57 protein-coding genes (1 of these 57 cut by a window edge) are annotated in these 55426 nt (G+C 59.9%); 21 read left to right on the forward strand and 36 right to left on the reverse strand.

Features of this window, described 5'->3' with window-relative positions; translation table 11 throughout:
• Together QZ268_RS18465 and QZ268_RS18470 are read right to left on the reverse strand one after the other, a co-directional pair.
• Nucleotides 1-249 (reverse strand): alpha/beta hydrolase-fold protein (locus QZ268_RS18465; protein WP_295455445.1); only part of this gene is annotated, 249 nt, incomplete at its 3' end.
• Between the two features lie 136 nt (nt 250-385).
• Nucleotides 386-1315, reverse strand: coding sequence for an AEC family transporter (locus tag QZ268_RS18470; RefSeq protein ID WP_295455447.1), 930 nt, complete (start codon nt 1313-1315; stop codon nt 386-388).
• Between the two features lie 620 nt (nt 1316-1935).
• Between QZ268_RS18470 and QZ268_RS18475 the strand changes: the two genes are divergently transcribed.
• On the forward strand, nt 1936-2562 hold the full coding sequence (locus QZ268_RS18475; RefSeq protein WP_295455449.1) for a TetR/AcrR family transcriptional regulator: 627 nt from the start codon (nt 1936-1938) through the stop codon (nt 2560-2562).
• A 191-nt stretch (nt 2563-2753) separates the two neighbouring features.
• On the opposite strand, the gene QZ268_RS18480 is transcribed toward QZ268_RS18475, so the two are convergent.
• Nucleotides 2754-3293: a cytochrome c gene (locus QZ268_RS18480; RefSeq protein WP_295455451.1), complete on the reverse strand. Its 540-nt coding sequence runs from the start codon at nt 3291-3293 to the stop codon at nt 2754-2756.
• 308 nt (nt 3294-3601) lie between these two features.
• Between QZ268_RS18480 and QZ268_RS18485 the strand changes: the two genes are divergently transcribed.
• The 3 genes from QZ268_RS18485 to QZ268_RS18495 all read left to right on the forward strand — a co-directional run bounded on the left by QZ268_RS18485 (nt 3602) and on the right by QZ268_RS18495 (nt 5432).
• Entirely contained in the window at nt 3602-4303 is a 702-nt protein-coding gene (locus QZ268_RS18485) for a metalloregulator ArsR/SmtB family transcription factor (RefSeq protein WP_295455453.1), read from the forward strand.
• A 280-nt stretch (nt 4304-4583) separates the two neighbouring features.
• Entirely contained in the window at nt 4584-5009 is a 426-nt protein-coding gene (locus QZ268_RS18490; protein ID WP_295455455.1) for a hypothetical protein, read from the forward strand.
• 84 nt (nt 5010-5093) lie between these two features.
• Complete coding sequence (locus tag QZ268_RS18495) at nt 5094-5432, forward strand: DUF2794 domain-containing protein (protein WP_295455457.1); 339 nt, start codon at nt 5094-5096, stop codon at nt 5430-5432.
• Nucleotides 5433-5450: 18 nt separating this feature from the next.
• On the opposite strand, the gene QZ268_RS18500 is transcribed toward QZ268_RS18495, so the two are convergent.
• From QZ268_RS18500 to QZ268_RS18510, 3 genes are all read right to left on the reverse strand, one after another.
• A complete protein-coding gene (locus QZ268_RS18500; protein ID WP_295455459.1) occupies nt 5451-6215 on the reverse strand; it encodes an NlpC/P60 family protein in 765 nt (254 codons plus the stop codon).
• 5 nt (nt 6216-6220) lie between these two features.
• Nucleotides 6221-7621 carry a leucyl aminopeptidase family protein gene (locus QZ268_RS18505; RefSeq protein WP_295455461.1) on the reverse strand — a complete coding sequence of 467 codons (1401 nt, stop codon included), beginning with the start codon at nt 7619-7621 and terminating at the stop codon, nt 6221-6223.
• Between the two features lie 328 nt (nt 7622-7949).
• Nucleotides 7950-8309, reverse strand: coding sequence for a hypothetical protein (locus tag QZ268_RS18510; protein WP_295455558.1), 360 nt, complete (start codon nt 8307-8309; stop codon nt 7950-7952).
• Between the two features lie 175 nt (nt 8310-8484).
• Between QZ268_RS18510 and QZ268_RS18515 the strand changes: the two genes are divergently transcribed.
• Nucleotides 8485-9135, forward strand: coding sequence for a carbonic anhydrase (locus QZ268_RS18515; protein ID WP_295455463.1), 651 nt, complete (start codon nt 8485-8487; stop codon nt 9133-9135).
• A gap of 60 nt (nt 9136-9195) precedes the next feature.
• Here the strand turns inward: QZ268_RS18515 and QZ268_RS18520 are convergent, their stop codons facing one another.
• Nucleotides 9196-10344 (reverse strand): DUF3095 domain-containing protein, encoded by a 1149-nt coding sequence (locus QZ268_RS18520; protein WP_295455465.1) that lies wholly within the window; start codon nt 10342-10344, stop codon nt 9196-9198.
• A 140-nt stretch (nt 10345-10484) separates the two neighbouring features.
• Here QZ268_RS18520 and QZ268_RS18525 point away from each other — a divergent pair, with 140 nt between their 5' ends.
• The 4 genes from QZ268_RS18525 (at nt 10485) to QZ268_RS18540 (ending at nt 15208) form a co-directional block, all read left to right on the forward strand.
• Nucleotides 10485-11657, forward strand: a complete 1173-nt coding sequence (locus QZ268_RS18525) for an MFS transporter (protein WP_295455467.1) — start codon at nt 10485-10487, stop codon at nt 11655-11657.
• A gap of 79 nt (nt 11658-11736) precedes the next feature.
• A complete protein-coding gene (locus QZ268_RS18530) occupies nt 11737-12759 on the forward strand; it encodes an aspartate-semialdehyde dehydrogenase (RefSeq protein WP_295455469.1) in 1023 nt (340 codons plus the stop codon).
• A gap of 128 nt (nt 12760-12887) precedes the next feature.
• Nucleotides 12888-13265, forward strand: coding sequence for an aspartate-semialdehyde dehydrogenase (locus QZ268_RS18535; protein ID WP_295455470.1), 378 nt, complete (start codon nt 12888-12890; stop codon nt 13263-13265).
• Between the two features lie 278 nt (nt 13266-13543).
• The gene (locus QZ268_RS18540; RefSeq protein ID WP_295455472.1) at nt 13544-15208 is read left to right on the forward strand and encodes a mucoidy inhibitor MuiA family protein; all 1665 of its coding nucleotides are present in this window, start codon (nt 13544-13546) and stop codon (nt 15206-15208) included.
• A gap of 343 nt (nt 15209-15551) precedes the next feature.
• Here QZ268_RS18540 and QZ268_RS18545 read toward each other — a convergent pair whose 3' ends face one another.
• The 7 genes from QZ268_RS18545 to hpaD form a co-directional block, all read right to left on the reverse strand.
• Nucleotides 15552-16622 (reverse strand): branched-chain amino acid ABC transporter permease, encoded by a 1071-nt coding sequence (locus QZ268_RS18545; protein ID WP_295455474.1) that lies wholly within the window; start codon nt 16620-16622, stop codon nt 15552-15554.
• A complete protein-coding gene (locus QZ268_RS18550; protein ID WP_295455476.1) occupies nt 16619-17650 on the reverse strand; it encodes a branched-chain amino acid ABC transporter permease in 1032 nt (343 codons plus the stop codon). Before QZ268_RS18550 ends, QZ268_RS18545 begins: the two co-directional genes overlap by 4 nt.
• Nucleotides 17651-17736: 86 nt before the next feature.
• Nucleotides 17737-18459: an ABC transporter ATP-binding protein gene (locus QZ268_RS18555; RefSeq protein ID WP_295455478.1), complete on the reverse strand. Its 723-nt coding sequence runs from the start codon at nt 18457-18459 to the stop codon at nt 17737-17739.
• Nucleotides 18452-19228 (reverse strand): ABC transporter ATP-binding protein, encoded by a 777-nt coding sequence (locus QZ268_RS18560; RefSeq protein WP_295455481.1) that lies wholly within the window; start codon nt 19226-19228, stop codon nt 18452-18454. The genes QZ268_RS18555 and QZ268_RS18560 overlap by 8 nt, the downstream gene beginning before the upstream one ends.
• 155 nt (nt 19229-19383) lie before the next feature.
• A complete protein-coding gene (locus QZ268_RS18565; protein WP_295455482.1) occupies nt 19384-20559 on the reverse strand; it encodes a substrate-binding domain-containing protein in 1176 nt (391 codons plus the stop codon).
• Nucleotides 20560-20759: 200 nt separating this feature from the next.
• Nucleotides 20760-22169 carry a pyridoxal-dependent decarboxylase gene (locus QZ268_RS18570; protein ID WP_295455484.1) on the reverse strand — a complete coding sequence of 470 codons (1410 nt, stop codon included), beginning with the start codon at nt 22167-22169 and terminating at the stop codon, nt 20760-20762.
• Nucleotides 22170-22243: 74 nt separating this feature from the next.
• Entirely contained in the window at nt 22244-23224 is a 981-nt protein-coding gene (hpaD, locus tag QZ268_RS18575; protein WP_295455486.1) for a 3,4-dihydroxyphenylacetate 2,3-dioxygenase, read from the reverse strand.
• Nucleotides 23225-23367: 143 nt separating this feature from the next.
• Between hpaD and hpaR the strand changes: the two genes are divergently transcribed.
• Entirely contained in the window at nt 23368-23802 is a 435-nt protein-coding gene (gene hpaR, locus QZ268_RS18580; protein WP_295455488.1) for a homoprotocatechuate degradation operon regulator HpaR, read from the forward strand.
• A 21-nt stretch (nt 23803-23823) separates the two neighbouring features.
• On the opposite strand, the gene QZ268_RS18585 is transcribed toward hpaR, so the two are convergent.
• Both QZ268_RS18585 and QZ268_RS18590 read right to left on the reverse strand, forming a co-directional pair.
• Entirely contained in the window at nt 23824-25089 is a 1266-nt protein-coding gene (locus QZ268_RS18585) for a DUF4147 domain-containing protein (protein WP_295455490.1), read from the reverse strand.
• A gap of 135 nt (nt 25090-25224) precedes the next feature.
• Entirely contained in the window at nt 25225-26781 is a 1557-nt protein-coding gene (locus tag QZ268_RS18590) for a sulfatase-like hydrolase/transferase (protein ID WP_295455492.1), read from the reverse strand.
• Nucleotides 26782-26999: 218 nt separating this feature from the next.
• Here QZ268_RS18590 and QZ268_RS18595 point away from each other — a divergent pair, with 218 nt between their 5' ends.
• From QZ268_RS18595 to QZ268_RS18625, 7 genes are all read left to right on the forward strand, one after another.
• The gene (locus QZ268_RS18595) at nt 27000-27806 is read left to right on the forward strand and encodes a DeoR/GlpR family DNA-binding transcription regulator (RefSeq protein WP_295455494.1); all 807 of its coding nucleotides are present in this window, start codon (nt 27000-27002) and stop codon (nt 27804-27806) included.
• Between the two features lies 1 nt (nt 27807).
• Nucleotides 27808-29511: a Na/Pi cotransporter family protein gene (locus QZ268_RS18600; RefSeq protein WP_295455495.1), complete on the forward strand. Its 1704-nt coding sequence runs from the start codon at nt 27808-27810 to the stop codon at nt 29509-29511.
• Between the two features lie 95 nt (nt 29512-29606).
• On the forward strand, nt 29607-30446 hold the full coding sequence (locus QZ268_RS18605; RefSeq protein WP_295455496.1) for a hypothetical protein: 840 nt from the start codon (nt 29607-29609) through the stop codon (nt 30444-30446).
• Between the two features lie 282 nt (nt 30447-30728).
• Nucleotides 30729-31853: an extracellular solute-binding protein gene (locus QZ268_RS18610; RefSeq protein ID WP_295455498.1), complete on the forward strand. Its 1125-nt coding sequence runs from the start codon at nt 30729-30731 to the stop codon at nt 31851-31853.
• Nucleotides 31854-32014: 161 nt separating this feature from the next.
• On the forward strand, nt 32015-33127 hold the full coding sequence (locus QZ268_RS18615) for an ABC transporter ATP-binding protein (RefSeq protein WP_295455499.1): 1113 nt from the start codon (nt 32015-32017) through the stop codon (nt 33125-33127).
• A gap of 11 nt (nt 33128-33138) precedes the next feature.
• Nucleotides 33139-34059 (forward strand): ABC transporter permease, encoded by a 921-nt coding sequence (locus QZ268_RS18620; protein WP_295455501.1) that lies wholly within the window; start codon nt 33139-33141, stop codon nt 34057-34059.
• Entirely contained in the window at nt 34056-35336 is a 1281-nt protein-coding gene (locus QZ268_RS18625; RefSeq protein WP_295455503.1) for an ABC transporter permease, read from the forward strand. The genes QZ268_RS18620 and QZ268_RS18625 overlap by 4 nt, the downstream gene beginning before the upstream one ends.
• A gap of 75 nt (nt 35337-35411) precedes the next feature.
• Here the strand turns inward: QZ268_RS18625 and QZ268_RS18630 are convergent, their stop codons facing one another.
• Nucleotides 35412-36179 (reverse strand): aspartate/glutamate racemase family protein, encoded by a 768-nt coding sequence (locus QZ268_RS18630; protein WP_295455505.1) that lies wholly within the window; start codon nt 36177-36179, stop codon nt 35412-35414.
• 202 nt (nt 36180-36381) lie between these two features.
• Here QZ268_RS18630 and QZ268_RS18635 point away from each other — a divergent pair, with 202 nt between their 5' ends.
• Entirely contained in the window at nt 36382-37305 is a 924-nt protein-coding gene (locus QZ268_RS18635; RefSeq protein WP_295455506.1) for a DMT family transporter, read from the forward strand.
• 1 nt (nt 37306) lies between these two features.
• Here the strand turns inward: QZ268_RS18635 and maiA are convergent, their stop codons facing one another.
• The 7 genes from maiA to hmgA form a co-directional block, all read right to left on the reverse strand.
• Complete coding sequence (gene maiA, locus QZ268_RS18640) at nt 37307-37948, reverse strand: maleylacetoacetate isomerase (protein WP_295455507.1); 642 nt, start codon at nt 37946-37948, stop codon at nt 37307-37309.
• An 81-nt stretch (nt 37949-38029) separates the two neighbouring features.
• Nucleotides 38030-38584, reverse strand: coding sequence for a VOC family protein (locus tag QZ268_RS18645; protein ID WP_295455509.1), 555 nt, complete (start codon nt 38582-38584; stop codon nt 38030-38032).
• Nucleotides 38581-38793, reverse strand: a complete 213-nt coding sequence (locus QZ268_RS18650; RefSeq protein WP_295455511.1) for a DUF2783 domain-containing protein — start codon at nt 38791-38793, stop codon at nt 38581-38583. Before QZ268_RS18650 ends, QZ268_RS18645 begins: the two co-directional genes overlap by 4 nt.
• Before the next feature lie 5 nt (nt 38794-38798).
• A complete protein-coding gene (locus tag QZ268_RS18655) occupies nt 38799-40412 on the reverse strand; it encodes an FAD-dependent oxidoreductase (RefSeq protein WP_295455512.1) in 1614 nt (537 codons plus the stop codon).
• A gap of 230 nt (nt 40413-40642) precedes the next feature.
• Nucleotides 40643-41593: an MBL fold metallo-hydrolase gene (locus tag QZ268_RS18660; RefSeq protein WP_295455514.1), complete on the reverse strand. Its 951-nt coding sequence runs from the start codon at nt 41591-41593 to the stop codon at nt 40643-40645.
• A 68-nt stretch (nt 41594-41661) separates the two neighbouring features.
• On the reverse strand, nt 41662-42924 hold the full coding sequence (fahA, locus tag QZ268_RS18665; RefSeq protein WP_295455516.1) for a fumarylacetoacetase: 1263 nt from the start codon (nt 42922-42924) through the stop codon (nt 41662-41664).
• 132 nt (nt 42925-43056) lie between these two features.
• Nucleotides 43057-44412, reverse strand: a complete 1356-nt coding sequence (hmgA, locus tag QZ268_RS18670) for a homogentisate 1,2-dioxygenase (protein ID WP_295455518.1) — start codon at nt 44410-44412, stop codon at nt 43057-43059.
• A gap of 70 nt (nt 44413-44482) precedes the next feature.
• Here hmgA and QZ268_RS18675 point away from each other — a divergent pair, with 70 nt between their 5' ends.
• Both QZ268_RS18675 and QZ268_RS18680 read left to right on the forward strand, forming a co-directional pair.
• Nucleotides 44483-44965, forward strand: coding sequence for a MarR family transcriptional regulator (locus QZ268_RS18675; protein ID WP_295455519.1), 483 nt, complete (start codon nt 44483-44485; stop codon nt 44963-44965).
• A gap of 20 nt (nt 44966-44985) precedes the next feature.
• The gene (locus tag QZ268_RS18680) at nt 44986-46242 is read left to right on the forward strand and encodes an adenylate/guanylate cyclase domain-containing protein (RefSeq protein ID WP_295455521.1); all 1257 of its coding nucleotides are present in this window, start codon (nt 44986-44988) and stop codon (nt 46240-46242) included.
• A 152-nt stretch (nt 46243-46394) separates the two neighbouring features.
• Here QZ268_RS18680 and QZ268_RS18685 read toward each other — a convergent pair whose 3' ends face one another.
• From QZ268_RS18685 to trmD, 5 genes are all read right to left on the reverse strand, one after another.
• A complete protein-coding gene (locus tag QZ268_RS18685; protein ID WP_295455523.1) occupies nt 46395-47204 on the reverse strand; it encodes a division plane positioning ATPase MipZ in 810 nt (269 codons plus the stop codon).
• Nucleotides 47205-47443: 239 nt separating this feature from the next.
• Complete coding sequence (gene rpmE / locus QZ268_RS18690; RefSeq protein ID WP_083100364.1) at nt 47444-47665, reverse strand: 50S ribosomal protein L31; 222 nt, start codon at nt 47663-47665, stop codon at nt 47444-47446.
• 11 nt (nt 47666-47676) lie between these two features.
• A complete protein-coding gene (rplS, locus tag QZ268_RS18695) occupies nt 47677-48051 on the reverse strand; it encodes a 50S ribosomal protein L19 (protein ID WP_295455526.1) in 375 nt (124 codons plus the stop codon).
• Nucleotides 48052-48382: 331 nt separating this feature from the next.
• Complete coding sequence (locus tag QZ268_RS18700; RefSeq protein WP_295455528.1) at nt 48383-49840, reverse strand: M20 family peptidase; 1458 nt, start codon at nt 49838-49840, stop codon at nt 48383-48385.
• 120 nt (nt 49841-49960) lie between these two features.
• A complete protein-coding gene (gene trmD / locus QZ268_RS18705; RefSeq protein ID WP_295455530.1) occupies nt 49961-50794 on the reverse strand; it encodes a tRNA (guanosine(37)-N1)-methyltransferase TrmD in 834 nt (277 codons plus the stop codon).
• Between the two features lie 68 nt (nt 50795-50862).
• Here trmD and QZ268_RS18710 point away from each other — a divergent pair, with 68 nt between their 5' ends.
• Nucleotides 50863-51891: an aminoglycoside phosphotransferase family protein gene (locus tag QZ268_RS18710; RefSeq protein ID WP_295455532.1), complete on the forward strand. Its 1029-nt coding sequence runs from the start codon at nt 50863-50865 to the stop codon at nt 51889-51891.
• A gap of 9 nt (nt 51892-51900) precedes the next feature.
• Here the strand turns inward: QZ268_RS18710 and rimM are convergent, their stop codons facing one another.
• The 7 genes from rimM to QZ268_RS18745 all read right to left on the reverse strand — a co-directional run.
• Entirely contained in the window at nt 51901-52416 is a 516-nt protein-coding gene (rimM, locus tag QZ268_RS18715) for a ribosome maturation factor RimM (RefSeq protein ID WP_295455533.1), read from the reverse strand.
• A gap of 149 nt (nt 52417-52565) precedes the next feature.
• On the reverse strand, nt 52566-53228 hold the full coding sequence (gene bluB / locus QZ268_RS18720) for a 5,6-dimethylbenzimidazole synthase (protein WP_295455560.1): 663 nt from the start codon (nt 53226-53228) through the stop codon (nt 52566-52568).
• 19 nt (nt 53229-53247) lie between these two features.
• Entirely contained in the window at nt 53248-53607 is a 360-nt protein-coding gene (gene rpsP / locus QZ268_RS18725) for a 30S ribosomal protein S16 (protein ID WP_295455535.1), read from the reverse strand.
• A gap of 40 nt (nt 53608-53647) precedes the next feature.
• The gene (locus QZ268_RS18730; protein WP_295455537.1) at nt 53648-53974 is read right to left on the reverse strand and encodes a chorismate mutase; all 327 of its coding nucleotides are present in this window, start codon (nt 53972-53974) and stop codon (nt 53648-53650) included.
• A complete protein-coding gene (locus QZ268_RS18735; protein ID WP_295455539.1) occupies nt 53967-54572 on the reverse strand; it encodes a GNAT family N-acetyltransferase in 606 nt (201 codons plus the stop codon). Before QZ268_RS18735 ends, QZ268_RS18730 begins: the two co-directional genes overlap by 8 nt.
• Nucleotides 54569-55096, reverse strand: coding sequence for a GNAT family N-acetyltransferase (locus tag QZ268_RS18740; RefSeq protein WP_295455540.1), 528 nt, complete (start codon nt 55094-55096; stop codon nt 54569-54571). Before QZ268_RS18740 ends, QZ268_RS18735 begins: the two co-directional genes overlap by 4 nt.
• Nucleotides 55093-55426, reverse strand: partial view of a GNAT family N-acetyltransferase gene (locus QZ268_RS18745; protein WP_295455542.1) — the 3' portion only. The gene runs 209 nt beyond the window's last position; 334 of the gene's 543 nt are visible here — the last part of the coding sequence; the start codon falls outside the window, past its right edge — the gene reads right to left on this strand; it ends in the stop codon at nt 55093-55095. Before QZ268_RS18745 ends, QZ268_RS18740 begins: the two co-directional genes overlap by 4 nt.

Genomic DNA, 55426 nt, shown 5'->3' on the forward strand with positions numbered 1-55426 from the left:
CGGCGAGGTATCAGGGAACACCAATGCTATGCCGTGTTCGGCGGCCCAGACCTGTGCGCCCGCCTTAGTCATGGCGTTTTCATGGGTGCAGGTCAGGCCCGAGAGATACCATAGGATTGGCACTGGCCCGTCCTTGGCTTCTTCTGGGAGGAACAGGCCAAAGGTCATGTCGCAGTTGGTGGCAGTGCTTTTGTGGCGGTAGACGCCCTGATTGCCACCAAAGGCTTTGTTTTGCGAAATGGTTTCCATGGAGCCGCTCCTATCTATGGTTGCCCTATCGCTACCTGTCAGGACGGCGCGGGTCCAGTAGAGGCGCGACAGCTGGGCCAGTTAATGCGGCAATCGCGTTACAATAACCTGAATTGTGGGGGCAAAAAGCGGGCGACTACAGCTGCGTGACCCAGGCGATCACCATGGGTACGGTGAAGATGGAGACGAGGGTGGAAATCAAAATGGCCGCCGAGGCCCGGTGTGGTGCCACGCCATAATGCTGTGCCAGCATATAGACGTTGCCCGCCACCGGCAGAGAGGCCGCTGCAATGGCCACCATGGCAGAGTAGCTGTTGACCGGAAACAGGATGATGACGCAAAGCGCGACACAGAGCGGGTGCAACACCAGTTTGGCAAAGCTGATCCAGACGGCGATCTGCATCCGCTCAGCCGATTTTGACGCCAGCGAGGCACCAATGGCAAACAGCGCTCCGGGAGTGGCAGCCCCCCCCAGGATCGACAGAAAATCGTTCATCGGCTCTGGGATCGGGAGCTCAGAGGCGGACCAGGCGAGGCCGGCGCAGATGGCCAGAATCATCGGATTGCGCAGCAGTCCGAGCAGCACCAGCTTGAGTGTTGCCATCCCCAGGCCAGAACCGCGCCCAAGGTTGATCAGGATGACGATCAGTGAGGAAAACACCACCAGATCAACGCTGAGCACCAGCATCATCGGCGCAATGGAGGCCTCACCAAAAAGGATGGCCATCATTGGCAGGCCCAGAAAGCCAACATTGCCGATGGCGGCGCATTGGGCCTCGACGGCGGCGGTGGGCATGTCCAGGCGGCGCAGCAGAGCAACAAGCGTGACCAGCAGATAGACCGCCATAGTGCCTGCGAGGTAGGCGAGAACCAGGTCGGGATCAAAGATCTCGGCAAAGGAGAGATTGGCGGAAAAGCGAAAGATCATCGCCGAGAGCGGGAAGAAAAAGATGAATTTGGTTAGATAGGCGGTGGCCTCTTCGGTGAAGAACCGCGTTCGACCCGCCCAATAGCCGAGGCCGATGATTGCAAAGAAGGGCAGTGTTCTGAAGAAAATATCGGCCATTGCCAGAGTGGTAGCGGCTTTTGGTAAAAAGGCAAGATGGAAAGCTGGGCGTTGTTTGCAAAGGAGCAGGGAAAAGCAAAGGGGGGGGCTCCCGCCCGTCGTTTGGGCATCCATAATGCCCGCCTCCCGTTGGGCCGGGCGCCGCGCTGCCGCGCGGCGTGGCTGATCCAGCCCTGATCCGCCCCAGGAGGGGCTCGCCCGATTTGATATTTTTTCGTTTGAGATCCGGACCAAACAAGCGGCCCACTGTGGTGCTTTGGCTCGGGGAAGCGGAAGGTAGTCTGGGTGGCAGAGGGGGATAGACGCGGGTGACGGATGGGGGTGACAGAGGGGGGGGGACAGACGGGGCGGCCGGCCCGGATGGCAGGTCTGCGAGAGGCGAGACGGGCTTTGGTACGCGCGACCGCGCCGCGCGGCAGCGCGGCGCCACCCCCAACGGCCCCAGCCTTCGTCAGAAGGCTGAAGGGTGGGCGGGAGCGCTTGGCCCTGCAGGTCACTTGGGAAGCGCTTGAGCTTGGCCTCTTGGGCAGGCGCGAAACGAGAGCAAAGAGAATGGTGTTGCGCTACCGTTCTCTCGGTTAGAGTGGTGGTTCCATCCCGCCAGCGCCACGAGGTCAGCCATGAACAAACACGCCAGCATTCTGCGAACCGGACGGAAGTTTGATCAGGTTCTCAAGGGCGCGCGTGAGGTGTTTTTGGCAGATGGGTTTGAAGGCGCCAGCGTTGACGATATTGCCCGGGTGGCTGGGGTCTCCAAGGCGACACTTTACAGTTATTTCCCTGATAAGCGGTTGTTGTTCATGGAGGTCGCCCGCAGCGAATGCGCCCGCCAGGCGGATGCGCCGATGAACCTGGCCACCTGTTCCAGTACCCCGCGTCAAATTTTGCGAGCTGCAGCTGGGCATATCTTGTCCATCAGCCTGTCTGACTTTGGCCTGCGGATGTTTCGTATCTGCGTGGCTGAGGCTGATCGCTTTCCTGACCTTGGACGCCAGTTTTATGAGAGCGGTCCATTGTTGATTCGCGGCAAAATTCGCGACTATCTTTGCAGCGCCGCGGCTAGGGGCGAATTGCAGGTCGAGGATTTTGACCTCGCTGCCGATCAGTTTGCCGAACTTTGCCGCGCCGATCTTGTGCCGCGTTTTTTGTTCAACATCAACGCGAGCTTTACAGAGGAAGAACGCAGCAGGATTATTGAGGGCGCGGTTGATACCTTTCTCGCCCGCTATGCTGTGGTTTCGACCTAACCGCCGCCGGGGCTATCTGCGGGCCTTGCCAGTACCTGCCGTGGACACGGATAGGTCGGCTTACTGCGTATTTCGGCAGGCCCTCCAGTGTAACCCTACAGCGAAAGCCCCGTCAGTTGGAGCCACGCTTGGCAGGCTCGCCTCTTCGGCTTCACTGCCGGGCTATCCCGCCCTATGTTTTGCCAACCGGGTTAATGCGTGATCGCCTGATTGGGCGTCGTGCGATAGGTTTGATGGCAGCTGTGGCAGGCCCGTATCATCGTTGGCAGGCTGCGGCGCAGCCCGTTCACAGAATTGGCGCTGATCTGTTTTGCTGCCTGTCGTGCGACCTCGGCGCGGGCCTCAAAATCCTGCCACTGGACCCAGATTTCGGGGCGGGCATAGGAATTGGGGTCCATGCGCCGCTTGGCAAAACGTTTGGGGATCTTGCGAGTGTTGTTCATCAGGACCCGCCGCGCGGCCTTGGCCGTCTGGGGGGTGAAGACCCGCCGCCCCGCCATCATTTCGCTGAGGCTGAGGAGCGCTTCTTTTTGTTGACGCATCAAGGCCAGACGGGCCTGAATCTGTTTATCGGTGATCACCGCGCTGCCGGCATGTAGATCAGCGCTGAGCAAGCCTAAGCACAGGCCGAGAGCACTGAAAGCGCCGGTCATCCGCCGACAGACCCGCTTGGCAAGCGCGGAAAAACGGTGGCGTGTCCCCTTGTGACGGGGGTTGGAACCAGAGGTCATTATATTTTCTCCACCAAGAGTGGGCATGGCCAAACAGGGAGCGTTTGACCAAAACGAAAGCTGAGACCAAAAAGCGGGCAGGGTGCCGGGCGCCTGCTGGCTGCTTGCCTGGCCATGGTCGGGGCAGTCTCCACCACTCAGGTTATTTCTGCGTTAAATTGCGCGGCAGCGGCTGGATGGCACTGCGATGGGCTTCGGGCTGCCAACAAGAGAGCCTGTGCCTATGGGCGCACCCCCTCACGCATTGTTCGCTCTGCAGCGAAGGGAATTCTATGGGCAGGGGGTCCGCAAAGGGCTAGCCTTGGGAGATGACAACACCACGCTTTGATATCATTGGCCAGGCCCTGAGCGATGCCAGCCGCACCCGGATGCTGTGTGAGCTGATGGAGGGGCGGTCTTTCACCAACAAGGAACTGGCCTCGGCGGCGGGCATCACCGCCCAGACCGCCACGGCGCATCTGCGCATGTTGCAAAACGCCGGGCTGGTCCTGGCCGAGAAACGCGGGCGCTGTGTGTTTCACCGCCTCGCCAATAGCGAGGTGGCCGGGGTGCTGGAGCAGCTGGCGGCCATCTCGCCCAGTTCTCATCTGCATCTGGCCCAGCGGCGCAAGGCGGGCGATATTGCCCCGCTGCGCAGTTGCTATGACCACCTCGCGGGCCCTCTGGCGGTGGCTATCACCGGGCAAGTTCTGGACCGAGGCATGCTGGTCGAGGAAAACGGCGGCTTTCGCGTCTGTGGCCACGAGACCTGGCAAAAGCTGGGCGTGCACCTGCCGCAAATGCCTGCATCTGCGCAGGCGCGCCAGCCCTTTGCCCGCCCCTGCATGGATTGGACCGAGCGCAAGCTGCATGTAGCAGGTCCGCTGGGAAAACAGATCCTTGCTCATTTCTTTGATCAGGGCTGGGTGACGCGCAACAGCCACAAACGCGGGCTGCAGATGACCGGGGTCGGGGCACGGGCGCTGGAGAACATTCTTGGACTACGCTGTGAGGAACTGACCAATGCCTGAGGTCTTTGACACAATCCACTGCGACCGCTTTAGGCTCTGGACCCACTAATTTTACGTGCTCAGTTTGACAGATTTTTTCGCTGGTTAGGAGCATCTGCGCAGGAATAGTGGTTCTATTTCAATCAGATGTGACGCGTCCAGCGGGAAAATCCGTCAAACCCGAAGGCCAACGATTTCACTTCATTTCAATGTCTCGGATCGCTTGCAAATAGAACCACTATTGGCTGCGCACCCCAAGCCCCTGAAATCTCGTGAAATAGCCGCTGAGCATGTAAGATTAATGGGTCCAGAGCCTAGCATCGAACAGGGCACACGGGTGCTGGTTCAGGTGCCACAGGAGGCCGCCGGGCGGGTTTTGCAGGCGGTGCTGTCTCAGGAGCCATTGCATTGGGGGGACTACGATCAAGTGGCATTTACCACCCGCGCCGGGGTGCAGCAGTTTCGCACCCTGCCACAGGCCCGCAACCGGGCCACGGATCAGGCCGTCGCGGTGGCCTGTGTTGAGCTGCAGATCTTTGTGCCCAAGCAGGGGCAAGCGTTGGAGCCGCTGCTCTGTGCCATTTACCACGCCCATCCCTATGAAGAACCGGTGATCCAGCTGATTGCGGCAGCGCGCAGCCTGCATCGGCGCGGTCAGGGTGAGGCAAACTCAAACCGGTTTTGGAACCAAGAGACCGCCGATTGGGTGCCGGAGGCGCATCGCTGAGGCAGGGCCTGCGTAGGCTGAGGTCGGGCAGGTGCAAAACACCTTGATTAATCTCGTCGTTGCGGCGAGTCTCGGGGTATGACTATGGATCCCATTCCGCCCAAGCCGGGCGTGCCTATCCCGCAGCAAGTGGCCTTTGACCGACGCGAAATGTCGGTGATCATGTCGCTCTATGGCCGTATGGTGGCCGCCGGAGAGTGGCGTGATTACGGGATTTCCTGCCTGCGGGAGCTTGCCGTGTTTTCAGTGTTTCGCCGCACCGCTGAAAATCCGCTGTACCGGATCGAAAAACACCCCAAACTGCGCAATCGCCAGGGGCTTTATGCGGTGGTGGGGATGGATGGCCAGATCCTGAAACGCGGCAGCGACCTGAAGGCGGTGCTGCGGGTGTTGGAACGTAAACTCATCCGGGCGGTGAAATAGCCAGGGCTCCGGTGTGGCTCAGCCGATCTGCGGCAACCGCCGGTGTGCCGTTACTGGGCCGTCGCCCTGATCGGCAATGCGGGCGATCGCCTGCTGCAACGGTTCCAGCGCCACAGCCATGGCATGGACATTGGCATGTAGCAGGGTGTCGGGGGCGTGAACCCAGGCAACATGGCCCTTCCAGAACAACAGATCTCCAGGTTGATAGGTGCTGCCGGGGGGCAGAAGTGTTCCCAATTGGCGCTCTTGTGGGCCGCTGTCGCCGGGGCAGGCAATGCCACAGGCGAGGCAGGCGAGCTGCACCAGCCCTGAGCAATCAATGCCAAAGCGGCTGTTGCCGCCCCAAAGATAGGGGGTGCCAAGGAACCCCATGGCCACAGACAGCGGATCGCGCAGCTGCTGATCCATCGGGGTAAGATGCACCCTTGGGATATAGCCCTGATCGGTTTTTGCAAATCGCCCTTCATCTGCAGAGACCAGAACCTGGCTGCCAAAGCTGAGCGCGGCCAGGTCGGGGGATTTGAAATCGGCAGCGCTATAGGCGTGGCTGGCTGGGGCGCTGATCCAATGGCTGTTGGTTTGCGCCGGGGCCAGGGCCGCATCTGGCATATAGCCCTGATAGCCATCCTTGGTGGCGCGAATATGGGCCCAACCCTGATTCTGATCCAGGATCTCTACCGCGTCACCACACAAAAGCTGCCGATCACGCGGCCCGTCGGGGGCGCGCAACAGGTCAACAACAGGCAGGGCAATACGTGCACATTCTGAGCCACTCTCTGACATGGTGCTTACAATCTCAGCAGGTCGGGCAGTGCGGCAAACAGTGCCCGGCAGCCCTGGCCGGTGCCGCCCTTGGGTCGGGCCGGCGCGGCGCTGGGCGTCCAGCCGTAGATGTCAAAATGCATATAGCGGCTTTCGCCGACAAAGCGGCGCAGGAACAGCGCGGCGGTGATTGAGCCGGCAAATCCGCCCGCAGGTGCATTGTCGAGATCGGCAATACCGGGTTCGATCATGCTCTCATAGGGGGCGTGAAAGGGCATCCGCCAGACCGGGTCCGCCTGCGGGGCTGCCTGGGTCGCCAGCGCGGCGGCATCCGCGTCGTGATCAGTGTAAAACGGCGCCAGATCCGGGCCAACCGCCACCCGTGCAGCCCCAGTCAGGGTGGCCATCGAGATCACCAGATCAGGATCGCCCTCATCCGCCAGGGTCAGGGCATCGGCCAGCACCAGGCGGCCCTCGGCATCGGTGTTGTTGATCTCAACCGTCAATCCCTTGCGCGAGGGCAGCACATCGCCGGGACGGAAGGCATTGCCAGAGACGGCGTTCTCTACTGCGGGGATCAGCACCCGCAGCTGAATTGGCAGCCCGGCTGCCATGATCATCCGCGCCAGCCCCAGGACATTTGCGGCCCCACCCATGTCCTTTTTCATCAACCCCATGCTGGCGCCGGGTTTCAGGTTCAGCCCGCCGGTGTCAAAGCAGACGCCCTTGCCCACCAGGGTCAGCTTTGGCCCGGAACTGCCCCAATGCAGGTCAATCAGCCGTGGTGCCTGATCTGCGGCGCGGCCAACCGTATGGATCAGCGGCAGATTCGCCTCCAGCAGATCGGCGCCGGTGATCACCCCGACGGAGGCGTCAAACTCAGCCGCCAGGGCCTCAACTGCGGCCTCCAATTCGGCAGGCCCCATGTCGGCAGCGGGGGTGTTGATCAGATCCCGTGTCAGCCATTCGGCAGCGGCCAGCGATTCGATCGCGGCGGCATCAACCGTCGCCGGGGCAATCAGGCTTGCCGCCATCGGTGTGGTGCTTTTGTAGCGGCTAAAACGGTATTGGCTCAGCAGCCAGCCAAGGCATTCCGTCGACAGCGTCTCGGTGTCCAGCTGGGCCAGGCCCGGTGTCTCGGCCTGTAGCTGATAGCAGCCTGCAGGCAGTTTTTCTGCGGCGGCGGCCAGGGTAAAGCGTTGGCGCCTGCGCTGCGTGGCTGTGCCATAGCCCGCCAGAGCAAAGGGCGCAGCACCATCGATTCCCGGAACCAACAGCGCCTGACCGCAGCCTGCGGTAAAGCCATTGGTCGTGACCCAGTCCTGGAGTGACGCGGGCTGATTCTGTAGCCAGCCTTGCAGCTGATCCTGCTCCATCAGAGAGAGAGAAACAGCAGTGTCAGAGACTGGTGCAAAGCAAGGGGCCATAAAGGATACTCCGGTTGGGCGTCAGGTGCGGTCAGAGTATCTGCCTGCCCGCTGCCTGCAAGTGCCGCCTGTCATTTGTTGTCAGAGTTTTAGGTGTTGCCAGAGTTTTGGTGCTGCCAGAGTTCTAGGGAAAACTGCGCGGCGATACTCAGCCTTGGTGCAGGACATTAAAACAGGCCCTCAAACAGGCCAAGGCCGCCGGAGACCATTTAGGTCTCCAGGGCGGCCTGGCATGTAGGCATTTTACACTACAGTTCTAGTGGTCTGTCTTCCTGTTGGGTCAAGCCGTTCAGAAAGTGCGTTTGGTCTTGGTGTTTGATCTAGGCGTTCAAACGGTAATGTCTTGCTGATCCCAGACAGCTGTCAGGGAGCGCTCGCCGACCCGAAGGAGCCGGAACAGGATCGCGGCCACGGCGGGTGCGTCCTCGTTATCAATTGCCGCGGTGACATCGCGGGCAATGGACGCCATGGCGCTCATCCCGATCTGTTCCGCGATTGCGATCAAGGATCGCGCGTTTTTGCGCAGATCAACCATGTTGTTCTGACGCCAAAGTCGTTCGCAATGCGTCAGGCGCACAGCCAGTTCCTCGATGGCGCGACAAACGACATCTTCGGCTCCGGCTTCGCCCAGTTGCGCGTACAGCTCGCCCAGTTTGTCTGGATCAAGATGCACGTTCTCTGCTTGCATGACAGTGAGTATATTAGCCACCACATTCACCCTAAATTTATTGTACCCCCACGGCACGAGGCCAATTTGCCTGCCAGTGGTTGTCAAAAGGTTTCCACCGGACTGTTCAAATCCCTCGAATTTGCGATCAATTTAGGATATTAGCGCCGCGAACACTCACAAGAGGATGCTCTCAATGGAATTTGCCAAACCTCTACCCAGCTATCTGGTCACCCGCTATCACGGCTGGAAGGCCACCTCCTATGCGGAGAACCAGGGGTGGTATCGCCGGCTCGCGACCGAAGGACAGCGGCCTCGGGCGATGGTGATTTCCTGTTGTGACAGCCGGGTCCATGTGACCTCGATCTTTGGCGCCGATCAGGGGGAGTTCTTTATCCACCGCAATATTGCCAATCTGGTCCCGCCCTATGCGCCCGATGGCGATTACCACGGCACCAGTGCGACGGTGGAATATGCTGTAACCGTGCTGAAAGTCTCGCATCTTATCGTTCTGGGCCATTCGCAATGTGGCGGCGTGCAGGGCTGTATTGATATGTGCAAAGGCCATGCGCCAACCCTGGAAGCCAAGGATAGCTTTGTCGGGCGTTGGATGGATATCCTTAAGCCCAAGTTCGATCTGGTTGCCGAAATCGAGGACGACGACCACCAGGCGCGCCAGTTTGAACGTCAGGCGGTTGTGGCATCGCTGGAAAATCTGATGACCTTTCCCTTTATCTCGGAGGCCGTCAAAGGCGACAGTCTCAGCCTGCATGGGTTGTGGACCGACATCGGAGAAGGCGGGTTGGAATGCTACGATCCTAAGGCGGGTCTGTTTCAGAAAGTCTGATTGCAAGCCTAGCCCCCAAAGCCCGTCTTTGGGGGATGCGTCAGGAGCTGATACTCCGGCTTATTCTCTTTGAATTTTACCCATATTGCTGGCGGCGCGGGTGTATCCCCCTGCGGCGCCATCGACAAAATGGACGTGATCATCGCTGCTTGCGGAGGGCACGATACAGGTGAGTCGGGCCTCATCCTGCGCATGCAGGCCAAACCGGATATGCCCGGCGGTCTGGGCCTTTTGCAGGATCGCCGTGATCTCGCTCTGCAGATCTGGGGTGCAATCAATGGTCATTTTGAGCCCGTCGTCGAACTTTCGATAGTCGGCATTGTCGCTCATTACCGCAAGGTAGTGGGTTGGATCAAACTGGCCCATGGGCTTTTTGTGGCGGAACAACCAGCTCGTCAGCATGGTGCCGACCATCAGACTAAGCCACTTGCGCAACACTGATCCGGTGCCATGGGTCAGTTTGGCTTCCAGACCGAGCCCCCGTGGCAGCAGGGCGATCCCCGGTCCTTCTGCGGCGACCGGGTGGCCGCCCCGCGCCAAAGCCGCTGTCCGGGTCAGGATTTCTGCCGCCACTCTGGAAAACTGCGCTGCTGTTGCCGTCGGCCCTGGCACCATCACCAGCGACAGGATTAGCCCATTGAGTGCGGGAATCGTATTCCAACGGCAGGACAAGCCGGTCAGATCTGGTGGTGTCTCGTCTGTGTTTTCGGGGATGACGCAATGGCCCTGCTTCATCTGATCTTCGGCCCAGGCGAGGCCGCCGCCTGAAAACATTGCGTAGTCGGCATTGTCCGAGACCGCATGGCGGGCCACGGTGACATCCAGCCCCTGCGCCCGCACCTCGTGCACGGGGATCATCGCCACCCGCAGGGCAATGCCAAACTCCTGTTTCACCCAGCGGCGCAGGCGGGCCAGAGTGCGCCGTGCCGTCGCAGTCTGCGCAGCGGAGACCGCAAACGAGGTCCCATCGCCGCCAAAGACATAGGGAAAGGCGGCGCCGTCGAGCGCGTTCTGCATGGCTGCAATCACCGAGGCCCCAACCATGTTGACGGTCTTGTACTTCCCGGCGGCAATCAGCCCGGTGGAATCGACGATATCGCTGCAGCAGATCACCCAGTCATCCGGAAGCGGGGTAAAGGCTGCTGGCTTTGTCAGGCTGGAAAAATGCCTCTGCCGGGGCAGAGATTCGTAAAATTTGGCGGTATGCATCATCCGTCTCAATCTCTGCTGTCAGGTATCAAAACAATTGTACCCAGGCTGCAAACATGCAAGCTCGCGTCGCGAACATGTGACAACAAATGCTCAATGGACGCGCAAAGCAAGAGATCTACCCAAAGGGAGCGTTCAAGATGCAGGCTGGATTGATCATGTTGTGCCTGGCCTATGTGCTGAGCCAGTTTTTCCGCGCCTTTCTTGGGGTTCTGACCACGGTGCTGGGACAGGATATTGGCGCCACGCCCAGTGATCTCGCGGATGCGTCTGGTATGTGGTTTTTGTCCTTTGCGGCGATGCAGCTGCCGGTGGGCTGGGCGCTGGACCATCTGGGACCACGCCGGACCTCTGCCTGGCTGTTGTTTCTGGGTGGCTCTGGCGGCGCGGCGGTCTTTGCGCTGGCGACATCGCCTTTTCATGTCAGCATGGCGATGTTCTTTATCGGCATCGGCTGTTCGCCGGTTCTGATGGCGTCATATTACATCTTTGCGCGCCAATACCCGGCGGCCCGCTTTGCCACTTTGGCGGCCCTGATGCTGGGCATGGGGTCGGTGGGCAATCTGGTGGCCTCTTACCCGACGGCCTTTGCGGTGGAGCACCTTGGCTGGCGGGCGACGCTCTGGACCCTGGCGCTGGCCTCGTGGTTGGTGGCTGCGGGTATTTTCCTGACGGTGCAGGATCCGGCCAAACCTGAGGGCGGCCAGAAAGGATCGGTGCTGGAGCTGCTGAAGATGCCGGTGCTTTGGGCGATATTTCCTTTGATGTTTGTCTGCTATGCGCCCTCTGGCGCGCTGCGGGGACTGTGGATCGGCCCCTACTTAACCGATGTCTACGGGCTGAGCACCGGCGAAGTCGGGCTGGCGGCGCTGGTCATGGGCGTGGCCATGGTGGCGGGCACCTTTGCCTATGGGCCGCTGGACCGGATCTTTGGAAGCCGCAAATGGGTGATCTTTACCGGCAATGCGCTGGGTGTGTTGGCAATGGTTGCCCTGATGTCCGTGACGGGCGCGCCGATCTGGATGCCCATCGCGGTGATGGCCTTTGTGGGCTTTGTGGGCGGCTCTTTCCCAGTGATCATTGCCCATGGCCGCGCCTTTGTGCCGCCGCATCTGGTGGGGCGGGGCGTGACGCTGCTCAACTTCTTTGGCATCGGCGGCGTTGGAATCATGCAGTTTGCCTCCGGCAGGCTGCATTCGAATATGGCCGGAGCGGCCCCGGCAGCGCCCTATCTGGCGATTTTTGGCTTCTTTGCCCTGTCTCTTGCGGTGGGATGTGTGATTTATCTGTTCAGCCGCGACCGGCTGGACTGACCAAGCCCTTTAAATGCAGGGCAATTGCCTATATGAGACCCCAGCCGGCCATGAGGTCGGATGATACTGGAGAAACAAAATGGGTTATCGCGTCGTCGTCGTTGGCGCCACAGGCAATGTGGGCCACGAAATGTTGAACATCCTGGCAGAGCGCCAGTTTCCTGCGGATGAGGTTGCCGTTCTGGCCAGCCGTAAATCGCTGGGAACCGAGGTGACGTTCGGCGAGAAGACGTTGAAGACCCAGGATCTCGACACCTTTGATTTCACTGGCTGGGACATGGCGCTGTTTGCCGTTGGCTCTGATGCGACCAAGATCTACGCCCCCAAGGCCGCCAAGGCGGGCTGTGTGGTCATCGATAACTCGTCGCTCTACCGCTACGACCCCGATGTGCCGCTGATCGTGCCCGAGGTGAACCCCGAGGCCGTGCATGGCTATGCCAAGAAGAACATCATCGCCAACCCCAACTGCTCGACCGCGCAGATGGTTGTGGCGCTGAAGCCTTTGCATGAACGGGCCAAGATCAAACGCGTCGTGGTCTCGACCTATCAGTCTGTGTCAGGATCGGGCAAAGAGGCGATCGACGAGCTGTGGGAGCAGACCAAGGCGATTTACAACCCGACCAAAGAAGTACCGCCAAAGGTCTACCCCAAGCAGATTGCCTTCAATGTGATTCCGCATATTGACGTCTTTCTTGACGATGGTTCCACCAAGGAAGAGTGGAAAATGGTCGCCGAAACCAAGAAGATCATCGACACCTCGATCAAGGTCACAGCCACTTGTGTGCGAGTCCCTGTCTTTGTTGGCCACTCTGAATCGATCAATATTGAAACAGAAGACTTCCTCGACGAAGACGAGGCCCGCGACATCCTGCGCGAGGCACCTGGCATCATGGTGATTGATAAGCGCGAAGACGGTGGCTATGTGACCCCGGTAGAATGCGTTGGCGATTTTGCCACGTTTATCAGCCGCATACGCCAGGATTCCACCATTGATAACGGCCTGAACTTCTGGTGTGTCAGCGACAACCTGCGCAAAGGCGCCGCCCTGAACGCGGTGCAGATTGCCGAACTTCTGGGCCGGGAAGTGCTCAAAAAAGGCTAAAGCTTTTTACACTTTAGGTTAGGGGGGCTGCTTCGCAAGAGGCGGCCCTTAATCTTTTGCAGGGCTGCCCAAATCTGGCCACATAACGCAATATCCTGAGGGTGGGATATGAAAACGGGGTTTGAGCCATGTACTCGAAAGATTTTGAACGCGAAACACAGACAACCGGCGACGCAGCCATGCAACAGACGGCCTGGTCAAGTGCCAGTGATCAGGACCGTATGGATACCGAAATGGCCATCCAGTTGCGGATCATGCTGACACCACATTTTCAAGAGGCCAAAACCTGGTCAGAGCTGCGCTCGGGGCTGCAGGGCAAGGGCTTTTACATGAAACGTGCCAAGGGCCATATGCATCTTTATGACGCGCAGAGCCATGTCAAAATCTGCACCTGTGCCTTCTTGGGCTTTCCTGCCGCAGATCTGGAACAGCGGTTCAAACGGGTGCGTCCGGTGCGCAAGGCCCCAACCCGCATGATGGCAGCTGCCCCTGTGGCGCAGCACTGATCTGATCCAGGGACTATGCTCTTCCCATTGGCGCTGCCCGCGTGCAGTCTGCGTCGCGCAGCCAATGAGGTTCAAAACGGTGCCAGAACGGCGCCGTTTTTGCTTTCTTGAGGTGGCGAAGCTTCGGCAAATTTGCGCCAGATCGCAACTGCTTGGCAACTTCTGCTTTTAGCTGCGCCTTGATACTCTACTGTCAGGACTATTGAGCGGGTCGACTGCTGTTTCACTCAGGGGCGGTGGGACAGGGCCTGCACTCCAAACCTGATTGTGAGATATTCATGCGTTTTTCCCTCTCCTTGCTGTCGTTGCTGGCCAGTTCGGTCGCCAGCCTTGCCTGGGCCGATGAGATTACCGTCAACAGCCAGGTGACCGAGGTCACGGTCTACCCAGAGGTGGCTGCGATCACCCGCCGTGCGGAGTTTGACCTGCCAATCGGTCAACATCGTCTGATCCTGAGCAATATTCCCTATTCGGCGGATCTGGAAACGCTGCAACTGGATCTGACCGGGGCGCGACAGACGGCGCTGTTGTTCCGTGAGGATGGCGCGCCGCCTCGACGGGCTGACGATCCAGAGGTTCTGGCGGCTGAGGCGGTGGTCACAGAGGTTGAGGCCCGTATTCAGGCGGTTCGCGATGAGGCAAGCCGGGCCGAGAGCGACGCGGCGGCGGCGCAAACGGCGATAGGGTTTTTGCAGCAGCTGGGCAGCAATGAGGGCCTGGCAGAGGCTGGCGCGGAGGCCCTGCGCGATATCACCCGGATGATCGCGACGGAGGCCGGTGCCGCAGGCAAGCAGGCGTTGGAGGCCCAGATCCGCGCCCGCGCCATCGAGGATCAGCTGGAGGACCTTGCAGAGGAGCTGAAAGATGCTGAACAGGCCCTGGCAGCCGTCGCGGTTCAGGATGCAAACCGGTACTATCTGGTGGTTGCGGTGGATGTGATCCAAGCCGGACCCGGCGCGCTGGAGCTGAACTATTTTACCAGTGGCTATGCATCCTCGCAGCCAAGCTATGAGTGGCATTTGACCACAGGGGAGACCCCCGAGTTGGAACTGAAGCGCGGCTTTGACCTCTGGCAAGCAACCGGCGAGAACTGGAACGGCGTTGATCTGACGATATCAACCCTGCAACCGGGCGAGCGCGGGACACCTTCCCACATCAACGCCCTACAACGGTGGCTGCAGGACCCGCGCCCGGAACCAAAAATGCGCAACCAGGATTTTGCAGCATCCGATGATTCCGGAGTTGGTTTGCTGGCGCAGCCAATCGTCGAGCCCATGATCATGGAAGAGGGCGCTGGCGGTGTGCAATGGGGGGCGGATACCAGCGGACCCGGGGCCAGCTATCATTTTTCCCATCCTGTTTCCATTGCCTCAGGCCCGGATATTCTGAAGCTTGAGATGGACAGTCTGACCACAGAGGCCGAGGTACTGGCAGTTGCGGTACCGATGCGGGATGAAACCGCCTATCGGGTGGCGAAGTTTACCAATGATTTTGACGGTGACTTGCTGGGAAGTGCTCGGGTGCCGATGTTTGTGGATGGCAAACTGGTGACCTTTTCGAAGTTCGAAAGACTGGCCGTTGGGCAAGAGGCTGAACTGGGCTTTGGCGCCCTGCACGGGCTGCGCCTGACACGGAATGTGTTGCAGAAAAGCGAAGGTGAGCGTGGGATGATCTCGCGCAGCAACCAGCAGCAGGAAGTGGTCGAGATTTCTGTGGAGAACCTGACGGGGGAGACCTGGCCGCTGCGCCTGATGGACCGGGTGCCCTATAGTGAGCAGGAAGAGCTGGAGATCAGCTGGAGTGCCGCGCCCAGTGTCAGCGAGGAAAATGTCGACAAACAGCGCGGTATTCTGGCCTGGGAGTTTGATCTGGCTCCGGGAGCGGACCGGCTGATCCGTCTGGAAACCACCTTGAGCTGGCCTGAGGGCAAGCTGCTGCGCTGAGCCAGATTTTGTCCAGGCCATATACCTCCATCAGGCCTTGCGCATAAAGGGGGTGGCTCCCGCCCGGAACGGGAATGGATCAAAGATCCACCCGTTCCCGTTGGGCCCAGCACCGCTGTCGCGGTGCTGGTTTTGTGAGGGGGCACCGCTGGCGCGGTGCAAAAAAGAAAGTCTGCTGAGAAGGCCCTCAGGGGCAGGTCTGCCCTGAGGCGCCTGTTCTAAGTTTGTGAAAGGGCTGCGCGTCAAGGGTGAACCGCGCTGGCGCGCGGCCGCTTACAGCGGCCCTTGACCCGCGAAACACAGCGACCCGTAGGTGGCCGTTCGTAAGGTGCCAGGGGCCGGGCTAGCGGTTTTCGCGCAGCCGCCCCACAACGCCGGTTGGGAAGAAGTAGACGCTGAGGATAAACAGCACACCCAGCCAGAGCAGCCAACGGTCGGCGCTGAGCAGGTCTGGCAGCAGCGGCAGTCCCTCGACCAGATGAGAGGCGGCGCCCATCAGGTTTTGCAGGTAGTTCTGCGCCAGCACAAACAGGGTGGCGCCGATCATCGCACCATAGAGCGTGCCCATGCCGCCGATGACCACCATCAAGAGGATATCAATCATCAGCTCCATCGACAGCACGGTGTCAGGGCCCACATAGCGCAGCCAGACCGCATAAAGAGAGCCCGCCAGCGCGGCAATTGCCGCTGAGAGGCAGGTGGCGGCGACACGGTAGTAGACCACCCGGTAGCCAATGGATTCGGCGCGAAAGTCATTTTCGCGGATTGCCTGCAGCACCCGGCCAAAGGGGGAGTTTACCACCCGCAGCAGCGCCAGAAACAGCAGGGTGGCGCCAATGAAAACAAAGTAGTAGGCGAGCAGTTTGCCGTTCAATTTGACGCCAAAGAGAGTGCCGCCAAAGGTGTCTTTGCCAAATTTGAAGGCGGGGCCAAGTTCGCGCGGGGTTTTGAAGGTGAGGCCATCCTCGCCGCCCGTCAGGCCCGAGAGCTGGCTGACAAGCACCGCCACCGCCGAGGCCACCGCGAGGGTGATCATGGCAAAGAAGATAGCCCTGACGCGGAGCGAAAACAGCCCGATCAGCAGCGCCAGAGCCGCTGCCAGACCTGCGCCTGCCAGGGCGCCGATGGCGATGGCATCAAAGCCGCGCCCCATATGGGCAGAAGTCAGGGCAACGCCGTAAGCACCGATGCCAAAGAACATGGTATGGGCAAAACTGACGATACCGCCATAGCCCAGCAGCAGATCATAGCTGGCCACCAGCACGATAAAGATGCAGATCCGCGCCGCGGTATCAACGGTGCGCACGCCGGGAAATAAGAAGGGGGCCAGCGCCAGGCAGAACAGAATGCCGCCAAGGATCAGCGCCAGTGGCAGGGAACGCGGCATATCGCCAGAGAGAAGAGAGCGGATCATTTTGCTTTTACCACCGGAATCATACCCATAGGGCGCCACATCAGAATGGTGACCATCAGGGCAATATTGGAAATGAGGGCGGCTTTGGGCTCGATAAAGGCGATGTAGTTCTGCATCAGCCCCACCAGGAGCGCGCCGATGAAGCAGCCCTCAACCGAGCCAAGCCCGCCGATGATCACCACGATAAAGATCAGGATCATCGCGTGATTGCCCATATGGGCGGTGATCACCTCTTGGTAGAGCGCCCACATGACGCCCCCGAGCCCTGCAAGGGCAGAGCCGGCAATAAAGACACCGACAAAGACCAGCTTGAGCCGGTAGCCAAGCGCCTGCACCATTTCACCGTTTTCGACACCAGCGCGCACGATCAGGCCAATTTTGGTGCGGCGCAGCACCCAGCGCATGGTGGCAAAGACCGCAAGGCCCACGGCCACCGCCACCAGGCGGTATTTTTCGATTGCGGCGCCGGCAAAGGTCACGGCGCCTTTCAGGGCTTCGGGGCGGTTGAAATAGATCTCTTCCGGTCCCCAAAGCACGATGATCAGCTGTTCCACCACGATGAGCCCGCCCATGGTGACCAGGATCTGTTTCAGGTGATGGCCATAAACGGGGGCGACAATGACTTTTTCAAAGGCATAGCCCATGGCGCCAGTGGCCAGCATGGCCCCGATGACAGCCAGCAGCACCGCGCCGAGGTTGAGCATCAGCGAGGGGGCTTCGGTCAGGTGGCCCAGTCCCATCAGCACGGTGATGCCGACAAAGGCACCGACAGAGACAAAGGCACCATGGCCAAAGTTGATCACATCCATCAGGCCAAAGACCAGCGTCAGTCCTGAGGCCATGATGAAGATCATCATGCCCATGGCGAGGCCGGAAACTGTGAGGGTCAGCCAACTGGCGGGATTCAGGATCGCGAGAAATCCGGCGATGGCCAGCAGCGGCACCAGCAGGACGGGCATATAGGGGCCGATGCGCTCAGACAGGGTGGCCTGGGCCATCGTGGGCGCATGTTCGGGGGCGGCACTCATATCAGAGCCTCCATCAGTTTATAGGGCGCGGGGGCGGAGTATCCAGCCGGGAACGGGCTGGGGGAGAAGCTTTGGAACCGGGACATTCAGTGGGTCTCCATGCTGAGGCCCATCAGCCGTTCCTGCAGGGCAGCATCGCGGCCAAGGTCCGCCATGTCACCTGACCAGATCATGCGGCCATCATCCATCACGTTGGCGCTGTCGCCCAGGGCTTTGGCGACGGCAAAATTCTGCTCCACCAATAACACTGAAGCACCCTGATCTTTGAGATCTTTCAGAGCCTTGGCCATGGTCGAGATGATTGCGGGCGCCAGGCCTTTGGTGGGTTCATCAATCAAGTATAGCTTACGTTCTTCGATCATCGCGCGGGCAATCGACAGCATCTGTTTTTGCCCGCCTGACAGCGTGCCGGCATCGGATTTCCAGAATGTTTTCAGCGGCGGGAAGGCGGTGAAGATCCAGTCGAGCCGGGCCGAGTTGATCGGGCCGCTGACCGCGGCGAGGGTCATGTTTTCCTCAACCGTGAGATCGGCAAAGATGCCCATGTCTTCGGGCACAAATCCGATACCAAGACGGGCTATGGCCGGGGTGGGCAGTTTGGTGATGTCGGTGCCGTCAAACAGGATGCGGCCCTGATGGGCGCGCCAGTGGCCGATGATGCTGCGCAATGTGGTGGTTTTGCCAACACCGTTGCGCCCCAACAGCATGGTGACTCCGCCACGGGGCACCGCCAGATCGACGCCCTGTAGAATATGGTACTGAGCGATATTGGTATAGACGCCCTCCAGCGTCAGGATGGCATCAGACATCTGCGAGAATTCCTTCGAGACCACGGCCCATATAGGCTTCTTGTACCACATCAGAGGCCATGACCTCAGCCGGGGCGCCATCTGCGGCCAGGGCACCATTGTGCAACACGATAATGCGATCGGCGAGGCTGCGGATCACGTCCATCTTGTGTTCGACCAGCAGAATGCTGCGGTCTTTTTGCTGTTTCAGCTCGGCAATCAGATCCAGCACCACCGGGGCCTCATCGACGCTCATGCCTGCGGTGGGTTCGTCAAACATATAGACATCCGGGTCCTGAGCGATCAGCAGGGCGACCTCCAGTTTGCGCTGGTTGCCATGGGACAGCTCCGACACCACCTGATCCCGTTGATCCAGCAGATGCACCCGGGCGAGGATCTCTTCGGCCTGATCCGTCAGGTCCTGGTGACGCGACACCATGGACCACAGGTTAAAACCACGCCCCAGTTTTGCCTGCACCACCAACCGCAGGTTTTCCAGCACGCTCAGCCCTGGAAACAGATTGGTCAGCTGAAAGGCGCGGCCAATGCCGGCCTTGGTACGGGCAGAGACCGAGGCGCGGGTGATGTCGCGACCGCGCAGTGACACCTGACCGGCGGAGGCCGGGATCTGGCCCGATATCAGGTTGAAATAGGTGGTTTTTCCGGCGCCATTGGGGCCGACAATCGCGGTGAGCTCACCGGCGTTAAACGCGCAGCTGACGGCATCAACAGCCACATGGCCACCAAAGCGGACGGTCAGGTCACGGGTCTTCAGAATGGGTTGGGTCATTTTGATCTCGGAGTGTTCTCTGCAGGCACGTGCCGCGCAACTGGCTGCGCGCCCGGTCTGAGAAAAGGGGCAGACTGGGGCCGCGCGGCCCGCTGCTGAAAAACCATGGCCCAAAGATGAGATCCCTGGGCCATGGAGATTGACTGTTTACAGGGTTACTGGTTGCGGATCGGGATTGGCATCTCGTCGATCGGCAGTTCGCGTACCAGTTCTGGCACCGCCCATTCCACACCGTCCTGCACGGTCAGTTTGAAATGGTACATGGTCTGCAGTGCCTGGTGATCCTCCGCCCGGAATCGCATGGTGCCTTTGGGAGTTTCCCATTCCATGCCTTCCATCGTGGTGATCAGCTCTTCGGTGTCGGTGGAGCCCGCCTTGCGGATCGCCTCAACTGCGGCGATGCCTGCGGCCATGCCCCCGGCAGTGAAGAAATCAGGCGGCCCATCAAAACGCTCAAAATGGGTTTTGACCAGCCAGTCGTTTACCTCATTGTCGGGCAGCTCGTAGTAGTAATAGGTGCCGCCCTCCATGCCTTCATAGTCTTTGAAACCTTTCAGCGCGGCGAGGATATTGCCAACCCCGGCAAATTCGATGCCAAAGCGGCCCGGATCCATGGCGTTGATCTTGCCCAGCGGGTTGCCACCCCCGGCCCATATCACAAACAGCTTTTTGGGGCCGTCCAGGTCTTTCATGGCGTTAAAAATGCGCTCACCCGCGGCGGTAAAGTCGGTGGTGTCGGTGGGGGCGTATTCTTCGTGAACCAGTTCGATGCCCTGGGTGGCCAGGGCCTCGCGGAAGGCGGCGACCCCGTCGCGGCCAAAGGCATAGTCCTGCGCCAGAGTGGCGATCTTGACGTTGTCAGCCGCCAGCGCGATGGCGCTGGACACCGCGTCCTGCGATGAATTGCGCGAGGTGCGGAAGATATAGCGGTTCCAGTTGGCGCCGGTGATGCTGTCGGCCACGGCGGGCTCAACAATCAGGATCTTTTCGTATTCTTCGGCAACCGGCAACATTGCCAGGGCCACGCCCGAGCTGACCGGACCAATGGCGAGATCAACTTCGTCGTCGCCGTAAGCCTCTTCCAGCAGGGCCTTGCCGTTCTCTGGTTTCAGCTGGGTGTCTTTTTCGATCACCACGATTGGCTCACCATTGATCTCCATGGTGCCGCCGGTGGCATATTCCAGCCCCAGCATCAGCCCGTCGTGGCTTTGTTTGGCATAGGCTTCAAACGGGCCGGTCTTGCCATAGATATGGGCAATCTTGATATCTGCAGTGGCGGCCGAAGCCAGTGCCAGTGCAGAGACCATTCCTGCTAGCAAAGTGCGTGTCATGTCGTTCCTCCCTGAGGGCGCGCCAATGTGTAGGGCTGGCGCAGTCTCGCTCCTGTGCCTTCAGGCTAACGGCGGCCTCGCATTTTGGTCAATTGCAGGGAAATACGTATGTCGCCTCTCTCCCGCCCCGCAGGCTTACTGTGCCTCTCCCCCGGCTGCAAGCGACAGCCAGAGGAGCCAGACGAGGAGCGGCTGGCGCGTTAGAGCGTTGCGGCGATTTCGGTGATGACACCGTGGGCCATCATCACGTCGGCCTGGGTGGTTTCAAACTGACCGGCCTGAAAGCGGATCACCAGATCGCCATCCACCCGCGTTTGAGTGAGGTAAATTCGCCCGTCATCATTGATTGCATTGACCAATTTGAGGTTCAACTCATCCAGATCGGAGGCGCCTTTGGGGGCATAACGAAAGGTCCAGAGCGACCACATCGGCGGGGTGACGATCTCAAAATCCGGTGTCGCTGCCAGCTTGTCATGCAGGGCTCCGGACCAGCTGATGTGGTTTCGCAGGCGCTGCCGCAGGCCCTCCAACCCATAGGTGCGGATCAGGAACCAGATCTTGAGCGCGCGGAAACGCCGCCCCAGCGGCACCGACCATTCCGAGTAATTGATGATACCGTCTTTGCCGTGGGTTTTCAGATACTCGGGGCTGATCGCCAGGGTCTGCACCAGATCGTCGGGGTTTTTCAAAAAATGCGCCGAGCAATCAAACTGCACGCCCAGCCATTTATGCGGGTTAAAGACAATACTGTCGGCGCGCTCGACCCCGGGCCAGTAATGGCGGTATTCGGGGCAGATCATCGCCGATCCCGCCCAAGCGGCGTCGATATGGCTGTAGAGCCCGTAGTCTTCGGCGATTTGCAGGCACTCATCCACTGGGTCCGTGGCGCCGGTGCCGGTGCCGCCAACGCATAGTATCAGCCCGGCAGGCTGCATCCCGGCGGCGATGTCGGCCTCGATTGCTTGGCGCAGCGCGGCAGGGTCCATGCCGCGCCAGTCGCCTTTGATCGGCACGCGCACCAGGTTTTGCTGGCCAATCCCGGCGACCCAGATGGCGCGATCCACCGAGGTATGCACTTCGCTCGAGCAATAGATCCGCAGCGGTTTCTGCGCAAACAGCCCCTGTTGGTTGCCCTGCCAGTTCAGCGCCTTTTCTCGCATGGTGAGGACCGCGGCCAGGGTCGCCGACGAGGCACTGTCCTGAATGACACCCTGAAACTCCTCGGGCAGATCCAGCGCCTGGCGCAGCCAGTCCATCATCCGGGTTTCCATCTCTGTGGCCGCCGGAGAGGTCTGCCAGAGCATACATTGTGGCGCGATGGCAGAGGTCAGGAATTCCGCCAGCACCGAGGGCGCAGCGGCATTGGAAGTGAAATAGGCAAAGAAACGCGGGTGCTGCCAATGGGTGATCCCCGGCATCACGATCTCTTCAAAATCGGCAAAGATCGCCTCCATGCCCTCGCCGCCCTCGGGAGGCGTTGCCGGCAGGGCGTTCAGCACCTCGCCGGGTTCGGTGCGGGCGCGCACCGGCTTGTCGCCAACGGTCAGGTGATAGTCCTGCGCCCAATCCGCAATGCGGCGGCCCCAGCCTGAGAATTCATCCCATTTCATTGTCAAAACTCCAGTGTTCGGGCCTTGGCCCGGATAGCCGCCCCCAAGGGGAGGGTGCTGTCCTAATTGCTATACTAAGGGGCGATAATTGGCTGTGCCGTCAGGGCGCTGTCTTGGGTGGTGGCGCCTTCGAAGGTGGAGCCCTCTTCGAACCAGCTGCGCGGCGCCGGTGCCCCCCAAAGCGTTTGGCGCTGTGGGTCTTTCAGGGACCATTTGATGGCCTCGTGGTCGGGATCAACGGTTTGATAATCCGAGCAATAGATCTCAATCCGATGGCCGTCAGGGTCGCGCACATACAGAAAGAAGGCGTTGGAGATACCATGGCGGCCCGGGCCACGTTCGATATTGTCGACATAGCCGGTGGTGGACATCAGATCGAGCAGATCAATGATGTTGAGCGGCGTCGGCACCCAGAACGCGCTGTGATGCAGACGTGGCCCGGTGCCATTGGTAAAGGCAACATCATGCACGCCGCCCTTGCGGTGCATCCAGGCAGCCCAGACCTTACCGCTTTCGTCGTCCTCTGTGTACTCCGTCACCCGGAAACCGATCTCGTTGTAAAAGGCGACAGAGGCATCCACATCCGCCGAGAACATGTTGAAATGATCAATCCGCAGGGGTTTTACTCCGTTATAGAGCCGATATTCCTGATGGATCGGTGCCATGCGCTCCATCTTGACGTAGAATTCCAGCGGAATGCCCCAGGGGTCACGGGTGCGCAGGGTGCGCCCCATGTGGGGGCGTTCAACCCAGTCCACCGGCAGTCCTTTGTCGGCAAAGAATGCGGCGGCCTTTTCAAGATCGGGCGCATCATAAAGCTTAAAGCCCAGCACGCCGACTTCGGCCGTGTCCGCCTGGACCAGCACGATGCAGTGATGGCCGCGCTCCTCCATAGCCCGCAGATAGATGTGGGTGTTGTCTTCTTCGGTGACTTGAAGACCGAGAATCTCGACATAGAATTTGCGAGAGGCCGCCAGATCGGTGACGCGGTACTCCACATGGGACAGCCGAACGATGTTGAAAGGGGGATAAAGCACGGGGGCGGGAACTGGCATGGCTGGGCTCCTGTTGGGGACCGGAAAGCCGAAAGGCTTCACATTTGTTGTTAACATGTGTAGCTTTTGGGGGGTAGTTTGTCAAACAGTGAAAAATCGCGACCGCAATTGCCTTTAGGCAGGATTATGAGTGATAAGCAGATATGAAGAACAGATTGCCCTCTACCGCCCGCTCCTTGCCGATCGCCCTTTTACGGGCGCGTGAACGAGTCATGGGACCGATCCGGCATCTGCTGAGCGATGTGGATCTCACGGAACAGCAATGGCGGGTGCTGCGGGTGGTGCAGGAAAGCAACGGCATTGATCCAACCGAGATCGCCGATCAGGCCTGCCTGCTGCTGCCCAGCCTGACGCGGATCCTGCAAAAGCTGGACGAAAAAGGCCTGATCAGCCGCGAGCGCGACCAAGTGGACCGCCGCCGCCAGGTGATCCGCATCACCGCGGCAGGGGCCGAAATCATCGAGGCCAATATTGCCGCCAGCATCGCCATCGTCGAGCGCACCCGTGAAAAAATGGGGGAGGAGCGTTATGAAGCGCTGCTGGATCTTCTCAACGAGCTCGATGCGATTGATCTGTGAACGGGCTTGAGGGGCAGAACCCTAGTCTGCTGCCCGTCGCAGAAAAACCTGAACATCCGCCACATTGGTGCCAGTGCCGCCGCAGATCAGCAGGGCCTCGGCGGCTTTGAGCGCGGCGTAGCTGTCGTTATTGGCCAGCAAAGCGGCAGGGTCTTGGCCCGCCTCGGCAATAGCCTGCCAGGTCTGCGGGGTGGCAAAGCCGCCGGCCGCATCGGTTGGGCCGTCGCGGCCATCGGTGCCAGCGGATAGGAACAGCCAGTCTCCGCTCAGCTCGGAGGCGCCGCGCTGGGCCATGCGCAGGGCCAGTTCCTGGTTGCGGCCACCGCGCCCATCGCCCCGCAGGCGCACGGTGGTCTCCCCGCCAAAGATCAGCGCGACGGGCTGGTCCGCTGGCGCTGCCTTGGCCGCGTGCAGGATTTCTTCAACCGCTTCACAGACATCGCCAGTCAGATGATCGCTGACCAGCTGCGGCTGCCATCCCAGGGCGCAGGCGCGCTCCATCATCGCAGCCAGGCTGTGACGGTTGGAGCCGATGAGGCTGTTTTGTGCCTCCGGCAGGGGGCTGGTGGGCGACTGCTGTGCCAGATGGGTTTTGACTGTCTCGGGCAGATCCTGCCAGATCCCGGCCCGCTGCAACAGCGCGCATGCTGCCGCGCGGTCCCCCAATGGCGAAACGGTCGGTCCCGAGGCAATGGCGCGCAGATCATCGCCAATCACATCCGACAGGATGTAGGCCTGCACCGATGCCGGGGCCGCATGGCGCAGCAACCCGCCACCTTTCAGCTCGGACAGGTGCTGGCGCACCAGGTTCATCTCATTAATGTCCAACCCGGAAGACAGCAGCGCCGCACCAACAGCGGCTTTGTCTGCCAGGCTGATCCCCGCCGCAGGCGCCACCATCAGCGACGACCCCCCACCCGAGACCAGCACGGTGATGCGGTCCTGCGCGGTGGTTTGCGACACCAGATCTATGACCGCTGCGCCTGCATCGGCGCTGGCCTGATCGGGCACCGGATGTGACCCGGCCAGAACCCTGGCGCCGGGGACCTCTGTCAGGTTTTCCGGGTTGGTGATCACCAGCGCCTGACGCGGCTCTGGGATATGGCGCAGCATTTCCTGCATCATCGGAACCGCCGCTTTGCCGAGCGCCAGGATATAGTCCTGCCCGCCGGGTTCCAAGGCAGGGAGCGGGGTTGCGAGCAGCGCCTGGCTGAGCGCTTTTGCCGGATCGGCGCGGGCCACGGCGGCGTCAAACAGGGCGCGGGCGTCTTGGGGAAGGGAGGACATCTTGATCTTTACCTTGCGTTGCCAGCGGGCGAACCCGCGCCGTGTTACCGCTAAATCTATGGCGGTTTTGCCTGAGCGCCAGGGGTTAGGTCAAGGGGGCGGATCGCAGTTGGGGGGGAGAAAGCGCTGGCGGGGCTAGGCTCCCGGCCTGTGGCGCTTTTGCTGGCGTGGCCCATCGGTTGTGATGCTATGCAGCGACAGGCTGTGATCGGCGTTGCGCATCCGGTGGCGCAGCATCTGCCGGGTCAGCCGTGCCAGATCCGCCTGCAGCGCCGGGGCCTGTGCCAGGTTTTCCATTTCGCCGGCGCCCTGATGGTCAAACAGCAGCGGCGGCATGTCGGCGGCAAACTCCACCAGGCTGAACCGCCCGTCGCGCAGAATGGCGAGGCTGGACTGGGATGTCGGGGTGGCAAGCATCTGTTGCCAGATCGTCTGCGCCTGTGGGTCGCCAAAATCCAGCTCGGAATAGGTGTATTGCCGCCAGTCAGAGGGGATTTCACCGCGCAGCAACGGCACCAGCGAGGCACCATCCATTGAATTGGGAATCTCCTGCCCCACCCAGTCCAGAATGGTCGGAGTGAGGTCGATGGATTCGGTCATCTGCTGCACCACCGACCCGGCCTGCGCGCCATTGCCGGGCATACGGATGATCAGCGGAGTTTTATAGGCGGCGTCATAGACGGTGAACTTGCCCCAGCTGTGGCGGTCGCCCAGCATCTCACCGTGGTCGGCGCTCAGCACCACCAGGGTGTTGTCGTCCTGGCCGCTGTCTTTGAGGAACTGCATCACCCGGCCGATATGGGCGTCCACTTCGCTTGCTAGCCCCAGATAAAGCGCCCGCAGGGTTTGGATATTTTCATCCGTTGGCTGCAGATCAGGAAAGCCCAAAACCGTAGAAGCCGGGGGAGAGGCCTGGGTCGTGGGGGTAAAGAACGGATGCATTGCGCATTCCTCCGCCACCGTGCCATGGCGCAGAGGCAGCGGCAGATCGGCGGGATCATACATCGCATTATAGGGCGCAGGCGCCACCAGCGGCGGGTGTGGGCGAATATAGGTGAGATGGGCAAACCAGCTCTGATGGCCATAGGCGGGCATGGTGGCCAGAAACCGATTGGTCAAAAAGGCGGTGTCACTGTCGTCTGCCGAATAGGGCGCCGGATCGTTCAGCCGGGCCGGGCCACCAGTGGGCGAGACCGGCCTGTGCAGATCCCAGTAGGTGTCAAATGTATAGCCCTTGGAGAGCAGATCGGCGCGCCAAGGATAGGACATCTCCAGCCGCATCTCCAACATCTCCTGAAAGCCGTCCATATGCTGTTCATAGGTGCGGATGGCTGGATCATTGGGGTGATGGGTGCGTGGGTCACGGGCGGTATCGGTATAACCAAACAGCATCGGAGTGTATCCCGCCTTGCGCATCTCGCCGGGCAGGGTGGGGGTGTCATGGCGCAGCGGGGTGCCGTTGCGCACCGAGCGATGGTTCATCGCATATTGCCCGGTGAGGATTGACGCGCGCGAGGGGCCGCAGGGGTTTACCACGGTATAATTTTGCTCAAAGGTCACCGCCTCTGCCATCAGGGACCGCAGGTTGGGCAGGGCGACATGCGCGGCGAGCGCGCCTGTCAGGCAATCGGCCCGCAGCTGGTCGATCAGAATGAACAGCACGTTCTTTTTCTGGGCTTGATCGGTGCTCATAGGCTGGAGTCCTTTGTCAGCTGGGGGCCTCATTGGCGCAAGATAAGCCTGTCATTTGTAATTTGGGAAGAGGGTTTCTTGACGATTTTGACCGCAATTGACCGATATCGAGAGAAATTTTGGGAATTTGTGGGGTTTTCCTTGCCATGTTGGCGCTAACCTGACATTTTGCCGCAAAATTGTGAACTGTATCTGCCGTCTTTGTGGAGTTTTGCCCGATGCCCCGTCCTACAGCGCCGTCCCACCGGGAGGTTGAACTGCTTGAAACCCTGCGGCGGTTGGGCGGATCCGGGCGCAGCGCCGAGCTGGCGATGATGCTGCATGTGTCGGAAGAAACCGTGCGCCGCACCATCAAGGCCCTGGCCAAGGCGGGCTCGGTTGAGCGGGTCCATGGCGGAGCCTACCTGGTGGGGCCGCGCGGCACGGGCGAGGCAGGCCCCAGCTTTTTCCGGCGCATGGGTGAGAACCCAACAGAGAAGGCGCAGATTGCGACAGCGGTTTTGCCCAGGATCACCGATGGCATGACGGTATTTCTGGATGTGGGATCCACCACCTCCTTTGTGGCAGAGGCCCTGCGGCAGCGTCGTAATCTGACGGTGGTGACCAATTCCATCGGGGTGGCGCAGCTGTTGGCCAACCACAATGGCAACCGGCTGCATCTGCTGGGTGGTGAGATGTGTCGCGACGATCGCGGCACCTTTGGCCCGGTGGCCGAAATGCAAGCTGCCCGATTTGCCTTTGATGTGGCGATTTTATCTGCCGATGCGCTGTCGCCAAAATACGGGCTGTTGTTTCACAACGCCGCCGAGGCAGAGCTGACCCTTGCTGTCACTGCTGCGGCTGAGCGGATCATGGTGGTGACCACCCATGCAAAATTCTCCGAGAGCGCCCCACATCGTGGGCCAGACCCGCAGCAACTGACGCATCTGGTCAGTGACCGGGAGCCGGGAAAGAAACTGGCGCGGTCGCTGCTGGACTGGGGGGTAGAGTTCACCCTGGCCACCGCAATATCCGAAGAGGCATGATATGGCCATTTTGACGTTTCTCATCAGCCTGGCTGGGGCGACGATGTTTTTGTTGTTTGCCGTGCGTATGGTGCGCACCGGCATCGAGCGCAGCTATGGCGCCTCGTTTCAGCGGCTTTTGACCGGAACCGGCAGCCAGTTGCATGCGGGTGGTGTCGGCGTTGGGATGGCGCTGGTCCTGCAAAGCTCTGCGGCGGTCACGCTGCTGGTGACGGGCTTTGCCTCTGGTGGGTATCTGGCTTTTCCCACCGGGTTGGCCATCGTGCTGGGGGGCGATCTGGGTTCGGCTCTGATTATTCAGATCCTGTCCTTCGATCTGGACTGGCTGGTGCCGGTGCTATTGGCGGTGGGGGGCTACCTTTTTGTCAAAACCGAGGGCAAGAAAACCCGGCAGGCGGGGCGGATCCTTATGGGGATCGCCTTTATTCTGATTTCGCTGCGCTTTTTGCGCGAAGCAATGGATCCTATCCGTGACAGCGCCTTTTTGCCCGCCGTGGCAGGCTATCTGGCGCGGGACTATATCACTGCCTTTCTGGTGGGGGCGGGGCTTGCCTTTGTGATGCATTCCTCGGTGGCGGCCATTCTGATGTGCGTGACCCTGGTGCAGATCGGCGCCATCCCCTTTGAGGCCGGTCTGTCGCTGGTGTTGGGCGCAAATTTTGGCTCTGGCTTTATCCCGGTCTGGCTGAGCCGCGGGATGAGACACAGCGCGCGGCGCATCCCCTATGCCAACCTCGGCCTGCGCGGCACCTGGGCGGTGACCTGCCTGCTGGTGGTGAATTCTGGCCTGGGTGACAGCCTGAGTGCGAGCCTGGCGGCCGCGCTGCAGATCGGGCCGCAGGTTGGGGCGATGGGCGGGCAGATGCTGGTCTATCTGCATCTTGCCTTCAACGGCACACTGTTGCTGCTGGCGCTGCTGATCTGCCGCCGACTCGAGCCCTTGATGACACGCCTGATGGCAGAGCCCCCGGTGCCGGAAGCTGGCCTGACAGGACGACCGCCGAGCGCTTTGGAGCCGGGGCACTATGGCCCACCGGCGCAGGTTCTGGCCAATTTGAAACGGGAACTGTTGCGGATGTCTGATCTGGTCGAGACCATGTTTCGCCCGCTCTCGGACCTGTATAAAACCGGTGATGGTGCGCAGATCAAGGCAGTTCAGGAGCTGGACCCCGAGGTCGATGCCTGCCTGTCAGGGATCCGTTCCTATGTGGCCGATATTCCCGAACAGGACTTTACCCCGGCTGAGCTGAAACAGGCCCGTGAAATGGTGGAATATGCCATTCGCCTGGAAAGCGCCGGCGATGTGGCGGCGCGGCGTTTGGCGGTGCTGGCGGGGGAGCTGAACAAAAAACACCTGCGGTTCTCCAAAGAGGGCTGGGACGAAATCCTGCATATGCACGAGGCGATCATGGCCAATCTACGGCTGGCGTCGAATGTGCTGATTTCAAACGATCTGGAAAGCGCCCGGTTGCTCAATCTGGAAAAGACGGAACTCAAACGGATGGAGCGCGACAGCCGCAAGCGCCACCTGAAGCGGCTGCAGCGGGGTACCGGGCACAGTTTTGAAACCTCGGATATTCATCTGGAAACCCTGCGGGCGCTGCGCGAGTTCAACAGCCACGTGGCGGCGGTCTCTTATCCGTTGCTGTATCAGAATGGCCAGCTGCTGGAGACCCGATTGATCGAAGAGATGGAAGCCAGTTGACCGCGCGGAACAGGCTCTAAACAGGCTCTAAACAGGCTCTAAACAGGTTCTAAACGGGGCGTTTTATCGCCAGAATTAAAAAGGTTTCCCGGAACATGACGCCCTTTGTTGTTGCCATCATTCTGTCAGCCGCGCTGCTGCATGCGGTTTGGAACGCGATTGTTAAAACGGCGGCGGATCGCACCACGACGCTGGGGCTGGTGGCGCTGGGCCACGTCATTCCCGGCGCGGTCATGGTGGCCTATTTGCCGCTGCCGGAATTGGAAAGCCTGGGCTATGTAGCGCTGTCTACACTGATCCATTTTGGCTATTTCTACATGCTGGGACAGGCCTATCGCCATGGCGATCTGAGCGTGGTTTACCCCATCGCCCGTGGCGTTGTCCCTGCGCTGGTGGCGCTGTGGGCGATGGTCTTTGCCGGGGAGTTCCTGCCGCTGCAGGCCTGGTTCGGCATTGGCCTGATTGGTCTGGGGATCCAGCTGAGCAGCTGGCAGGCGCTGAAATCAGGGGTGGGCAGCACTGCGTTGCGGTATGCGCTGGGCACTGGGGTCTGTATCTCGCTCTATTCGCTGGTCGACGGTCTGGGGGTTCGCCTGTCGGGCAATACGCTCAGCTATTGGGCCTGGGGCGCCTTTGGGCATCTGTTTATTGCCGCCTTTATTGGCCTGCGCCGACGGCAGGTGCTGGCGCAGATCCCGGCGCGCAGTTGGTTGATCGGCATTCTGGGTGGCTTTGTCTCGATGACGGCCTATGGCCTTGTGCTCTTTGCCAAAAACTTCGCACCGCTGGGGGCGGTCTCGGCCCTGCGCGAAACCTCGGTCATTTTTGCCGCCCTGATTGGCTTCGTTTTCCTGCGGGAAGGCAACTGGATGCGCCGTCTCGGGGCGGCTGTGGTGATGGCGCTGGGCGTGGCCATGATCGGGCTGTCTGTTTGACAGGCACTCGCCCTGTCCAAGCCGGGTTGCAAGGCTGTTTACATTGACGGAACGGCTTGGGAGGCGCAAACTCCTGTTACGACACCACCTTATTCTGCAAGGGTTAAGGAGAATCGGGCGATGTCACCTGAAAACTGGAGCCATTTTTTTGCCGCTGCGGCATTTTGGCCTTATCAGTTTTTGAAACTGTCACTGTTTGTTGGGCGCAATGCCTCGCACTCTTTAATGTACCAAAAACAATAAAAAACGATACCAACAAACCCACTAGGGAGAAATTTGAATATGACTACCAAATCTAGCGTCACTCGCCGGACCCTGCTGAAAAGTGCCGGTGCGGCTGCTCTTGCAGCGCCGCTCTATTCCAAAAGCGCGCTGGCGTCTTCGGGTGAAGTCAACATTCTGATGTGGTCGGACTACCTGCCCCCAGCCTTTATCGAAGGCTTTGAGGCAAAGACTGGCATCAAGGTGAATTACACCGGTATTGGTTCCAACGAGGAAATCATCAACAAGATGAAGGCCACCAAGGGTCAGGGCTTTGACATCGTCTCGCCCACCAACAACCGGTCGCTGCAGTGGGGCCCACTGGAGCTGCTGAAACCCTTTGACATGAACAAAGTCAACATCGACGCGGTGAACCCGGCGATGGCAAAAATCGGCACATCGGCATGGAACTTTGACGGCGCCGGCGTGCATTGGCTGCCTCATATCTGGGGCACCGAAGGTGTCGCCTACCGCACCGACAAATGGCTGCCAGCCGGCGACGCGCCGTCCTATGGCGATGTCTGGTCGGAAGAAAACGCCGGCAAAACCATGGGCCGTGCCCATTCGATGATGCTAGGCGCGGGGCTCTACATGGAAGCCTCTGGCGCAATGGAGCCTGGCTCCGTCTGGGCGGCTTATGGTGACGAAGACACCATGCGCGAAGTTTGGGGCAAGATCACCGACTGGTGTATGGCGCGCAAAGACCGGATCAAGCTGATCTGGAACGATGCCGACACCCAGAAAAACGGTCTGCTGAACGAAGGTGTTGTGGTTGGTCAGACCTGGGATGGCCCACCACTGGCGCTGAAAGCAGCAGGTGAGCCAGTGCATTATCAAGCGCCTGTTGAAGGCGCGATGGCCTGGGTTGACGGCATGTCCATGCCCGTTGGTGCCAAGAACGAAGAGCAGGTCTATGCCTTCATCGACTACGCCTTTGGCAAGGAAGCTGCTGGTAAGGCGATCGACAGCCACGGCTACAACTCGCCGGTTCTGGGTGCAGATACCTTCTCGGGGGATGTCTACAAAAAGAACTTTGCCGAAGCCTATCCTGGCGACAGCCTGGCCAATCTGAACCCCTGGCCTGCCGAAGCGCCTTGGTATGCTGAAGTGCGGACCGAGTTCGTCAATAAGTTCAAAAGCGCCTGATCCGTTTTTGAGCCAACTGGCCCCTGGATCGTCCAGGGGCCAGCCTGGGCGCCATGCATGTCCCATGGACGCATCACACACATCTGAATGAACAGAGCAGCCTGTTTGCGCCGGGGGTATTCTCCACCGGGCAAAGGAGCTGTGAGCTGAGGAGAGACCACATGAGTGCTGGGGTCGGCGTAGATCTTGAAAACCTCTGGATCCGCTTTGGAGATTTTGTCGCCGTGCGCGACGCAAATGTGCATATCAACGGAGGCGATTTCTTTTCCTTCCTTGGGCCTTCTGGCTGCGGCAAAACCACGATTTTGCGCGCTGTTTCGGGGTTTTTAGACCCTAGCGAAGGTCAGGTGTTGATTGGCGGCAAGGATATGAAGGGCATCGGCCCGAACAAACGTCCCACTGCGCTGATCTTTCAGAATCTGGCGCTGTTTCCGCTGATGAAGGTCTGGGAGAACATAACCTTTTCCCTGGAAATCAAAGGCGTGTCGGCGCGGGACCGTCGCAAGCGCGCAGATGAGCTGCTGGACATGATCGCGCTGCCGGGGCAGGGCGACAAACTGCCCTCGGAGCTGTCAGGTGGCCAGCGCCAGCGGGTGGCCATTGCCCGTGCTCTTTGTGCGGAACCGGATGTTTTGCTGCTGGATGAGCCACTTTCGGCGCTGGACTTGAAACTGCGCCAGCACATGCGGACCGAGCTGCGGGAAATTCAAAAACGCGTTGGCATCACCTTTATCTACATCACCCATGATCAGGGCGAGGCGCTGACCATGTCCGATAATATCGCGGTGATGCGCGCAGGTGTCATTGATCAGATTGGTGATGGCAAGACCATCTACAACGACCCGGCCACCGCCTTTGCTGCGTCTTTTGTCGGCGAAAACAACGTATTCCGGGGCAAGGTGAAACAGGTGACGGGCGACACCGCAATGATCAGCACAAACCGGTCAGGGGATCTGCTGGCGCGGGTTTCTTCGGCCAATCAGGGCAAGATGAAACCGGGGGATGACGCGATGATGTTCATCCGTCCCGAAGCCTTTGCCCTGGCACCGGTCGGCACCGAAGGCGATCACTTTGTCACCGCCACCGTCACCAACGAAGAATTTGAAGGCAACAGCTTCAATATCTTCATGGAAGGCGAAGGCGGCAAGGAAATGAAGGTCTCGCTGCCGAACCTTGGCCAGTCTTTTGACAGCCACAAGGGGCAACCGATGACCCTGCAATATGATGTCCAGAACGCTGTGGCCCTGCCCGCTGGCGATCTGGCCACCGAATAGGGAGAGCGGCAATGCCTCGTTTCCTAAAAGAGTTTTTTGACCGCAATGGTCTGGGCATTGGCTCACTGATGCTGGGGCTGGTGCTGTTCTGGACCATTGGCCTGATCATCCTGCCGCAGCTGTCGATGCTGGATTTCTCCTTCCGTCCCAACCTGCCACCGCCTGAGATCGGCGGGCCAAAAGACGTCTATACGATGGAGAACTACAAATATTTGGTCTTTGGCCCCGAAGGTGGCAGCCAGGACTACAACGCGGTGGATCTCAAGGTGTTTTACCGCACCCTGATCGCGGCGATATTTGTCACCATTTTCAACCTGATCCTGTGTTACCCGATCGCCTATTACCTGGCCCAGACCAAGGGCAATCACATCCGTATCTTTGCGTTGATGCTGATCATCCCTTACTGGATCAACGAGATCCTGCGCGCCTTTGCCCTGCGCATCATCTTTGGCGAGACCGGCGTGCTGAACAATCTGCTGGTGGCGGCCGGGATATTTGATACACCCTTTGACTTTGTCCGCAACGATATCGCGCTCTATGCGGGCCTGGGCTATGCCTATATCCTGTTGATGATCTTCCCGATCTACAATGTGATCGAAAGCCTGGACCGAAATCAGATCGAAGCGGCGCGCGATATGGGCGCCAGCTGGTCAATGATCCACCGCCGGGTTGTCATTCCCTATGCCAAACCGGGCATCAGTTCGGGTTGTACCATGGTGTTCATGTTGTCAGCCGGGGCGCTGGCGGCACCGCAGATCCTGGGCGGGCCTTCCTCGCTGTGGTTCACGCAGCTGATCTACCAGCAATTCAACGATAACTCTGACTGGCCACAGGGCGCGGCCTATGCGGTGGTGCTGCTAGTCACCTGTATCCTCTTGGTGCTTGCTCTGATGCGGGTCTTCAAGGTGAACATGGGGGATATCGGCAAATGAAGAACCTTTCTCTTATGCGCCTCAGCATCTGGGCCTATCTGGCAATCTTCTTTGCCTATCTGCTTGGGCCGCTGGTGATCATGTCGATCACCGCTTTCAACTCGCCCGAGTTTCCGCGGGCGACGCCCTGGGAATGCCTGACCTTTGAGTGGTTTTCGGCTCTGTTTCAGGACGAACGGATCCTGAATGGCATCAAGAACTCCATCCTGGTGGGCGCAGGCACCGTTGTGCTGTCGGTGGCCATGGGGCTGGCGGGCGCATTGATGCTGACCCAGATCTGGCCCAAGCTGCGGGCGACCTACTACACCATCATCATTGCGCCAATTCTGGTGCCGGGTGTGGTTATTGGTATCTCGACGCTGGTGTTCTGGGACCGGATCAACCGGATGGTGGGCCTGGGGGCGGACAGCTTCCTGTCCAACGGCTTGTTCCTGACGGTCATTGGTCAGTCTACATTCATCGCCAGCTATTGCATGCTGGTGCTGGTGGCACGACTGCAGCGCTATGACATCGCCCTGACAGAGGCGGCGCTGGACCTGGGCGCCACCCATGCGCAGGCCTTTCGCAAGGTGTTGTTGCCCTTCATGAAGCCCGCCATTGCCTCAGCCGCAGTGTTGGCCTTTCTGGCGAGCTTTGAAAACTACAACACCACCACCTTCACCTTTGGGGAATACCCAACTCTGACCATCGAGTTGGCACAAAAGGTCCGCTACGGGATCACCCCGGCCATTTCGGCGCTGGCCTTTATTATCGTTTTGCTCACGGTGTTTGCTGCCCTGTTCAACGAGGCCAATATCCGCCGCAAGGAACTGGTGGCCGAGGCCCGCAAGGATGCCACGGTGGAAGAGCTGAGTTCAGGCCAGTTCAAACTGCCCGGCTTTCTCAGCTCCAACTGGGCGGCTGTTGCCCTGGTGATTGTGGCCTGTGCCACGGTGACCGTGGTTGGCACGGCGACTGTCTATAGTCCGCAGCAATGTATCGCGGATGTGCAGGAGCAAAAGCGCATGGAGTCCGAACTGCGGATACAGGAACTGCTGCGCCAGCGTGAGCTGCGCCGTCAGCAGCAGCAGGAAGAGCAGGGCGAAACCGCGCCGGTTCAGTCCCAGCCTACTACCGGTAACAACTCAGGTTTTGGTGGCGTCTTTGCCCCCGGCACCCTGAGCGGCGACGGGGCAGAGGCCGAGACCGAAAGTGAGGGCAACAACTCCGGCTTTGGCGGTGTTTTTGCCCCCAGTACCCTAAGCGGTGATGACGCTAGCGAGGGATCCGACAACTGATCTCTTGCCAGTTGCTAGACACACAAACCCCGCCCGGCCAAAGCTGCTGGGCGGGGTTTTCTTTTGTGACTGCCCCTAAAATTTGCCCTGTGGCAGCGGTTTGGAGAACAAAACACCCGGCGCATCCGCCGCCAGCGGTGCCCCCGACAGGCGCGCCATATGCCAGGCCAGCGCCTGATTGCTGCTGACCACGGGTTTGCCAAGGCGCTGCTCCAGATCCGCGATAATATCCAGTGTCCGCAGGTTGGTGCAGCTGAGAAACACCGCCTCCACCTCTGGGTTTGATCCGACCTCCAGCGCTGCAGTGTGGATAGAGTCGGGATCAATGCGGGCGACATTGGCCTCGACCTCCTCGCCAAAGGACACCATGGCAGGCACCGCATACCCTGCGGCTTCAAATGTCTGCCGCATAGGTCCGGAAACAGTGTCTATATAAGGGGAAACCAGCCCAATCGTGGCGGCCTCTAGTGCGGCAAAGGCGGCGAGAGTTGCGCTCAGCGGCTGGGCAACGTGGCGCGTATGTACTGCGCCCTGCACCAGATCACGCACCCGGTCCACTCCGATCAAGGTGGTGCCCGAGGTGCAGCCGTAGGCCACGGCGTCAAACGCGGCGCCCTGTGGCAACAAGGCAGCGGCGGCGGGCAGGTCGCGCCCCATCTGGGCAATGGTGTCCGGCGTCAGCGCGGCCCCAGACGGAATACGGTTGATATAGAGCGCCACATCAGGCGCCACGAACAGGCGGCGAAAATCCTGTTCGATGGTTTCATCCACCTGCAGGACAATCAGCCCAAGCGTCGCCGCAGAGCCGATGGGGCCGGTGAGGCGATAGGGTAAATAGGGCATGTGGATAGGCTCCTGGCGGGGGACATCTTCTGTGACCTTTACCGCCAATGCCTGGCTCTGCAAGAGAGAAGCAGCAGAACCTGGTTGGCAAAGGAGGACGGCTGGATGGAGACTGACGGCCCGGCAAAACGATGGCGCAGGAAACGGGTCGCCGCAGAACAGGGGGCAATCTAGGTTGGGGTAGCGTTTCAAGGAGCCTCCCATGACCAGCCCATCGTCCCCTGCAATTGATCTCACGGCCGGCCTGCTCTTGGCTTCTCTGGCGCTTGTCTGGGGAGGCTCGTTCTTTTTTGCTGAAATAGCCCTGCGCGAACTGCCCCCCCTGACTGTGACTCTGGTTCGGGTCACACTGGCCCTGCCAGTGCTGTTTGTCGTGGTGCGGCTCAAAGGCATTGCGATCCCGCGTGGCACCAGGATCTGGGGGGCCTACCTGGGCATGGGGGCCTTGAACAACGCGCTTCCCTTTTCGCTGATCTTTTGGGGACAGACCCAGATTGAAAGCGGCTTGGCCTCGATCCTCAACGGCACCACGGCGATGTTTGGCGCGGTGGCGGCGGGCGTTCTGCTCAAGGATGAGCCGCTGACGCCGCAAAAACTGGTTGGAGCTGGCCTGGGCCTTCTGGGGGTGGCGGTGATTATGGGGCCAACAGCCCTGACCTCGGTGGATCCGCGCAATCTGGCGCAGTTGGCGGTCCTGGCGGCGGCCTGTTCCTATGCGCTGGCCAGCGTCTGGGGCAAGCGGTTCCTGGGCGGGCAGCCGCCGCTGATGAATGCGCTGGGGATGGTGACTGGCAGCACCGTTCTGATGCTGCCGGTGGCCCTATACGTCGAGGGCGTGCCTCAGTTGGACCTGTCCGTTGAGGTCTGGGGCGCGGTGATCGGGGTTTCGGTGCTGTCGACGGCACTGGCCTATCTGATGTATTTCGAGATCCTGCGCCGGGCGGGATCGGCCAATCTGATGTTGGTGACGCTGCTGATCCCGCCGGTGGCGGTCAGCCTGGGGGCCGGAGTTCTGGGCGAACAAATCAGCTCCGAATCTGTGCTTGGCTTTGGCATTATCGGGCTGGGGTTGATTGTCACCGATGGCCGCCTGCCCAGAAGGGTGCTGGGCAGGCGGCAGGCGTGATCTAGCTGGCGGTGTTTACCGCGTCCGGATGGGCCCTGGCAAAGGCGGGATGGGCCGCGCAGGCAGCCTCGGCCGCCAGAATGCGCGGCATGTCGGAAAAGTCTGCCCCCCAGCGCCGGGCATTATAAAGCTGCGGCATCAGGCAGATATCGGCCAGACCGGGCGTGGTGCCGGTGCAATAGGGGGTCTGTTCATAGGCCCCTAGCAGGGTCTCAAAGGCCTGCAGACCGGGGCGGATGAAATGCACCATCCAGTCAGCGGGCATGCCCGGGGCGCCACTGGACAGCTGGGTCGCGTGTTTGGCCACCTGCAGGTTGCATACCGGATGCAGATCCACCGCAATCGAATGTGCCAGCGCCTGGGCCTGCACCCGTGCGGCGGGGTCTTTGGGCAAGAGGCCAAGATCACGCGTCTGATCCAGGTAGTCCAGAATGGCCAGCGACTGTGTCATCCGCAGACCGTCGATTTCCAGCACCGGAACAAAGCCCTGCGGGTTGCGGGCCAGGTGTTCGGGGCTTTTGTGCTCCCCCTTGACCAGATCCACGGTGATCGACTGATAGTCGATGCCTGCAAGGTTCAGCGCAATGCGCAAACGGTAGCTGGCAGAGGAGCGCCAATAGTCGAAGAGAACGGTGTCGTGCATCACTGATCTTTCCTGAAAAAGGGTCTAACAAGGGAAAATGGGCAGCCGAAGAGTTTCCGGTTGCCCATTGTAAGTCAATCTTTAGCTGGGCGCTCCGACGTCGTTCAGCTCTTTGGCATGCAGCCAGTCGGCGTGTTTGGGGGCTTTCTTGGTCTTGGACCATTCCTCCAGCATGTCCCATTTCACCGCGTCGAGTTTTGCCAGCAGCGCCTCTTCTTTGGGGTCTGGGCAGGCCAGTTCTACCCGATGACCATTGGGATCAAAGAAGTAGATCGAGTGGAAGATCGAGTGATCGGTGACGCCCAGAACCTCAACGCCATTGGCTTCCAGATGGTCTTTGAATTCGATCAGGGTCTCGCGGTCCTTGACCTTGAAGGCGATGTGCTGAACCCAGATCGGCGTGTTGGGGTCGCGGCCCATTTCGGGTTTGGTAGGCAGCTCAAAAAACGCCAGCACGTTGCCGTTGCCCGCATCCATGAAGATATGCATGTAGGGGTCGGGCTCGTGGGTGGAGGGCACGTGGTCCTCGGCGATGGCCAGCACAAAGTCCATCTTGAGCATCTGGTTGTACCACTCGACGGTCTGTTTGGCGTCTTTGCAGCGATAGGCGACGTGGTGGATTTGTTCGATTTTCACGAGGGGTCCTCCTCTTTGGTGAGCGCGGCCGCAGCCAGCGCCTGTTTCAGGATCGCGCGGTCTCCGATGTGGTTGGCCAGCACCAACAGCAGACGGGCGTTGAATGCCTCGCTGTCGGCGGTGTCGCGCCCCTCATGGGCGGCCAGAAGATCTGCATAGAAATCATCGGCGCCGTTGATATTCGGGGTCAGGATCAGGGTATCAGACATAGGGGTCACTCCTTGCCCACCGCGCGGCGGATGGCGGCGCGGAACTGGTTGTCATCAAACGAGGGGCGGCGGGCGGCGACATGCTGATCCGGGCGGATCAGATAGACGCCGCTGTCATTATCGCCCAGATAGCGCTCTTTCAGGGCCAGGGTCTTGTCGTCCTTCACTGACAGCGCCAGACGTTTGACGGTAATGCCTGCCTCTTCGATTTCATCGGGGGCATCGGCATCAATGGTTAGCAGAACAAAGTCATTGCCCAGTTTTGACAGCAGGAAGCCATCCCCCAATGGTGCATCGGGGCAGGCCGATCCAGGGCGGCTGCGCGCAGGCCCATCCATCAGCGCATCGGCTGAGTTCAGCGTTGAGCCATCATAGGTGCAGGGCACTGACAGGCGGCCAGAATTCACCAGCGGGCGGGCAAATTCGTGGTGTTCGCTCAGATCCAGAACCGCGTCGCGCAGCAGGCGGGACATTTCCGATTTTGGCGTGATGAAATCGGTGGAGCGGCTGGAGTTGAGGATATTTTCCTCGGCCCCATGCACTCGCTCCTGGTCGTAGCTGTCGAGCAGGCTGTCGGGGGCTTTGCCCTCCATCACCAGTTTCAGTTTCCAGATCAGGTTGTCGGTGTCCTGCAGGCCTGAGTTGGCCCCACGGGCGCCAAAGGGCGAGACCTGATGCGCGGCGTCACCGGCAAACAACACGCGGCCATGGCGGAATTGTTCCATCCGGCGGCACTGGAAGGTGTAGATCGAGACCCACTCCAGCTCAAACTCCACCTCCTCGCCCAGCATTGCCTTGAGGCGCGGAATGACATTTTCGGGGCGTTTTTCCCGTTCTTTGTCGATGTCCCAGCCCAGCTGTAGATCAATGCGCCAGACGCCGTCGGGTTGTTTGTGCAGCAGCGCCGACTGGCCTTTGTTGAAGGGCGGATCGAACCAGAACCAGCGCTCGGTGGGGAAGTCGGCCTCCATCACCACATCGGCGATCAGGAAGTTGTCCTCAAAGACGCGTCCGACAAAATCCAGCCCCAGCATCCGGCGGGTTGGCGAGTTGGCGCCGTCACAGGCGATCATCCAATCCGCTTCCAGGTTATAAGAGCCTTCGGGGGTGTCGACCTCCAGCGTCACATGATCGGGATGGGTCCCGATTGCCGAGACCTTGTTGCGGCCGCGGATTTCGATCGGCGCACCCTGGGCTTGCAGCTCGCGCACCCGGTCAACGAGATATTCTTCGAAATAATATTGCTGCAGATTGATGAAGGCCGGGCGTTTGTGGCCCTCCTCCGGCAGCAGGTCAAAATCATAGACCTGGCGGTCGTCAAAGAAGACCTTGCCCTTGTTCCACAACACGCCTTTGTCGACCATCGGCTGGCCACAGCCGAGCCGGTCCAGGATCTCTAGCGGGCGTTTGGCAAAGCAGATGGCGCGGGAGCCAAAGCTTACCTTGTCATTCTCATCAAGGACCACCACCTCGATGCCTTCCTGCGCTAGTTCAATGGCCGCTGCCAGGCCAACGGGGCCGGCGCCAATCACCACCACTTTGCGGCGCACTGGCGCCCCGGCATCCTGATCCTCATGGCGGGCATAAGGATACATCGGGACTTCAAAGATCTTGTTCATCTGGTCTCCTCCCAAAGGGGGTGCCAACCGGAGGATCTGATCGGCACAGCTTCTCTGTTTCCCGGCAGTGCAGTGCCGGGAGGATGTGAGTATCGTTTCACATGTTTTTGTTGGGCGGCACGATCTGGATCAAAGCGCCCGGAGTTCGTGATCGGACCGGCCTGACCTGAGCGGCCAGTGGGTGCGATCTTGAAAGCCCCCGCTGTTTGGGGGCTTTCAAAAGATGGGGATCAGCCTTGCAGTGCAGCCCACATTTCCAGATCGCGTTCGGCGGTCCAGATGCGAGGGGTGTCAATGCCACGAGCTTCGTCAAAGGCGCGGGCGACGTTGAAGGGCAGGCAATGCTCGTAGATTGCATAGTCCTTGAACTTGGGGTCACACTCGGCGCGCACCGCATCCCAGGCCTCTTTCAGGGTGCCGTTGCGGGCCGCGACACGGGCGGCGGGGCGATAGGTGCTTTCGACAAAATCGCGGGTGTTTTCGATCGCCGCGTTGACCATTTCCTTGCCAACCAGCGCGTCGCCGCGACCGGGGGCAATGGCGTCCACGTCAAAGGCGGCGATGTTGTCCAGGGTATCCCCCCAGTCGCTGAAATGACCGTCCCCGCAATAGCAGGCAGAGTGGTATTCAACGATGTCACCGGTGAACATCACGTTCTCATCCGGCACATGCACAACGATGTCACCCGCCGTATGGGCGCGGCCCAGATGCATCAGGTCGACTCGGCGGTTGCCCAGATAGACCGTCATGTCCTCGCTAAAGGTGGTGGTGGGGAAGGTCAGGCCGGGAATGCTCTCGTGGCCTTCAAACAGGCGCGGGAAACGCTGGAATTCGCTGTCCCAGTCTTCCTGGCCCCGTTCCACCACCATGGCGCGGGCGGCGTCGCCCATGATCACCTGACCAGCGCCAAAGGCCGAGGCCCCCAGCACCCGCACTGCGTGATAGTGGGTCAGCACCACATGGCTGATGGGTTTGTCGGTCACCGAACGCACGCATTCGATCACCTTGTTGGCCAGACGGGGTGTCGCCTGAGCCTCAATAATCATCACAGAGTCATCGCCGACGATAACACCAGAGTTGGGATCGCCCTCGGCGGTGAAGGCATAGATGTCCTTGCCCACTTCGCTAAAGGTGATTTTCTTTTCGCTCATGTCCCCTTGGGACGCAAATGCCTTGGCCATGTTATTATCCTTTTTCGGGTGCCAGAGGCTTCAAACCGCCTCTGGCAAAAATGTTTCGAACGACGGGGTTATTTGGCTGCGGGCCAGGATTTGGCGGGCAGGATCTTGCCGGTACAATCACCAAAGCCAATGGTGAAACCATCGCCACGGGCATTGCCGCGCAGGGTCAGGGTGTCGCCATCCTCGATAAAGCCACGGCTCTCGCCGGTCTCCAGGGTAAAGGGCTCACGCCCGGCCCAGCTCAACTCCATCAACGATCCATACTCGGACCGTTCCGCGCCGGAGATGGTGCCAGACCCCAACAGATCCCCGGTGTTCATCTCGCAGCCACCAATGGCATGATGGCACAGCTGCTCCGCTGCTGAGAAATACATCCGGTTGTAGTTGGTCTTGGAGATCGCCGTGGCCGTCGCCGCGCCTTCGGGCTGCATCAGCACTTCCAGCTCGATATCATACAAGCCATCCTTGCTGCCCTCCAGATAGGGCAGCAGCTCTTTCTCGCGGGCTGGGGTCGGGGCACGGAAGCTTTCCAGCGCCGCCGCGGTGACGATCCAGGGTGAAATCGAGGTGCCAAAGGCCTTGCCCTGGAACGGCCCCAGCGGCTGGTATTCCCAGCCCTGAATGTCGCGGGCCGACCAGTCGTTCAGCAGCACATAGCCAAAGATCATCGCATCGGCTTCATCCACGGTGATGGGCTGGCCAAATTCGGATCCGGTGCCAACAATGGCGCCCATTTCCAGCTCGATATCCAGACGTTTGCTGGGCCCAAAGGAGGGCATCTCGGCGTCCGGCGCCTTGGTCTGGCCATTGGGGCGGTGAATGGGCGTGCCTGAAACCACAACAGAGGAGGCGCGGCCATTGTAGCCAATAGGAATATGCAGCCAGTTGGCAGGCAGATCCGGCGAGCCCCGCAGGATCGCCCCCATGTTTTTGGCGTGCTGCATGCCGGCATAAAAATCGGTATATTCTGCCACCGCCATCGGCATGTGCAGCTCGGCCTCTGCCTGGGCCGTCAACAGTGGTTCCAGCTTGGACTGCTCAGCCGCGTCTTCGGCCAACAGCGCTGTCAGGCGTGCGCGCAGGGCGGCCCAAACGGCAGGGCCTTCTTCCATCATCTCGTTCCAGAAGGGCACCTCAAACAGCGGATAATCCGCCAGCTGCAACAGACCCGCCTCTTCGGCGGCCTGGCAGTCGAGGATCATATCACCAATCGCCACACCACAGCGCGGATCGCTATCGGCGGTAGAGAAAACGCCATAGGGCAGGTTGTTCAGGGGAAAGGGATGCGCGGCGTCATTGGCCGAGCTCACCCAGGATTTCAGAAGCGGCATAAAGCCTCCAGTCGGTTGCAAGATCCGCAGATCTCATTTCATCTTTCCGGAAATACCTCCGGGGGTGAATGGGCCCAAAGGGCCCAGAGGGGGGCAGCGCCCCCTTCTGTTTTTACTTGCCCTACCCGCAGCCTATTTCAAGCCGGGGGTGCCGTCGAATTTCTTCTCAATGTCGCTCCAGCAATCGATGTAATCGTCCTGCAGCGGCGCTTCCTTGGCGGCAAAGGCGGTCAGATGCTGCGGAAAACGGGTCTCAAACATAAAGGACATGGTGTTTTCCAGCTTCTCCGGCCCAAGGTTGGAGTTCGAGGCGCCTTCAAAGGCGTTCTTGTCCGGTCCGTGCGGGATCATCATATTGTGCAGCGACATGCCGCCGGGGACAAACCCCTTTGGCTTGGCGTCATACTGCCCGTAGATGTTGCCCATCAGCTCGGACATGATGTTCTTGTGATACCAGGGCGGACGGAAGGTGTTTTCAGCCACCATCCAGCGGTCGCGGAACAGGACAAAGTCGATATTGGCGGTTCCGGGCACGCCCGATGGCGCTGTCAGCACGGTAAAGATCGACGGATCCGGGTGATCAAACAGAATGGCGCCAACCGGGCAGTAGGTCTTTAGGTCATATTTATAGGGCGCATAGTTGCCGTGCCAGGCCACCACATCCAGCGGCGACTGGCCGATCTTGGTCTCATGGAACTGACCACACCATTTCACCGTCAGGGTCGAAGCCACCTCGCGGTCCTCATAGGCCGCCACCGGCGCTTTGAAATCTCGCGGATTGGCCATGCAGTTGGCGCCAATGGGGCCACGGCCGGGCAGTTCAAATTTCTGACCGTAGTTCTCGCAGACAAAGCCACGGGCCGGGCCTTCCAGAACCTCGACCCGGTAGACCAGGCCCCGGGGGATGATGGCAATTTCCTGCGGTTCCAGATCAATAATGCCCAGCTCGGTGGCAAAGCGCAGACGGCCCTCCTGTGGCACCACCAAAAGCTCGGAATCGGCGGAAAAGAAATAGCTGTCGACCATGCTTTCGGTGACCAGATAGACATGGCTGGCCATGCCGACCTGGGTGTTCACATCCCCGGCGGTGGTCATGGTCTTCATCCCGGTGAGCCAGGTCAGGGCCGCGCCATCATGGGCCACTGGGTCCCAGCGATACTGGCCCAGGCTGGCCACATCAGGGTCCACATGCGGCGCCGATTTCCAGTAGGGCAGGTCGATTTTGCTGTAGCGGTGCGAATGCTTTACCGAGGGGCGGATACGATAGCACCAGGTGCGCTCGGGGGGATCGGCGGTAAAGGCGGTGCCTGACAGCTGCTCGCCATAAAGACCGTAGTTACATTTCTGCGGGCTGTTCATACCCTGTGGCATGGCGCCGGGCAGGACCTCGGATTCAAAATCGTTGCCAAAGCCGGGCATATAGCCTTCGTGCGGGCCGGCAAGAGAGGGGGCCTGGATCATCTGGTGGGGATCAGCAGCTTTGTTCATGTCGCGCGCTCCTTTTCTACTTGCGGAATTAATAGTTGTTTTTGTAACTAACAAGGGAAAGGAGAGCCCCATGACTGAAAAAGATGATTTTTCGCTGCAAGATTTTCTGCCCTTTTTATTGAACCGGGCGGCAGAGGAATCTTCGCTGGCCTTTCAGGCCCATTACAAAAACCGCTATGGTATGCTGCGCAATGAATGGCGGGTGCTGTTTCATCTGGGCATCTTTGGGCAAATGACCGCCCGCGATATCGGTGAGCGGGCCAAGATCCATAAAACCAAGATCAGCCGAGCCGTGGCCAAGCTGGCGGAACGTCGATTCGTGTCCCGCAGCCGGGATGAAAAGGACCGCCGCTCGGAACATTTGCGGCTTACCCCGGCGGGCGAAGCAGCCTATCGTGATCTGCGCGCCGAAGCGCAAAGCTATGATGGGATGCTCGCGAAGCGTTTCACGCCAGAAGAGGTGGCACTGCTGCGGCGCATGTTGCGGCAGCTGGCTGGGATCGAGTATCCTCTGGCAAAAGATATGCCGCAAAGCCAGGGGCAGGGCGGGTAGAGCTGATACAGAAAGGCCGGATGGCAATGGAAGGCTTGGAGAGCAGGGCAGCGGCAGTAATTCCTTGGCTGATCGGCAAGGGGCTGCGCTACAACAGTCGTCAGGATCTGCTCAACAGTTTTTGTGAGAAACTGGTGGAGCTGGGGGTGCCGCTGTGGCGGTTCCATCTGGCGCAGCGTGCCTATCACCCCAAATTCGGCGGCATTGGCTACAACTGGACCCGCATGGACGGCATCAGCCACGAACACTATGAGCGCCGTGAAACACCGCTGGAGGCCTGGTTGCAAAGCCCCTTCTATGTTCTGTTGGAACAGAACATGGAGATTTTTCAATCGGATCTGACAGGCGAGGACCTGACCCGATTTCCCTTGCTGCGGGATCTGAAAGATCAGGGCGGCACCGAGTATCTTGCCATGGCTCTGCGGTTCACTGAAGACGAGCCCCCTTTTGATCCCAACAACCCGTCCGAGGGGGTGTTATGCTCCTGGACCTCTGATGGCGCTGAGGGGTTCTCGAGCGAGGACAAGGCCTTGATCCAGGCGCTCTACCCTGCGCTGGGGCTGGCGTTGAAATCCATGTCAAACCGCCAGATGGCCACGGATCTGTTGCAGACCTATCTGGGGCGAGACCCCGGACAGCGGGTGCTTTCTGGTGAATTCCAGCGTGGCTCTTCCACCGAGATTGACGCGGTGATTGGCTTGTTCGATCTCAAGGGCTTCACCAGCCTAGCGGGTGAGCTGCCGGGGCCCGAGCTGATCGAGATGTTGAACGATTACTTTGGCATCGCCGTCGCAGCCACCCATGGTCACGGGGGCAATATCCTCAAGTTCCTGGGCGACGGAATGCTGGTGATGTTCAATCTGGGAAGTATCGAAAAGGACGCGCAGGCGGCCCTGGATGCTGCTGCAGAACTGTGCCGCAATATCAGCCTGCGCAATGAACAGCGTCTGGCGCTTGGCCTGCCAATCACCGATTGGACCCTGGCGCTGCACGCCGGAAAAATTCTCTATGGCAACATCGGCGCGGAAAACCGGCTGGATTTCACCGTGATTGGCCCGGCGGTCAATCAAACCGCGCGGATTGCGGACATGCATCGCTCGGTTGGGCAAAACATGATTTTTTCCTCGGTGGTCCAGCGCGCCGTTACGGCGGGCAAGCATGACATGGTGTCATTGGGGCGCTACATGCTGCGCGGCGTGGCTGATCCGCTAGAGCTGTTCACCGTTTACCGACCAAACGGGGCAATGCCAAATCTCTCCCCCTATGTTGAGGTTTGATGGGTCCCGACACTAGGGCCGAATGCCTTTGCAATTTAGGCCTTCAAAGTGGCATTTGTCTGTGCGGGCCATGGTGCCCCTGGCACAGGCTCAGCTAGTTCGGGCGGTTCTCCCGCGCGGGGAGCAACCGCCGTTTTGTTGGGTGGAGGTGTCTAAATGTCAATCTCGACGCCGGGCAGGTTCACCGCCTTCATCATGTCGCGCAATTCCTGGCGGGCAGCGATGTTGGAGATGTTCAGCTGCTTGATACCGATGTCCTTGAGGTCCAGTAGGGTCAGGCCGCGCGGGAACAGCTCGCGGAAAATCACCCGCTCGGAAAAACCGGGGGCAACGCGAAAGCCGATGCGTTTGGACAGCATGTTGATGGCGCGTTCCATCTTTTCCTTGTTGACCATGCGTTGGGTGCCGACGCGGTTGCGGATCACCACCCAGTCGATGGGTTTCAGCCCGGCCTGAGCGCGCAGCTGGCGGGCGTTCCAGACCATTTCGGAATAGACGGACGGGCCGGTGATCTTTTCGCCCTTCTGGTCGGTATGGGCCAGCAGATCAAAATCCACAAAGCTGTCGTTCAACGGTGTGATCAGGGTATCGGCCAGGGAATGCGCCACCTGGCTCAACCGGGTGTGCGAGCCGGGGCAGTCGATCAGGATGAAATCATTGTCCGGCTCCAGACTGGAGACCGCAGCAGACAGGCGATGATCATAGATGTTTTCGCCCGGCTGCAGGCTCTCGGCGTCGATCTCGGGCAACTCGTGCAATTCGACCAAGGGCAGATCCAGCGCCGCCTTCGCCATGAACTCTTTGCGGTTCTCAATATAGCGACCCAGGGAGCGCTGCCGCAGGTCGAGATCAAGCGCTGCCACCTTGTGGCCAAGCCGGGCCAGGGTTGTGGCCACATGGATCGAGACGGTGGATTTCCCTGCGCCGCCCTTTTCGTTGCCGACGACTATGATATGCGCCATCTATTGGTCCCTTTGGTTCGCTGCGCTGCGCGCGCCTGTTGTGTTGTGCTGACTATAGAGCTGGGGCGAATCAATGGAAAGCATGCAAATTGCAGGAAAAGACCCTAGTTAGGCTCTGTATTGCTCTCATTTGACCGACCTCTGGCGGGCCCTGTTACAGATCTGCAAATTCCGAGGTGCCAACAAAAAATGCCGCCCCCAAAAGGAGCGGCATTTCGAAATCCAAAAGGGGACTAAGCTTAGAAGCCCAGGCCTTCATATTTCTTTTTGAACTTGGAGACGCGGCCGCCGGCATCCATCAGACGGGTGTTACCACCGGTCCAGGCAGGGTGCACTGTGGGGTCGATGTCCAGCGACATCTGGTCGCCTTCTTTGCCCCAGGTGGAGCGCATCTTCAGAACGGTGCCATCGGTCATTTTGACGTCGATGAAGTGGTAATCGGGGTGAATATCTTTTTTCATGATACCGCTCCTCAGGCCTTTTTGGCTTTGTAATGTGAATCTTCAGCGATCCGTGCGGACTTACCGCGCAGGGCACGCAGGTAGTACAGTTTGGCGCGACGAACGCGGCCACGACGCACAACGGTGATGCTGTCGATGTTGGTGGAGTGCAGTGGGAACACACGTTCCACGCCTTCACCAAAAGAAATCTTGCGAACGGTGAAGGAACCCGCAATGCTCGCGCCGTTTTTACGGCTGATGCATACGCCTTCGTAGTTCTGAACGCGCGAACGCGAACCTTCGGTTACTTTAAAGCCAACACGGATGGTGTCACCGGCTTTGAAGTCAGGGATGTCTTTCCCTAGGGCGGCAACTTGTTCCGCCTCCAGCTGTGCGATCAGGTCCATCTGATCTTCTCCTATTTTGCTCGTGGTTTTCCACGACGTATTTGCGCGTCCTCAGAGCTCTTGGTCTTCACCGGGTCCCGCCTTTGCAGCCCGCCAGAGGTTAGATCGTCTGTTCATTTGAGTGTTGCGCCGGGGTGCTGCAGCAAAACCGAAGAAAGCTTCCGAGGCATTGTCCCAACGTCAAACAGCCCGCAACCGACTCAGCAATTACAGACTGAGGTTTCCTAGGCGGGTTGTCCTATTCGGTCAAGGGCAAACAGCCCATCATGCGTCCCATCGACGGACCTGGCGGCCAATAGGGAGACATTTGACTGCAGCTGATATCGACGGGTTACTGTTTTTGCAGCAGGGCTCCAAAAAAGTTGATGCCGGTCTCCAGGTTCTCGATTGACAGGCGTTCATTGGTGCCATGAAAACGCGCCAGGTCAGAGCCTTCGATCTTGAACGGGTTGATCCGATAGGCGTCTTTGGCGGCTTTGCCGTAGTGGCGCGCGTCCGTTGCGGCAATGGTCAGGCCAGGGACAGTTGCCAAGGGCCCAAAGGCATCCAGAATCGAGGTTTTGATATCCAAATAGCCCGTGGCCTGCGCGGAAGACACCGGCGAAGCCGGGTTGGCCAGGCTTTCGTCATAGCGAATTTCGATCTCCGGGTCGTCGATGGTTTGGCGCACATGTGCCACGATGTCAGCGACGGAATCGCGGGGATGGATGCGAAAGTTGATCTTGGCAGAGGCCTCGGCGGCCAGCACGTTGTCCTTGCTGGATCCAGTCAGCATGGTGGGCGCGGTGGTGCTGCGCAGCATCGCATCTGTGGTAGGAGAGCCCGCGAGGATGGTTTCCAGCAACGGCTTGAACAGCCAGCGATTGGCAAAGACCACCCGTTGTCCAAAAGAGAAATGACGTCCAAGGCCGTCAAAGAACTCCTCTGAAATGCCGGTCAGCCCACCGGGGACAGGATTGTCCTGCAGTCGGCTGATGGCCCTGGCGATGCGTCCCACGGCGGTGACGCGCGGCGGCATGGAGGAGTGCCCCCCGGCGGATTTAGCCACCAGTTCCAGGGTAACATAGCCTTTTTCCGAGAGGTTGATGCTGGCCACAGGTTGGTCCAGGCCGGGGATGACCTTATCGAGCACAAAGGAGCCTTCATCCAGCATCCAGTCTAGCTCGATGTCCTGCTCATTCAGGTGAACAGCGACGGCCATGGCACCAAGCCCGCCGATCTCTTCATCGCCGCCAAAGCTGAAATAGACCGTGCGCTTGGGGGTGAAGCCATCGGCGATCATCTTTTCGGCTGCGGTGAGCATGGCGATGACGGCGCCTTTGTCATCCAGAGTGCCGCGCCCCCAGACAAATTCATCGTCAATCACGCCAGAAAAGGGCTCGTGCTCCCATAGATGATGGGAACCGGGGGCAATGGGCACGACGTCATAATGGCCGGCCAGCAGGATGGGCGCGAGGCTTGGATCGCTGCCTTGCCATTTGTACAGGGGAGTTTGCCGGGCCAGCACTTCGCGGCTCATGGTATTGTGCACCAGCGGGTAGCTGTCTTGCAGAAAGGTCAGAAAGGCGGCGAAATCCGGGTGCTTCAAATCGGTGGAAACGGTTCGGAACTTGACCGCCGCTGACAAATCTTTGGTTGCCTGCTCGATATCGGCCCCTAGCTCATAGGGGGTGCCGGAGTCGGCGGTTGCCTCTGGCGTATAGCGCAGGGTGTTGAAGATCAGCACCGCCAGCAGAACCACGACTACCAATACCAGTCCCGCCAAAAGGCGTAGCAATACGCGACCCATCAATTTTCTCCCCGGTCCGGGCTGGGCGCTGGTTGTTGCAGGGCGCAGCCGCAATTTCACTGTCAAATGATTACCCACATGATGCATGGAAGCGAGGCGCCTGTCGTGGTTGACTAGGCGTCACTTCTTTTTGCGCTTGGGCTTTTGCGGCGGTCTGCTGGCCTCATAGGCCTGCCACAGGTCGGGGCGGCGCGCCTGTGTGATCTGTTCTGCCATCTCCTGGCGCCACTCTGCCACCTTGCCGTGGTGGCCGGACATCAGCACCTCGGGGATCTTGCGGCCCTGCCACTCTGCCGGGCGGGTATATTGCGGATGCTCCAGCAGGCCAGAGGAAAAGCTCTCTTCCTCGGTTGAGGCCTGATTGCCCAGCACGCCGGGGATCAGCCGCACGGTGGCATCAATCAGCGCCTGCGCCGCCAGCTCACCGCCGGTCATGACAAAATCCCCCAATGAGACTTCCTGAATGTTGTAATGCTCCAAGACCCGCTCATCGACGCCTTCAAACCGGCCACAGAGCAGCGTAATGCCATCGCAGCGCGCCAGGTTCTGCATCATGGCCTGATCCATCGGCTTGCCGCGCGGGGTGAGGTAGATCAGGGGCCAGTTACCCCCCTGGGGTGCGGTGGTGTCCTGCATGGCCTGGTCTATGGCATTGCCCAGCACATCTGCCCGCAACACCATCCCGGCGCCACCACCCGCTGGGGTGTCATCCACATTGCGGTGTTTGCCAACGCCAAATTCACGTAGATCCACAGTCTCCAGCTGCCACAGGCCTTCCTGCAGGGCCTTGCCCGTCAGGCTTTCGCCCAGCACGCCGGGAAAGGCGGTGGGAAACAGCGTCAGGATCTTTGCCTTCCAAACGCCGACCAGTTCGGGCGTTGGCGTCATCAGCTCACGCGGCTTCAGGCTCGGGCGGATGGCTTTGCGGCCGTGGGATTTGTTTGGAGTCGTCATAAAGTTGCTGTTTAGTGCACTCAGGTTTTTGCGCAATAGAAAGCATTGGTGTTTGGATGAATTCAGAAATGCGGCCCAAGGTACAGAGCCTTGATCCCGATGCGGCCCTTGAGGAGGTTCAGGCGCGTGCTCAGGCGCTTTGGCCCCGTGCCGCATCCGCTGCCGGTCTGGTCGAAGAAGGAGCCGTCTTTCGCAGGCTGGGGTCCAACCGTTTGCTTGAGCATCGCCGCTGTGTTCTGGAGGTCAAGACAGCAGCTGGGCAGAGCTTTGTGCTGCGGGCTGATTTTGATACGGCGAACCCACGACCGTTGATCCGGCAACTGGAGCGGCAGAGGAAAGCCGCCCAAAGCCTGAAACCTGTGTCAGGCGTGTCTGCTCCGGGGTTGTTGTGGCAGGATCCGCAGCACCCCTATGCATTGATGGATTTTGTCCAGGGTGACACCGCCTACCGCACATTGGCTCTGACGGACTATGGCTTTGGGGCCAGAGACGAGGTCTTGCGCCGGATCGGTAAGGCTGTGGCCGAGCTGCACCGGGTATCGGATACTGGGCTAAGGCAGTTTTGGCCTAAACCGTTTCTGAAAATGGTCTCTGATCGGGCGCTAGCGGTGCGCGAAGGAAGGCTCTCGCTGCCCAAACCCAATAGCTTTCTGGGATTATGTGCGCATTTGCATCGGGCCGCCCGGTTGGCGCGGGGAAAGGAGTTCCGCAGCGCTTTGGCGCATGGTGACCTGCATCTACGCAATATCATCATGTCGGACAGGGAGGTGTCGTTTATTGATTTTCTCAATCATGGGGCTGTTTTTCCGCAGCGCGATATTGCCGATATCTGGCTGGCAAATTGCCCGGAGCACCTTGCCTCTGATGGCGACAGTCCTGGCTTCGGTTGCGTCGCTCAGGCAGATTGGGCAGCGTTTGAAGGGGGCTACGGAACCAAGCTGACGGATGACCCGGTATTCCGGTTCGTCTTTGCGTGGCGCCTGTTCCGGTTTTGGGTCAGCCTGGGGCGAAAGCTGCCGGAGTTGCAGCGGAGTTCATTGACGGTGGTATCAGTTGTCCGGGTTCTGGATGCATTGCGCGCTGAGGAAGCTGGCTGACCTGTAGGTTTAAAACAAACCCTCAGGCGGATCTGCGATGATGCGTCCCTGTTCCAGGTCAACCGTGGGCACCGCCGCCAGGGTGAAGGGCAGAAACACAGTGCCTTTCAGGCCCTCGCCCATCAGCTCCAGCAGATCGCTGGCGCCGTGGTTTTGCACCGATTTCACCGTGCCGAGCAACACACCGCCGGTGTCAAAGACCTCGACCCCGATCAGGTCGGCGTGGTAATATTCGTCGCTGGGCAGGGTCGGCAGCTGGTCGCGCGAGGTGAACAGGCGCAGGCCTTTCAGCGCGTCGGCCTGTTCTTTTGTCTCAACGCCTGCGATGCGGCCGCAAAAGCCGCCCTTTACGGCGCGGGTCAGGGCAATGCTGTAGCTCTGGCTTCCGTCCTCATTGGTGAGCGGCGAATAGGTTTCGATTTCTTCCGGCTGGGCGCAAAAGCTTTTCAGCCGCACTTCGCCGCGCACGCCATAAGATCCAGCAATGGCGCCTACGCAAATCAGATCACTTTGGGGGGCACTCATGAGTTCACTCTCCGGCGCAGAATCCGGCGCGCATCCATTGGCCGCCAGATTGTGCGCATAGGTCCTTTTGATGGCTGCGCTCGAATAGAATGCCCGAGGTAAAGGCGATCGCAACAAAAATTACAAGGCGGATCAAACGTCCCATCGCTTTACCGTGTCTCAATCGACAACGCGTTCTGCCGATTTTCCCAGCCCTGGCGTTCCAGTTCGGGGCTGTCGTGCAGTTCTTCGGGCAGGCCGATGCAGAAATATCCGATCAATTTCCAGCTCGCCGGCACCTGCAAATCACGGTTGAGCTGATCCGGGTCCAGCACCGAGACCCAGCCCAGTCCCAGCCCTTCGGCGCGCAGGGCAAGCCAGAACAGGGTGATGGCGGTGACCACCGAATAGCGGCGCATTTCAGGCATGGTGCCAGCGCCCAGCCCATGACCCTGCACGGTGTCATCATCGCAGTAAATCGCCAGTTGCACCGGGGCTTCGCGCATGCCTGACAGTTTCAGGCCGGCATAGCGATTGGCGCGGGCACCGGAATAGCCGGCCAGAGCCTCTGCATTGGCGGTTTCAAAATTCTTCAGGGCGGCCTCACGGGCGGCCTCGCTGTCGATACGCAGGAGGCGCCAGGGTTCGCTCAACCCCACCGAGGGGGCCAGCTGGATGGCGTTGAGGCAGCGCGCCAGCACTGCCTCATCCACCGGATCCCTGCGGAAGCGGCGCACGTCGCGCCGCATCTGCATCAACAGATCAAGCTGGGTGCGGAACGCCGCGGGGAAAGCACCTTCCGGCACATCCCCCTCGGGCCCCGAAAGGGGCAGGTCCCGCGACCCCACTGTATTATTCCGCGTCTGCGGCTGGCTCGGCGGCCTTGGCGGCTTTCTGTTCAGCGCGCTCCTGGGCTTTCTTGCCAGGGGTGCCCTTTTTGGGGTTGGAGCGGTCGGCCTTTTCGCGCACGCCAGCAGCTTCGAGCATACGGGCGATACGGTCGGTGACCTGGGCGCCCTGGCCGAGCCAGTACTGAACGCGTTCCATGTCCATTTTCACGCGCTCTTCGCTGTCTTTTGGCAGCAGCGGGTTATAGGTGCCGAGCTTTTCAACAAAACGGCCGTCACGTGGCATGCGGCTGTCAGCAGCTACGATGCGGTAGAAGGGGCGTTTTTTCGAGCCGCCACGGGCCAGACGAAGTTTGATAGCCATTGGGTAGTCTCCTTTGATGGCGTTGACAGGGATTGCCCTGTTATTCCTGGTGTTTCTTGTGGTGTCTGATGACTTCCTGAATGATGAAATTCAGGAAAGCCTTGGCAAAATCGGGGTCCAGGTTGGCCCGTTTCGCCAAATCTTCGAGCCGTGCAATCTGCGCGGCCTCTCGGGTGGGATCCGAGGGCGGCAGCGCATGTTCAGCTTTCAGCTGACCCACGGCCTGTGTGTGTTTGAACCGCTCGCCCAAGGTGTAGACGAGAATCGCATCAAGCCGGTCGATGCTTTCGCGGTGCCCTTGCAGGATTTCGGCGGCGCGGGCCACGTCGTCCTGCGTGTGCTCGGCTGGGGTGATGTGATCAGTCAAGAGCCCATCCTTTTGGTTTGAACAGCGGGTCAGCGTAGTGGCTGATTTCCATCTCGATACCATGGGCAATCTGGCTGCCCTTCAGCGCCGCAGGGGCTGGGTGGCGATAGACCGCATCGTTGCCATCAATGGTTGCCGCATCGTGATCTTTCACCGCGCCAAGCCGTTCTGCCAGGCGGATGGAGTCGAGGTTCTTGGGGTCGAGATAGCTGACAGCGGTTTCCCAGCCCTGGGTTTCGTAGAAATAGGCGCGGGCGGCATTGGTGGCCTCCAGCGCATAGCCGCGCCCTGCGGCGTCGGGCCAGATGATCCAGGCGATTTCCCGTTCTGGCCAGCCCGCAGGCATCCAGCCGCCGGCCATGCCGTAGGTTTCATCCGTGACCTTGTCGTGGATCATCCACATGCCAAAGCCGTGAATCTGCCAATGGCCGATTTCAGCGGCATAGAGCATCCAGGCCTCATAGGCATTCAAAGGCCCGCCCATGAACCGCGCCCGGTAAGAGGAGAAGGTCGCCTCAAAATTGGGGTAGTCCTCGGCCTCGGGGCCGCGCAGCACCAGGCGTTTGGTTTCAAGAACCGGGATGTTCTGGCGGCTCATGCTGCGGCCTCCAGGGTGGGGTGCCGCCAGATCTGACAGGGCTTGCCCAGCAGCGCAGCGTCAGATTCAAAACGTGCGCCCAAGCGTTCCGCAAGTGCAATAGAGCGATTGTTGTGCGGCGCAATATAGCTGATCACACCGTTCAGGCCCTGTTGATGCGCACCGTAGTTGCGGGCAGCGGTCGCGGCTTCAAAGCCGTAGCCCTTACCCTCGGCCTCTTCAAACAGGGTCCAGCCCAACTCTGGCTCAGACCAGGCAGGGGCAAAGATCAGACCGGTCCAGCCGATGAAGCGCCCAGAGGCTTTTTCGACGATATGCCACAGCCCGTAGCCATTGAGCACCCAATGCCCCAGGCGGGAAACCAGCGAGGTATAGCTGCCCATGGCATCGCGCGGACCGCCAACAATATGGCTGCGCTCTGTCTCAAAGAAAGCCGCCATTGGTTTTAGATCATCCAGGTGCGGCGCGCGCAGTGTCAGGCGCGCGGTCTCAAGGACCGGGATGGGCAGGCTCATTGCGGTCATGCGTAGGCCTCCATGCCGCCAGCGGCCAGATCATCGGGGCTCATGTGGCGCCAAACCTCCAGCGCGCCCAGGCGCACATGGGCAAAGTCACCATCGCGGGTTGCACCCAGGCGCTGCGCCACCGCGCGCGAGCCGTGGTTTTCAGGCGCGACCAGGCTGATCGCGGTTTTCCAGCCCAGGGTCTCATAGGCATAGGTACGCGCGGCAGTGGCGGCCTCGGTGGCGTAGCCCTTGCCGCCAAAACCTTCAAACAGGTCCCAGCCGATTTCCGGCTCGGGCCAGCCTTCGGGGTTCCACAAGCCGATGATGCCCGCCGGTTTGCCGCTGTCC

This window comes from uncultured Pseudophaeobacter sp. (assembly GCA_905479575.1).
Lineage (GTDB): Bacteria > Pseudomonadota > Alphaproteobacteria > Rhodobacterales > Rhodobacteraceae > Pseudophaeobacter.

Excerpts from the sequence above, each read along its gene's own strand:
- QZ268_RS18740 (WP_295455540.1), bottom strand. The coding sequence starts at position 55,096 with ATGACCGCAATGAGCCTGCCCATCCCGGTCCTTGAGACCGCGCGCCTG.
- QZ268_RS18530 (WP_295455469.1), top strand. The coding sequence starts at position 11,737 with ATGGGTTATCGCGTCGTCGTCGTTGGCGCCACAGGCAATGTGGGCCAC.
- QZ268_RS18655 (WP_295455512.1), bottom strand. The coding sequence starts at position 40,412 with ATGAACAAGATCTTTGAAGTCCCGATGTATCCTTATGCCCGCCATGAG.
- QZ268_RS18500 (WP_295455459.1), bottom strand. The coding sequence starts at position 6,215 with ATGTCAGAGAGTGGCTCAGAATGTGCACGTATTGCCCTGCCTGTTGTT.
- QZ268_RS18610 (WP_295455498.1), top strand. The coding sequence starts at position 30,729 with ATGACTACCAAATCTAGCGTCACTCGCCGGACCCTGCTGAAAAGTGCC.
- QZ268_RS18540 (WP_295455472.1), top strand. The coding sequence starts at position 13,544 with ATGCGTTTTTCCCTCTCCTTGCTGTCGTTGCTGGCCAGTTCGGTCGCC.
- QZ268_RS18480 (WP_295455451.1), bottom strand. The coding sequence starts at position 3,293 with ATGACCTCTGGTTCCAACCCCCGTCACAAGGGGACACGCCACCGTTTT.
- QZ268_RS18735 (WP_295455539.1), bottom strand. The coding sequence starts at position 54,572 with ATGAGCCGCCAGAACATCCCGGTTCTTGAAACCAAACGCCTGGTGCTG.
- rpsP (WP_295455535.1), bottom strand. The coding sequence starts at position 53,607 with ATGGCTATCAAACTTCGTCTGGCCCGTGGCGGCTCGAAAAAACGCCCC.
- QZ268_RS18685 (WP_295455523.1), bottom strand. The coding sequence starts at position 47,204 with ATGGCGCATATCATAGTCGTCGGCAACGAAAAGGGCGGCGCAGGGAAA.
- maiA (WP_295455507.1), bottom strand. The coding sequence starts at position 37,948 with ATGCACGACACCGTTCTCTTCGACTATTGGCGCTCCTCTGCCAGCTAC.
- QZ268_RS18680 (WP_295455521.1), top strand. The coding sequence starts at position 44,986 with ATGGCAATGGAAGGCTTGGAGAGCAGGGCAGCGGCAGTAATTCCTTGG.
- QZ268_RS18605 (WP_295455496.1), top strand. The coding sequence starts at position 29,607 with ATGACGCCCTTTGTTGTTGCCATCATTCTGTCAGCCGCGCTGCTGCAT.
- QZ268_RS18470 (WP_295455447.1), bottom strand. The coding sequence starts at position 1,315 with ATGGCCGATATTTTCTTCAGAACACTGCCCTTCTTTGCAATCATCGGC.
- QZ268_RS18495 (WP_295455457.1), top strand. The coding sequence starts at position 5,094 with ATGGATCCCATTCCGCCCAAGCCGGGCGTGCCTATCCCGCAGCAAGTG.
- rplS (WP_295455526.1), bottom strand. The coding sequence starts at position 48,051 with ATGGACCTGATCGCACAGCTGGAGGCGGAACAAGTTGCCGCCCTAGGG.
- QZ268_RS18615 (WP_295455499.1), top strand. The coding sequence starts at position 32,015 with ATGAGTGCTGGGGTCGGCGTAGATCTTGAAAACCTCTGGATCCGCTTT.
- hpaR (WP_295455488.1), top strand. The coding sequence starts at position 23,368 with ATGAAGAACAGATTGCCCTCTACCGCCCGCTCCTTGCCGATCGCCCTT.
- hmgA (WP_295455518.1), bottom strand. The coding sequence starts at position 44,412 with ATGAACAAAGCTGCTGATCCCCACCAGATGATCCAGGCCCCCTCTCTT.
- QZ268_RS18515 (WP_295455463.1), top strand. The coding sequence starts at position 8,485 with ATGGAATTTGCCAAACCTCTACCCAGCTATCTGGTCACCCGCTATCAC.
- QZ268_RS18485 (WP_295455453.1), top strand. The coding sequence starts at position 3,602 with ATGACAACACCACGCTTTGATATCATTGGCCAGGCCCTGAGCGATGCC.
- QZ268_RS18650 (WP_295455511.1), bottom strand. The coding sequence starts at position 38,793 with ATGTCTGATACCCTGATCCTGACCCCGAATATCAACGGCGCCGATGAT.
- trmD (WP_295455530.1), bottom strand. The coding sequence starts at position 50,794 with ATGACGACTCCAAACAAATCCCACGGCCGCAAAGCCATCCGCCCGAGC.
- QZ268_RS18520 (WP_295455465.1), bottom strand. The coding sequence starts at position 10,344 with ATGCATACCGCCAAATTTTACGAATCTCTGCCCCGGCAGAGGCATTTT.
- QZ268_RS18490 (WP_295455455.1), top strand. The coding sequence starts at position 4,584 with ATGGGTCCAGAGCCTAGCATCGAACAGGGCACACGGGTGCTGGTTCAG.
- fahA (WP_295455516.1), bottom strand. The coding sequence starts at position 42,924 with ATGCCGCTTCTGAAATCCTGGGTGAGCTCGGCCAATGACGCCGCGCAT.
- QZ268_RS18630 (WP_295455505.1), bottom strand. The coding sequence starts at position 36,179 with ATGCCCTATTTACCCTATCGCCTCACCGGCCCCATCGGCTCTGCGGCG.
- QZ268_RS18620 (WP_295455501.1), top strand. The coding sequence starts at position 33,139 with ATGCCTCGTTTCCTAAAAGAGTTTTTTGACCGCAATGGTCTGGGCATT.
- QZ268_RS18600 (WP_295455495.1), top strand. The coding sequence starts at position 27,808 with ATGGCCATTTTGACGTTTCTCATCAGCCTGGCTGGGGCGACGATGTTT.
- QZ268_RS18710 (WP_295455532.1), top strand. The coding sequence starts at position 50,863 with ATGCGGCCCAAGGTACAGAGCCTTGATCCCGATGCGGCCCTTGAGGAG.
- QZ268_RS18560 (WP_295455481.1), bottom strand. The coding sequence starts at position 19,228 with ATGACCCAACCCATTCTGAAGACCCGTGACCTGACCGTCCGCTTTGGT.
- rpmE (WP_083100364.1), bottom strand. The coding sequence starts at position 47,665 with ATGAAAAAAGATATTCACCCCGATTACCACTTCATCGACGTCAAAATG.
- hpaD (WP_295455486.1), bottom strand. The coding sequence starts at position 23,224 with ATGCCAGTTCCCGCCCCCGTGCTTTATCCCCCTTTCAACATCGTTCGG.
- QZ268_RS18555 (WP_295455478.1), bottom strand. The coding sequence starts at position 18,459 with ATGTCTGATGCCATCCTGACGCTGGAGGGCGTCTATACCAATATCGCT.
- QZ268_RS18585 (WP_295455490.1), bottom strand. The coding sequence starts at position 25,089 with ATGTCCTCCCTTCCCCAAGACGCCCGCGCCCTGTTTGACGCCGCCGTG.
- QZ268_RS18505 (WP_295455461.1), bottom strand. The coding sequence starts at position 7,621 with ATGGCCCCTTGCTTTGCACCAGTCTCTGACACTGCTGTTTCTCTCTCT.
- QZ268_RS18565 (WP_295455482.1), bottom strand. The coding sequence starts at position 20,559 with ATGACACGCACTTTGCTAGCAGGAATGGTCTCTGCACTGGCACTGGCT.
- QZ268_RS18475 (WP_295455449.1), top strand. The coding sequence starts at position 1,936 with ATGAACAAACACGCCAGCATTCTGCGAACCGGACGGAAGTTTGATCAG.
- QZ268_RS18595 (WP_295455494.1), top strand. The coding sequence starts at position 27,000 with ATGCCCCGTCCTACAGCGCCGTCCCACCGGGAGGTTGAACTGCTTGAA.
- QZ268_RS18510 (WP_295455558.1), bottom strand. The coding sequence starts at position 8,309 with ATGCAAGCAGAGAACGTGCATCTTGATCCAGACAAACTGGGCGAGCTG.
- QZ268_RS18675 (WP_295455519.1), top strand. The coding sequence starts at position 44,483 with ATGACTGAAAAAGATGATTTTTCGCTGCAAGATTTTCTGCCCTTTTTA.
- QZ268_RS18635 (WP_295455506.1), top strand. The coding sequence starts at position 36,382 with ATGACCAGCCCATCGTCCCCTGCAATTGATCTCACGGCCGGCCTGCTC.
- QZ268_RS18660 (WP_295455514.1), bottom strand. The coding sequence starts at position 41,593 with ATGGCCAAGGCATTTGCGTCCCAAGGGGACATGAGCGAAAAGAAAATC.
- QZ268_RS18545 (WP_295455474.1), bottom strand. The coding sequence starts at position 16,622 with ATGATCCGCTCTCTTCTCTCTGGCGATATGCCGCGTTCCCTGCCACTG.
- QZ268_RS18550 (WP_295455476.1), bottom strand. The coding sequence starts at position 17,650 with ATGAGTGCCGCCCCCGAACATGCGCCCACGATGGCCCAGGCCACCCTG.
- QZ268_RS18590 (WP_295455492.1), bottom strand. The coding sequence starts at position 26,781 with ATGAGCACCGATCAAGCCCAGAAAAAGAACGTGCTGTTCATTCTGATC.
- rimM (WP_295455533.1), bottom strand. The coding sequence starts at position 52,416 with ATGAGTGCCCCCCAAAGTGATCTGATTTGCGTAGGCGCCATTGCTGGA.
- QZ268_RS18570 (WP_295455484.1), bottom strand. The coding sequence starts at position 22,169 with ATGAAATGGGATGAATTCTCAGGCTGGGGCCGCCGCATTGCGGATTGG.
- QZ268_RS18525 (WP_295455467.1), top strand. The coding sequence starts at position 10,485 with ATGCAGGCTGGATTGATCATGTTGTGCCTGGCCTATGTGCTGAGCCAG.
- QZ268_RS18700 (WP_295455528.1), bottom strand. The coding sequence starts at position 49,840 with ATGGGTCGCGTATTGCTACGCCTTTTGGCGGGACTGGTATTGGTAGTC.
- QZ268_RS18535 (WP_295455470.1), top strand. The coding sequence starts at position 12,888 with ATGTACTCGAAAGATTTTGAACGCGAAACACAGACAACCGGCGACGCA.
- QZ268_RS18625 (WP_295455503.1), top strand. The coding sequence starts at position 34,056 with ATGAAGAACCTTTCTCTTATGCGCCTCAGCATCTGGGCCTATCTGGCA.